Source organism: Chelatococcus daeguensis (genome assembly GCF_001887265.1).
Taxonomy (GTDB): Bacteria; Pseudomonadota; Alphaproteobacteria; order Rhizobiales; family Beijerinckiaceae; genus Chelatococcus_A; species Chelatococcus_A sambhunathii.
In genome coordinates this window covers 2,073,459-2,131,129 of sequence record NZ_CP018095.1, presented here as the reverse complement: position 1 = coordinate 2,131,129, position 57,671 = coordinate 2,073,459, and the positions used below count along the sequence as shown (strand labels likewise).

Annotated in this window: 44 protein-coding genes, 1 tRNA gene and 1 pseudogene (1 of these 46 only partly in view); 16 read left to right on the top strand and 30 right to left on the bottom strand. The window is 67.4% G+C overall.

Translation table 11 applies throughout. The features are described from left to right. Positions 1-836: 836 nt before the first annotated feature. Positions 837-926, bottom strand: a tRNA-Ser gene (locus BOQ54_RS10080). Positions 927-1,056: 130 nt separating this feature from the next. Between BOQ54_RS10080 and BOQ54_RS10075 the strand changes: the two genes are divergently transcribed. Next, positions 1,057-1,656, top strand: a complete 600-nt coding sequence (locus tag BOQ54_RS10075) for a class I SAM-dependent DNA methyltransferase (protein ID WP_071923822.1) — start codon at positions 1,057-1,059, stop codon at positions 1,654-1,656. Positions 1,657-1,684: 28 nt separating this feature from the next. On the opposite strand, the gene BOQ54_RS10070 is transcribed toward BOQ54_RS10075, so the two are convergent. Continuing rightward, the gene (locus tag BOQ54_RS10070) at positions 1,685-1,909 is read right to left on the bottom strand and encodes a hypothetical protein (protein ID WP_055458196.1); all 225 of its coding nucleotides are present in this window, start codon (positions 1,907-1,909) and stop codon (positions 1,685-1,687) included. Between the two features lie 132 nt (positions 1,910-2,041). Here BOQ54_RS10070 and BOQ54_RS10065 point away from each other — a divergent pair, with 132 nt between their 5' ends. Together BOQ54_RS10065 and parE are read left to right on the top strand one after the other, a co-directional pair. Then, positions 2,042-2,461: a hypothetical protein gene (locus BOQ54_RS10065; protein ID WP_063186483.1), complete on the top strand. Its 420-nt coding sequence runs from the start codon at positions 2,042-2,044 to the stop codon at positions 2,459-2,461. Positions 2,462-2,613: 152 nt separating this feature from the next. Next, positions 2,614-4,674: a DNA topoisomerase IV subunit B gene (gene parE, locus BOQ54_RS10060; RefSeq protein ID WP_055458198.1), complete on the top strand. Its 2,061-nt coding sequence runs from the start codon at positions 2,614-2,616 to the stop codon at positions 4,672-4,674. Positions 4,675-4,685: 11 nt separating this feature from the next. On the opposite strand, the gene BOQ54_RS10055 is transcribed toward parE, so the two are convergent. Continuing rightward, positions 4,686-5,369 carry an alpha/beta fold hydrolase gene (locus BOQ54_RS10055; protein ID WP_082464728.1) on the bottom strand — a complete coding sequence of 228 codons (684 nt, stop codon included), beginning with the start codon at positions 5,367-5,369 and terminating at the stop codon, positions 4,686-4,688. 186 nt (positions 5,370-5,555) lie between these two features. On the opposite strand from BOQ54_RS10055, the pseudogene BOQ54_RS20250 reads away from it, so the two are divergent. After that, positions 5,556-6,998, top strand: a pseudogene (locus tag BOQ54_RS20250) (DEAD/DEAH box helicase); the annotation flags it as partial. 842 nt (positions 6,999-7,840) lie between these two features. On the opposite strand, the gene BOQ54_RS10045 reads toward BOQ54_RS20250, so the two are convergent. From BOQ54_RS10045 to BOQ54_RS10005, 9 genes are all read right to left on the bottom strand, one after another. Further along, on the bottom strand, positions 7,841-8,161 hold the full coding sequence (locus tag BOQ54_RS10045; RefSeq protein ID WP_071923821.1) for a TfoX/Sxy family protein: 321 nt from the start codon (positions 8,159-8,161) through the stop codon (positions 7,841-7,843). Continuing rightward, on the bottom strand, positions 8,162-8,542 hold the full coding sequence (locus BOQ54_RS10040; protein ID WP_186437973.1) for a HesB/IscA family protein: 381 nt from the start codon (positions 8,540-8,542) through the stop codon (positions 8,162-8,164). A 159-nt stretch (positions 8,543-8,701) separates the two neighbouring features. Beyond that, positions 8,702-9,130, bottom strand: a complete 429-nt coding sequence (locus BOQ54_RS10035) for a VOC family protein (protein WP_063186471.1) — start codon at positions 9,128-9,130, stop codon at positions 8,702-8,704. 7 nt (positions 9,131-9,137) lie between these two features. Then, entirely contained in the window at positions 9,138-9,476 is a 339-nt protein-coding gene (locus BOQ54_RS10030; protein ID WP_055458483.1) for an SUF system Fe-S cluster assembly protein, read from the bottom strand. Between the two features lie 55 nt (positions 9,477-9,531). Further along, positions 9,532-10,776 carry a cysteine desulfurase gene (locus BOQ54_RS10025; protein WP_063186469.1) on the bottom strand — a complete coding sequence of 415 codons (1,245 nt, stop codon included), beginning with the start codon at positions 10,774-10,776 and terminating at the stop codon, positions 9,532-9,534. Between the two features lie 87 nt (positions 10,777-10,863). Next, a complete protein-coding gene (gene sufD, locus BOQ54_RS10020) occupies positions 10,864-12,186 on the bottom strand; it encodes a Fe-S cluster assembly protein SufD (RefSeq protein ID WP_071923820.1) in 1,323 nt (440 codons plus the stop codon). A 10-nt stretch (positions 12,187-12,196) separates the two neighbouring features. Continuing rightward, positions 12,197-12,946: a Fe-S cluster assembly ATPase SufC gene (gene sufC, locus BOQ54_RS10015; RefSeq protein ID WP_055458203.1), complete on the bottom strand. Its 750-nt coding sequence runs from the start codon at positions 12,944-12,946 to the stop codon at positions 12,197-12,199. 94 nt (positions 12,947-13,040) lie between these two features. Further along, complete coding sequence (gene sufB, locus BOQ54_RS10010; protein WP_055458204.1) at positions 13,041-14,516, bottom strand: Fe-S cluster assembly protein SufB; 1,476 nt, start codon at positions 14,514-14,516, stop codon at positions 13,041-13,043. A gap of 54 nt (positions 14,517-14,570) precedes the next feature. Continuing rightward, complete coding sequence (locus BOQ54_RS10005) at positions 14,571-15,755, bottom strand: cysteine desulfurase family protein (protein WP_063186465.1); 1,185 nt, start codon at positions 15,753-15,755, stop codon at positions 14,571-14,573. Positions 15,756-16,014: 259 nt separating this feature from the next. Here BOQ54_RS10005 and BOQ54_RS10000 point away from each other — a divergent pair, with 259 nt between their 5' ends. Continuing rightward, a complete protein-coding gene (locus tag BOQ54_RS10000; protein ID WP_055458206.1) occupies positions 16,015-16,674 on the top strand; it encodes an alpha/beta hydrolase in 660 nt (219 codons plus the stop codon). Positions 16,675-16,751: 77 nt separating this feature from the next. Next, positions 16,752-18,005, top strand: a complete 1,254-nt coding sequence (gene tyrS / locus BOQ54_RS09995) for a tyrosine--tRNA ligase (protein ID WP_071923819.1) — start codon at positions 16,752-16,754, stop codon at positions 18,003-18,005. A 126-nt stretch (positions 18,006-18,131) separates the two neighbouring features. Here the strand turns inward: tyrS and BOQ54_RS09990 are convergent, their stop codons facing one another. Next, complete coding sequence (locus tag BOQ54_RS09990) at positions 18,132-21,572, bottom strand: DUF3971 domain-containing protein (protein ID WP_071923818.1); 3,441 nt, start codon at positions 21,570-21,572, stop codon at positions 18,132-18,134. 254 nt (positions 21,573-21,826) lie between these two features. Here BOQ54_RS09990 and bcp point away from each other — a divergent pair, with 254 nt between their 5' ends. Together bcp and BOQ54_RS09980 are read left to right on the top strand one after the other, a co-directional pair. After that, positions 21,827-22,288: a thioredoxin-dependent thiol peroxidase gene (bcp, locus tag BOQ54_RS09985; RefSeq protein WP_055458209.1), complete on the top strand. Its 462-nt coding sequence runs from the start codon at positions 21,827-21,829 to the stop codon at positions 22,286-22,288. Between the two features lie 212 nt (positions 22,289-22,500). After that, positions 22,501-23,616 carry a M23 family metallopeptidase gene (locus BOQ54_RS09980; protein ID WP_145979754.1) on the top strand — a complete coding sequence of 372 codons (1,116 nt, stop codon included), beginning with the start codon at positions 22,501-22,503 and terminating at the stop codon, positions 23,614-23,616. Here BOQ54_RS09980 and prfB read toward each other — a convergent pair. The 3 genes from prfB to BOQ54_RS09965 all read right to left on the bottom strand — a co-directional run bounded on the left by prfB (position 23,580) and on the right by BOQ54_RS09965 (position 29,032). After that, a protein-coding gene (gene prfB, locus BOQ54_RS09975) for a peptide chain release factor 2 (protein ID WP_096335199.1) occupies positions 23,580-24,708 on the bottom strand; the annotation gives its coding sequence in 2 pieces (ribosomal slippage) (positions 23,580-24,638 and positions 24,640-24,708; 1,128 coding nt in all). The genes BOQ54_RS09980 and prfB overlap by 37 nt on opposite strands. Positions 24,709-24,834: 126 nt before the next feature. After that, entirely contained in the window at positions 24,835-27,249 is a 2,415-nt protein-coding gene (locus tag BOQ54_RS09970; protein WP_055458212.1) for a penicillin-binding protein 1A, read from the bottom strand. Between the two features lie 169 nt (positions 27,250-27,418). Then, complete coding sequence (locus BOQ54_RS09965) at positions 27,419-29,032, bottom strand: N-acetylmuramoyl-L-alanine amidase (RefSeq protein ID WP_245316190.1); 1,614 nt, start codon at positions 29,030-29,032, stop codon at positions 27,419-27,421. Between the two features lie 345 nt (positions 29,033-29,377). Between BOQ54_RS09965 and BOQ54_RS09960 the strand changes: the two genes are divergently transcribed. Further along, the gene (locus BOQ54_RS09960; protein ID WP_071923815.1) at positions 29,378-31,783 is read left to right on the top strand and encodes an Rne/Rng family ribonuclease; all 2,406 of its coding nucleotides are present in this window, start codon (positions 29,378-29,380) and stop codon (positions 31,781-31,783) included. 62 nt (positions 31,784-31,845) lie between these two features. On the opposite strand, the gene BOQ54_RS09955 is transcribed toward BOQ54_RS09960, so the two are convergent. Then, positions 31,846-32,859, bottom strand: a complete 1,014-nt coding sequence (locus tag BOQ54_RS09955; RefSeq protein ID WP_082464729.1) for a heparan-alpha-glucosaminide N-acetyltransferase — start codon at positions 32,857-32,859, stop codon at positions 31,846-31,848. Between the two features lie 195 nt (positions 32,860-33,054). Between BOQ54_RS09955 and eda the strand changes: the two genes are divergently transcribed. The 5 genes from eda to xylB all read left to right on the top strand — a co-directional run bounded on the left by eda (position 33,055) and on the right by xylB (position 37,246). Next, positions 33,055-33,699: a bifunctional 4-hydroxy-2-oxoglutarate aldolase/2-dehydro-3-deoxy-phosphogluconate aldolase gene (gene eda / locus BOQ54_RS09950; RefSeq protein WP_055458215.1), complete on the top strand. Its 645-nt coding sequence runs from the start codon at positions 33,055-33,057 to the stop codon at positions 33,697-33,699. Positions 33,700-33,764: 65 nt separating this feature from the next. Beyond that, positions 33,765-34,568 carry an SIR2 family NAD-dependent protein deacylase gene (locus BOQ54_RS09945; RefSeq protein WP_071923814.1) on the top strand — a complete coding sequence of 268 codons (804 nt, stop codon included), beginning with the start codon at positions 33,765-33,767 and terminating at the stop codon, positions 34,566-34,568. A gap of 76 nt (positions 34,569-34,644) precedes the next feature. Continuing rightward, positions 34,645-35,259 carry a cold-shock protein gene (locus BOQ54_RS09940; RefSeq protein ID WP_071923813.1) on the top strand — a complete coding sequence of 205 codons (615 nt, stop codon included), beginning with the start codon at positions 34,645-34,647 and terminating at the stop codon, positions 35,257-35,259. Then, positions 35,240-35,731 (top strand): DUF192 domain-containing protein, encoded by a 492-nt coding sequence (locus BOQ54_RS09935; RefSeq protein ID WP_071923812.1) that lies wholly within the window; start codon positions 35,240-35,242, stop codon positions 35,729-35,731. The genes BOQ54_RS09940 and BOQ54_RS09935 overlap by 20 nt, the downstream gene beginning before the upstream one ends. Before the next feature lie 45 nt (positions 35,732-35,776). Continuing rightward, the gene (gene xylB, locus BOQ54_RS09930) at positions 35,777-37,246 is read left to right on the top strand and encodes a xylulokinase (protein ID WP_055458219.1); all 1,470 of its coding nucleotides are present in this window, start codon (positions 35,777-35,779) and stop codon (positions 37,244-37,246) included. A 55-nt stretch (positions 37,247-37,301) separates the two neighbouring features. On the opposite strand, the gene BOQ54_RS09925 is transcribed toward xylB, so the two are convergent. The 10 genes from BOQ54_RS09925 to BOQ54_RS09880 form a co-directional block, all read right to left on the bottom strand. After that, entirely contained in the window at positions 37,302-38,018 is a 717-nt protein-coding gene (locus tag BOQ54_RS09925; RefSeq protein WP_245280469.1) for a DUF1003 domain-containing protein, read from the bottom strand. Positions 38,019-38,074: 56 nt separating this feature from the next. Further along, a complete protein-coding gene (edd, locus tag BOQ54_RS09920) occupies positions 38,075-39,895 on the bottom strand; it encodes a phosphogluconate dehydratase (RefSeq protein WP_055458220.1) in 1,821 nt (606 codons plus the stop codon). Positions 39,896-39,920: 25 nt separating this feature from the next. Then, on the bottom strand, positions 39,921-41,402 hold the full coding sequence (zwf, locus tag BOQ54_RS09915; protein WP_055458221.1) for a glucose-6-phosphate dehydrogenase: 1,482 nt from the start codon (positions 41,400-41,402) through the stop codon (positions 39,921-39,923). Continuing rightward, positions 41,399-42,355: a carbohydrate kinase family protein gene (locus BOQ54_RS09910; protein WP_071923811.1), complete on the bottom strand. Its 957-nt coding sequence runs from the start codon at positions 42,353-42,355 to the stop codon at positions 41,399-41,401. Before BOQ54_RS09910 ends, zwf begins: the two co-directional genes overlap by 4 nt. Positions 42,356-42,419: 64 nt before the next feature. Further along, positions 42,420-43,352 carry an ABC transporter substrate-binding protein gene (locus tag BOQ54_RS09905; protein WP_055458223.1) on the bottom strand — a complete coding sequence of 311 codons (933 nt, stop codon included), beginning with the start codon at positions 43,350-43,352 and terminating at the stop codon, positions 42,420-42,422. Between the two features lie 80 nt (positions 43,353-43,432). Continuing rightward, positions 43,433-44,404, bottom strand: coding sequence for an ABC transporter permease subunit (locus BOQ54_RS09900; RefSeq protein ID WP_425349095.1), 972 nt, complete (start codon positions 44,402-44,404; stop codon positions 43,433-43,435). Between the two features lie 71 nt (positions 44,405-44,475). After that, positions 44,476-46,008, bottom strand: a complete 1,533-nt coding sequence (locus BOQ54_RS09895; RefSeq protein WP_071923810.1) for a sugar ABC transporter ATP-binding protein — start codon at positions 46,006-46,008, stop codon at positions 44,476-44,478. Next, positions 45,995-47,251 (bottom strand): ROK family protein, encoded by a 1,257-nt coding sequence (locus BOQ54_RS09890; protein ID WP_055458226.1) that lies wholly within the window; start codon positions 47,249-47,251, stop codon positions 45,995-45,997. The genes BOQ54_RS09895 and BOQ54_RS09890 overlap by 14 nt, the downstream gene beginning before the upstream one ends. A gap of 310 nt (positions 47,252-47,561) precedes the next feature. Further along, the gene (gene mfd / locus BOQ54_RS09885) at positions 47,562-51,083 is read right to left on the bottom strand and encodes a transcription-repair coupling factor (protein WP_245316188.1); all 3,522 of its coding nucleotides are present in this window, start codon (positions 51,081-51,083) and stop codon (positions 47,562-47,564) included. A 68-nt stretch (positions 51,084-51,151) separates the two neighbouring features. Beyond that, positions 51,152-51,448 (bottom strand): succinate dehydrogenase assembly factor 2, encoded by a 297-nt coding sequence (locus tag BOQ54_RS09880; RefSeq protein WP_425349086.1) that lies wholly within the window; start codon positions 51,446-51,448, stop codon positions 51,152-51,154. Between the two features lie 126 nt (positions 51,449-51,574). Here BOQ54_RS09880 and recG point away from each other — a divergent pair, with 126 nt between their 5' ends. Continuing rightward, positions 51,575-53,680 (top strand): ATP-dependent DNA helicase RecG, encoded by a 2,106-nt coding sequence (recG, locus tag BOQ54_RS09875; RefSeq protein WP_071923808.1) that lies wholly within the window; start codon positions 51,575-51,577, stop codon positions 53,678-53,680. Positions 53,681-53,682: 2 nt separating this feature from the next. Here recG and BOQ54_RS09870 read toward each other — a convergent pair whose 3' ends face one another. Then, a complete protein-coding gene (locus BOQ54_RS09870; RefSeq protein ID WP_063186436.1) occupies positions 53,683-54,462 on the bottom strand; it encodes a DUF502 domain-containing protein in 780 nt (259 codons plus the stop codon). Between the two features lie 153 nt (positions 54,463-54,615). Here BOQ54_RS09870 and BOQ54_RS09865 point away from each other — a divergent pair, with 153 nt between their 5' ends. After that, the gene (locus BOQ54_RS09865; protein ID WP_245316186.1) at positions 54,616-55,062 is read left to right on the top strand and encodes a YbaN family protein; all 447 of its coding nucleotides are present in this window, start codon (positions 54,616-54,618) and stop codon (positions 55,060-55,062) included. 24 nt (positions 55,063-55,086) lie between these two features. Here BOQ54_RS09865 and glmS read toward each other — a convergent pair whose 3' ends face one another. Together glmS and glmU are read right to left on the bottom strand one after the other, a co-directional pair. Beyond that, on the bottom strand, positions 55,087-56,913 hold the full coding sequence (gene glmS, locus BOQ54_RS09860) for a glutamine--fructose-6-phosphate transaminase (isomerizing) (RefSeq protein ID WP_055458229.1): 1,827 nt from the start codon (positions 56,911-56,913) through the stop codon (positions 55,087-55,089). A 138-nt stretch (positions 56,914-57,051) separates the two neighbouring features. After that, positions 57,052-57,671: the 3' portion of a bifunctional UDP-N-acetylglucosamine diphosphorylase/glucosamine-1-phosphate N-acetyltransferase GlmU gene (gene glmU, locus BOQ54_RS09855; RefSeq protein ID WP_055458230.1), read on the bottom strand. 760 nt of this gene lie beyond the right edge of the window; the window shows 620 of its 1,380 coding nt (coding positions 761-1,380); the start codon falls outside the window, past its right edge; the stop codon is at positions 57,052-57,054.

Here is a 57,671-nt window from a genome sequence, read left to right as displayed (position 1 = left end):
ACGATTCGGAAGTTCTTGGGATGAACCACGCCGAAGTGAAGCGCACAATTATTGATCGGGCTAACTTGCCACCCATGTTCCCTACACATAGGCATTCGCCGCAGTTTTGGGAACAGCTTGGCCGCACCATCACCATACTCAGCTTTCTGGAAGAAATATTGGGGAAAAATATTTGCGTTTACGGAAACCCGACAATAGGGCGTCGAAGAAATCGACACGGCCTATAAAGCTTCGCTGCTGCAGCTTGAGCGATCCTTGACGGATCAGATTTTGAATTTGGCTTAATACTATGGAAGGGCCGCGCGATAAGCCCCGGATACCGCAACCGAAAACATATACGAGCCGAGCGAAAACATTAAGAAGTTAACCGTTAATTCGTAGCGTGCTTTATCATGTCTCATGGCGAATGTCGGATGTAAACGGCGCGTCCATGCCGCTATTAATCAAACGAAAGAAAGTTGATGCAGCAATTGACCTTGCATGTTTGAGGCAGGTTCAGGGGCATGTCGTAGGATTGATTCGCAGCGTCATCGACACCGTGACGCATATGGGTTGGCAGTTTCCCAGCGCCGCAGGGCCGGGAAAGCCGATCATGTAGCGAAGTTGGGCGGTGAATCGCCGCATCCGCTATCTCGTTCAGCCCGCACTTTCGGTGATGCAGGCTTTCAGGAGTCCGCCGCGAGCCTCGCTGGCCGTTCACGTCCGCGTGATCGTCAGGCCCGTGCGCGCCGCCAAGCGTGGGCATAAAGCCCGGAGCCTACCGCCCGAGTTCCTGATAGTTGCCCGTGAGCCGGATTTTCATAAAACCGAAAAATGACAATAAAATCAATGCATAATGGCGGATGGGGTGGGATTCGAACCCACGGTACGGTTGCCCGCACGGCGGTTTTCAAGACCGCTGCCTTAAACCACTCGGCCACCCATCCTCGCCGGCTGCATTCTTCTGACGGCAGAGGCCGCCGTTGACAAGGGCCAAGGGCGCATCCGGGCCGGTCGATCCATGCAAGGCGCGCCGGCGCGGCCTTGCCGCCCGCGGGCGGTGTGGAAGATGGCGGCATGGACGATGCTGGCGAAGCTGTCGCAAGCCTCTACGAGCGCCATGTCCACCCCTTCGACCGCTCGCGCGGCCGCAGCCTCCTCGAGCGCGGCTGGCTCGACCACTTCCTCGCCGCCGTCGGCGGGGAGCGGAGCGTGCTCGACCTCGGCTGCGGCGCGGGCGAGCCGCTGGCCTGCTATCCCGCGGCGAGCGGCTGCGCCGTCACCGGCGTCGATTCCGCGCCGAGCCTCATCGGGCGCTGCCGCACGCGCTTCCCTGCGCAGCAATGGCTCGTCGCCGACATGCGCTGCCTCGCCCTCGGCAGGACATTCGGCGGCATTCTCGCCTGTGACCGTTTCTTTCACCTGCAGCCGGACGACAAGCGCGCCATGTTCGGCGTCTTCACGGCGCATGCGCGCAAGGGCACGGCGCTGATGTTCACGAGCGGCCCGGCGCGCGGCGAGGTTCTCGGCACCTTCGAGGGCGAGCCGCTCTACCACGCCAGCCTCGACGGCGCGGAATACGAGGCCCGCCTCGCCGCTGCCGGCTTCCGGGTGCTCGACCATGTGGTGGACGATCCATTCTGCAGCGGCCACACCGTCTGGCTCGCCGCGCGCTGAACGGTCCGGCCGAAGCCGGCGGATGGCTTCAGGCTGCCCTGGAAGCCGGGCGCCTGCGGACGGCGGAATGCTTCAATGGTTCCGGCCGTGGCTCGGGAGCCACGATCCGGCCCCAGACGACGGGGACGGGGTCCGGCGCGAGCAGCCAGGGCTCGTCACTGTCGCAGCAGCGCCCGAAGGCGCGGCCGGCAGCCTCGGCGGCCCGGACAAGGTGGGCCTCGTGCATCTCCTTGAGCAGTGCGGCAGCGATCATGGCACCCTCCGACTGTCGCCATGAGAGATCATCATGGTTAACGCTTCCTGAAGGCGCTCGCCCCCGCGCCCATGGCCAAACGGCCGCCGGCGCGTCATTCTGTCACCGGGCAGCACCGAGGGGACAACAGCCATGATCGCCGGCACCACATCCACGACCCCGACGCGAGCCGTCGGGCGCCTGTTCCTGCGTACCGCCGTCGTCGCCGGCCTGGCCGGCCTCAGCCTCGGCATCTTCATGGGCGCGTCGCACGACCACACCTTCCGCACCGTGCACGCGCACATCAATCTCGTCGGCTGGGTCTCACTCTTCCTGTTCGGGTTGTTCTACGCGCTGCTGGGAACGGCTTCGACCCGCCTGGCGAAGATCCATTACGGGTTGGCGACCGGCGGGCTCATCCTGTTCGCAGTCGGCCTTCCCAGCATCGCCCTAGGGCTGCCCTGGGGTGAGCCGGTCGCGATCCTGGCGTCCTTTGCGACCCTGTTTTCCATGGCGCTCTTCGCCTATGTGGTCTTCACGGCCGGCGAGGCGGCGAATCCCGCCGCAGGCTAGCTGGCCCCGCGGGATTGGCGCCGGTCTGGGAAAAACAACCTTGACCGCGCCCCTGCCGACGTGGTGTTTCCGATCCGTTCCCGTCCCTGCGGCAGCCATGCGATACTGCCGGCGGGGCGAATCGGTTCTCCACGAGGGTTTGGACGGCGGCAATGACGGATTCGGGCGATCTGTTCGGCGGTGGCGGCAACGCAGTGGCGGCCCGCAAGTCACGCCCGTCCGCGAAGCTCCCGGTGGACGAGGCGCCCTCGCCCGGCCGTGCCAACGGCACGCCCACCGAGGCCGGCTACACCGCCGCCTCCATCGAGGTGCTCGAGGGGCTGGAGCCGGTGCGTCGGCGCCCCGGCATGTACATCGGCGGCACGGACGAGAAGGCACTGCATCACCTCTTCGCGGAGGTTATCGACAATGCAATGGACGAGGCCGTGGCCGGCCATGCGACCTTCATCGAGGTCGAGCTCGAGGAGAGCGGCTTCCTGCGCGTGACGGACAACGGTCGCGGCATCCCCATCGATCCGCACCCGAAGTTCCCCGAGAAGTCGGCGCTCGAGGTCATCCTCACGACGCTGCACGCAGGCGGCAAGTTCGACTCCAAGGTCTACGAAACCTCCGGCGGCCTGCATGGTGTCGGCGTCTCCGTGGTCAACGCGCTGGCCGAGCGGCTCGAGGTGGAGGTGGCGCGCAGCCAGATGCTCTATCGCCAGGTCTATGCGCGCGGCGTCGCCATGGGGCCGCTGGAGACCGTCGGGCGGGTGCAGAACCGGCGCGGCACCACGGTGCGCTTCAAGCCCGATGCGGCCATCTTCAAGGAAGGCGCGACGTTCAATCCGCGCCGCCTGTTCAAGATGGCGCGCTCCAAGGCCTATCTCTTCGGCGGCGTGGAGATCCGCTGGCGCTGCGCCCCCTCCCTCGCCGAGAAGCAGGAAGGCGTGCCGAGCGAAGCGACCTTCAAGTTTCCCGGCGGCCTCAAGGACTATCTCGCCCGCGAGATCGACGGCAGCGAACTTGTCTGCGACCAGATCTTCTCCGGCCGCGTCGACAAGCCGGGCGGGCACGGCTCGCTCGAATGGGCGGTGGCGTGGCTGTCACGCGACGACGGCTTCGTATCTTCCTACTGCAACACCATCCCCACGCCTGAGGGGGGCACGCATGAGTCGGGCCTGCGCATGGCCCTGCTGCGCGGCCTGCGCGACCATGCCGAGCGTGTCGGCCAGGCCAAGCGCGCCAGCCAGGTTACCACCGACGACGTGATGGCAACCTGCGCCGGCATGCTCTCGGTCTTCATCCGCGAGCCGGAATTCCAGGGCCAGACGAAAGACAAGCTGGCGACGCTGGAAGCATCGCGCATCGTCGAGGGCGCTGTGCGCGATGCCTTCGACCACTGGCTGGCGGCAGCGCCCCAGCAGGCCTCACGCCTTCTCGACTGGACCATCGAACGTGCCGAGGAGCGCCTGCGCCGCCGCGCCGAGAAGGAGGTGGCGCGCAAGACCGCGACGCGCAAGCTACGCCTGCCCGGCAAGCTCGCGGATTGCACCAATGCCGGCGCGGCGGGCTCCGAGCTCTTCATCGTCGAGGGCGACTCGGCCGGTGGCAGCGCCAAGCAGGCGCGCGACCGCGCCACCCAGGCCGTCCTGCCGCTGCGCGGAAAGATCCTCAACGTCGCCTCGGCCGGCCGCGAAAAGCTGGCACAGAACCAGCAACTCACTGATCTCGTGCAAGCGCTCGGCTGCGGTACCGGCTCGCACTACCGCGACGACGACCTGCGCTACGAAAAGATCATCATCATGACGGACGCCGACGTCGACGGCGCCCACATCGCATCGCTGCTCATCACTTTCTTCTGGCAGCAGATGCCGCGGCTGATCGACAACGGCCACCTCTATCTTGCCGTGCCGCCCCTCTATCGGCTGACGCACGGCGGCAAGACGGTCTATGCCCGCGATGATGCCCATCGCCAGGAGCTGATGGACAGCGTGTTCAGGGGCAAAAAGGTCGAGATCGGGCGCTTCAAGGGCCTCGGCGAGATGCTGCCGGCGCAGCTCAAGGAGACGACCATGGCTCCGGCCAAGCGCCTCCTCTACAAGGTCGTCGTGCTGGCCGAGGCCAAAGGCGACACGACGGACACAGTCGACCGGCTCATGGGCAACAAGCCTGAGGCGCGCTTCGCCTTCATCCAGGAGCGCGCTGCTTTCGCGCGCGAACTCGATATCTGACCCCTGGAAGATCAGTTGCGCTGCAGCCAGGCGGCGAGGGCCGCATTGACCGCATCCGGCCGCTCCATCGTCGAGAGATGACCGCAGCCGGGCACGACGACGAGCGACGACGCGGGGATGGCCGTCGCCATCTCTTCTGCGACCGATGGCGGCGTGATCTCATCCTCCTCCCCGACGAGAACGAGCGTCGGTACGGTGATCAGCGGCAGGTCGGGCCGCGCGTCGGGCCGCGCCATGATGGCGCGCTGCTGGCGGATGAAGGCCTGTGCGCCCGTCTCGACCATCATGCGCCGCACCTCCCCTTCGAGAAGCTTGTCCGCGAGCCGCCTCCGCGCGACGAGGCGCTGCCAGAGCACGGGATGCACCTCCTCGAAGCGCCCCTGCTCCGCGAGCGCGATGAGGCGCCGACGGTTGGCGCTCGCTTCCTCGGTGTCCGGCCGCGCCGTCGTGTCGAGCAATGCAAGCCGCGTCACGCGCTCAGGCGCCAGGCGCATGACTGCAAGCGCCACATAGCCGCCCATGGACAGACCGCCGAGGGCGAAGCGCTCCGGCGCTGCGGCGAGGAGGCGTCGTGCCATGCCTTCGAGCGTGTCGTCGAGCCGGTTTTCCGCCACCGTGACGGTGCGTTTCCCGGAGAGAGCGCGTATTTGCGGGGCGAAGAGCGTCCCCGTACAGTTGAGCCCAGGCACAAGCACCAGCGGCTCACCGCCAATGCTATGCAATCGTTCGACAACCGGCCTTTGCGACATTGACTTTGCCCGTGATCCTCTTATGGTCCGCGCAAGCGTAGCGGGCAGTGAGCGGCGACTGACGCGCCGTACGCGTCACGAGGTCTCCCTTGGCCTTAAACCCCATCCGCAGACGCATAATCACGGACGTCGATGTCATTTTCTGATCTTGGCCTGAGCGAGAAGGTTCAACAAGCCGTCGCGGCCGCAGGCTACAACACGCCGACTCCCATCCAGGCGAAAGCGATCCCGCATGTGTTGCAGCGCCGGGACGTCCTCGGCATCGCCCAGACCGGCACCGGCAAGACGGCGGCTTTCACGCTGCCGATGCTGACGCTGCTGGAGCATGGTCGGGCCCGGGCGCGCATGCCGCGCACGCTCATCCTCGAGCCGACGCGCGAGCTTGCGGCGCAGGTGGAAGAGAGCTTCGAGAAGTACGGCACCAACCACAAGCTGTCGGTGGCGCTGCTGATCGGCGGCGTCTCCTTCGGCGATCAGGACGCCAAGATCACCCGGGGCGTCGATGTGCTGATCGCCACGCCCGGACGACTGCTCGACCATTTCGAGCGCGGCAAGCTGCTGCTCACCGGCATCGAGATCCTCGTCATCGACGAGGCCGACCGCATGCTCGACATGGGCTTCATCCCGGACATCGAGCGCATCTGCCGCCTCGTCCCCTTCACGCGCCAGACCCTGTTCTTCTCGGCCACCATGCCGCCGGAGATCCAGCGCCTGACGGACACCTTCCTGCACAATCCCGTGAAGGTGGAAGTGGCTCGCGCGGCCTCGACGGCCGCGACCATCACCCAGCGCCTTGTCGCCTCCGGCAGCGAGCCGCACCACAAGCGCGAGACGCTGCGGCGGCTGATCCGCGGCGCCGGCGACGAATTGCAGAACGCGATCATCTTCTGCAACCGCAAGCGTGACGTGGCCATCGTCCTGCGCTCGCTGGAGCGGCACGGTTTCAGCGTCGTCGCCCTGCACGGCGACATGGACCAACGCTCGCGCATGCAGGCGCTCGACAGCTTCCGTAACGGCAGCACCAAGCTGCTCGTTGCGAGCGACGTCGCGGCGCGCGGTCTCGACATTCCGGCCGTGAGCCACGTCTTCAATTTCGACGTGCCCCATCACGCCGAGGATTACGTGCACCGCATCGGCCGCACGGGCCGCGCCGGCCGCACCGGCTATGCGACCACGATCGTCGCCCCCGGCGACGAGAAGGCCCTTGCCGCCATCGAAACCCTGACGGGCCAAACTGTTGCCTGGGAGGGGCCGACCCTCAGCGAATTCATCGCCTCGGTCGGCCATGCGCCGGAGGATGGCGACCGCCACCGCGGCAGACGCGGCAGCCGGGATCGCGAGCGTGACCGTGACAGGGGGCGTGGACGCGGCGAGCGCGGCCGAGCCGCCGAGGCTCCGCAGCAGCACGCGCCGATCACGCCGGACGGACGCCCCTCGCAGCGTCCCGAAGAGCGGCGGGGCGATCGGCAGCACCAACAGCGGCGCTATGCCGACAGGGACGACGAGACGATCGTCGGCTTCGGCGAGCACGTGCCGAGCTTCATCCTGCGGCCGGTCGTCATCTCGGTCAGCAGCGACGACGAAGGCACGGCTGCCCCGGTGGTCGAGGAGACCGCGGTGCCGGTCGAGACCGTGTCGGAAGCCAGGGCTGAGCACACATCGGGCCGCCGGCGTCGTGGCCGCAGGCAAGACAGGCCCGCCGCGGCGGAGGCTGCGCAGCCGGTCGAGGTTCCGGCCTCCGCTACGCCGGAAGCCCCCGGTAAGGCCGAAGAGCTGGCGCCGCCCGTGACGGAGGTCGTGCAGCCCGAGGAAGCCCCTGTCCCGCGCAAGGCCGCCTCGCGTCGCACGGCGAAGGAGGAGCCGGCGACGGAAGCTGATCCGGCTGGCAAGACCCGCAAGCGTGCGCCGCGCAAGGCTGCGGCGAGCCCGGACGTCGCGGACGAGCAGCCGGCGCCGAAGAAGCGCGCCCGCAAGACCACGACGGAGCCTGCAGCTGAAGCCGAAGCCGCGCCTCCCGCGCCTTCCAAGGCGGCCGGCCGAAAGTCGTCCCGCACGGGCGCCGCTGAAGCGGTGACGGCCGAAGCTCCGGCGCGATCGTCCACAACGTCCCGTCGGAAGAAGGCCGACGCCGCGGCTCCGGCCGAGGCGGCCAAGCCGAAGAAGGCCGCCGCCCGCAAGGCTGCGGATGGAGAGGCGGCCAGCGAAGCCGCGCCTGCCGGCAAAACGGCGTCCAGGAAGGCACCAGCGGCTGGGGCCACGGACGCGAAGAAGACAGCTTCGAGAAAGCTTGCCGCCAAGAAGCCTGCGTCCAAGGACGCGGAAGCGCCTGCCGGCAAGCCGGCTGCGAGGAAGCCGCGCAGCAAGAAGGCCGAGGTCGTCGAGGCGGGCGACTGAGCGTACGATGCAGGAGCGCGGCGCTAAGGCTGCGCTCCGGCGATGCCCAAGGCACGGGCGGAGAGATCCGCCAGCATGTCCGGCTCGTCATAGGCGGCGTCCGGCAGCAGCCAGTAGGACAGGGTCACTACCCGGCCGTCCTTGCGCGCATAGGCGAACGGCCGCGAGCCGAGATGCCTGAGGGCCTCGGCAAAGGCGGCGTCCGTCTTGAGATAGACCTCGCCGTCCACCGCGAGCGCGAACATCTTCCCTTCGGCATAGATGCCGAGACCGCCGAACATGCGCCTGATGCAGACCGGGCGGAAAGGCGCGAAGAGTTCGGCGATGTCGTCCGCGGCGCGCAATCAGGCGCCAGCGAGCTGCTCCGGCCGCGCGGGGGTGATGGCGACGGATTCGCCGCATCCGCAGGCCGAGGTCTGGTTTGGATTGTTGAAGACGAACTGAGCCGACAGCTTGTCGACCTTGTAGTCCATCTGCGTGCCGAGCAGGAACAGGACGGCCTTGGGATCCACAAGGATGGTGACGCCCTTGTCCTCGATCACCTCATCACCGGGCTTGATCGCCTCGGCATATTCCATCGTGTATTCCATGCCGGCGCAGCCGCCGTTCTTGACGCCGACGCGCACGCCGACGATCGGCCTGTCGGCGTTGGCGATGATCGCCTTGACGCGCTCGGCGGCCGCGTCGCTCATGCTCATGATCTTGAGGGAGCGAATTGCACCCATTCCGGCTCCTCCTTGCAGGGTTCAAGGCCCTGAGGTCGAGATTCCCACCAAAGATAGTCATTGGGCGGCACAACGTCGAGGGCACGGCGCCCGTCGCCGGTCTCATCCGGCGTCATGCCTACCGCCCGTCCTGCTTCGACGGGATGGCGGCGAGGCGCCTCAGTAGACCGTCCAGACGCCGGGCGTGAGCAGTTCGACGAGATGCCCGTCCGGGTCGCGGAAATAGATGCTGCGCCCGCCGCGCGGCCATTCCGTCCGCCCTTCGATGGCGACGCCGTGAGTCGCGAGCCGCGCTTCCCAGGCCGCCATGTGTTCAGCAGGCACACCAAGGCCCACGTGGAGCGGCCCCTGCCCGTCGTGCGGCGGGATGGTGCCGCCGGGAAGCGTCACGGTCGTCAGCGTCTCGCCTCGTTTGAAGAGCAGCAAGACGCTCGCCGGTCCGAGCGGATAGGCCGCGAAGCGCTGGTCGCTTACCTGAGCCTCGAGCCCCAGCACTTTCTCGTAGAACCTGCGCGCCCGGTCTAGATCGTCCACGTAGAGCGCCGTCTCGACGACCGCCGTGATCCGCGGCTCTGCTTCGCCCGCCATATCGGCCTCACCACATGTCGAGCGCGATGCGCGCCTCGTCGGACATGCGGCTCTGGTCCCACGGCGGATCGAAGACCATGTTGACGACGACGGACTGCACGCCGGGCACGGCCGCGACCGCCCCCTCCACCCAGCCCGGCATCTCGCCGGCTACCGGGCAGCCCGGCGCCGTCAGCGTCATGTCGATCGTCACATTGCGCCCGTCATCGATATCGACGCGATAGATCAGGCCGAGCTCGTAGATGTCGGCCGGGATCTCGGGGTCGTACACCGTCTTCAGCGCCGCCACGATGTCGTCGGTCAGCCGGTCCACCTCGTCGGGCGGCAACTGGTCGGCGAGCTCCATCTCGGGCGCGTTCGGCTTCACGTCGCTGCTGTCGGCTTGCGTCACGAATGCCTCCTCAGGCGAACAGCCGTTCGGCCTTCATCAATGCGTCGGCGAGGTTATCGACCTCCTCGAGCGTATTGTACAGGGCAAATGAGGCGCGGCATGTCGACGTCGTCCCGAAGCGCGCGAGCAGCGGCATGGCGCAATGCGTGCCTGCGCGAACCGCAACCCCGGCGCGATCGATGACGGTGGCGACGTCATGTGCATGCGCCCCCTTCATCTCGAAGGACACGATGGCCCCCTTGTGCGCCGCGCGGCCAATGATGCGCAGGGCGTTCAGGGCGCCGAGCCGCTCATGGGCATAGTCGCGCAGCTTCTCCTCATGGGCGAGGATCGCCGTGCGCCCGAGCTTCTCGACGAAGCGCACCGCGGCACCAAGGCCGATCGCCTCGACGATCGGCGGCGTACCCGCCTCGAAGCGATGCGGCGGGGCGTTGTAGGTGACGGTGTCGGTCGTCACGGTCTCGATCATCTCGCCGCCGCCGTTGAACGGCGGCATTGCCTCGAGCCACTTGCGCTTGCCGTAGAGCACGCCGATGCCCGTCGGCCCGTACACCTTGTGCCCGGTAAAGACGTAGAAGTCGGCATCGAGGTCGCGCACGTCAACCGGCAGGTGCACGGCGCCCTGGCTGCCGTCGACCAGCACGGGGATGCCACGGGCATGGGCGATGCGCACGATGTCCTTCACCGGCGTCACCGTGCCGAGCACGTTCGACATATGCGTGATCGCGACGATCTTCGTGCGCTCGGTGAGCAGCTTCTCGAATTCGTCGAGGAGGAAGTTGCCCTCCTCGTCCACCGGCGCCCATTTGATGACAGCGCCGCTGCGCTCGCGGTGGAAGTGCCACGGCACAATGTTGGAGTGATGCTCCATGATGGAGATCACGATCTCGTCGCCCTCGCCGATCCCCGCCATGCGTCCGTAAGAGGCAGCGACGAGATTGATGGCTTCCGTCGCCGAGCGGGTGAAGACGATCTCCTCCGTGCTCTCGGCATTGAGATAGCCGCGGACCGCCTCGCGCGCATCCTCGAAGGCCTCGGTCGTCGCATTGGCCATGTAGTGCAGGCCACGATGGACGTTGGCGTAGGCGTTCTCGAAGCTGTACGTCATCGCCTCGATGACGGCGCGGGGCTTCTGGGCCGAGGCGGCACTGTCGAGATAGACGAGCGGCTTGCCGTAGACCTCGCGGGCGAGGATCGGGAACTCGCGGCGCACGGCCGCGACGTCGAAGATGCCGATCGGTTCGATCCTGTTCATGGTCGCATCACTCGCATTGGCTCCGTCCGCCGCAGGACGTCGGCGCCTCGAAAGAGTGAGGGGCGCGGCCTGCGCCGCGCCCGTCTGTCACGCACGCTCGCCGAGCCAGCCTTCCGCCCGCGCGACGAGTTCCTCGCGCACGGCTTCGTCCTCGACGAGTTCCAGTGCTTCGCCGAGGAAGGCCTGCACCAGGAGCGCCTCGGCCACCGCCCGCGGCAGGCCGCGGGCGGTGAGGTAGAACAAGAGGTCCTCGTCGAGCTGGCCACAGGTGGCGCCATGGGCGCACTGCACGTCGTCGGCGAAGATCTCCAGCTCCGGCTTATTGTTCATCGTCGCCGTCTCGGAGAGCAGCAGCGCGGCGGACATCATGCGCCCGTCGGTCTTCTGTGCATCCGGGCGCACGATGATCTTGCCCTGGAAGACGCCTGTCGCCTCCCCGTCGATCACGGTCTTGAACAGCTCGCGGCTGTCGCAATGCGGCACCGCATGGTCGACGACCAGCGTCGTGTCCGCATGCTGGCGGCCGCGCAGCATGGTCGCGCCGCCGAGAGTCAGACTGGAATGCTCGCCCGCGAAGGCAAGGAACACCTGATGCCGTGACAGGCTGCCGCCTGTCACCGCGCCGAGCGAGGTCAGCTTCGCCTTGGCCCCCAGCGTCACGGCGAGCGTCGAGAGCGCAATGGCATCGGCCTGTTCGGCGTTGAGGCGCGCATGGGTGATCGTCGTGCCGTTGCCGGCGACGATTTCGACCACGGAATTGGCCTGGTAGGCCGCCGTGCCAACGCCCTCGTGGCTCTCGTGGACGGTGACCGAGGCGCCATCCTCGACGAGGATCACGACGCGCGGCGCCGTGGCGAAGGGGCTAGCGCCCCCGTTGACGAACCTGAGGTGAAGCGCCTTGTCCACGGCGGTGCCGGCCGCAACCCTGATGAGCGCGCCGTCCATCATGAAGGCGCTGTTCAGTGCCAGGGCGAAGTTGCCCTTGGCGACCGCCACCTTGCCCATCTCGGCGAGGAGCGGATGTCCCTCGGCGAGCGCCGCCGCGAGCGGCGTCACCGCGATCCCGGCCGGCAGCGCGGCGAGGTCCGAGCGCTCGGCCACGAAATGGCCGTTGGCGAAGGACAGCCGCACCGCATCGGCCTTGGCGAAGGCGCTGGCCTTGTCGACGAGCGCGGCCGCATCGGCGGGGCGCTCGGCAAGCGGGGCCGCCTCGCGCACGGCGTTGCGCAGATCGGTGTACTTCCACTCCTCCACGCGCCGGTTGGGAAGGCCGGCGGCGGCGATGAGGGCGAAGGCCTCGTCGCGCCCGCGCGCGATCTCGCCCGAGCCCGGCAGCTTGTTCTTAAGGCCTTCGAAACGCTCTATGAGTGCCACCTCGGCGGCAGTCCTGATCGGTGTGACTTCAGCCATCGTGCCGCCCTCACGCCGCCTGCTCGCGGTAATCCGCATAGCCGCTCGCCTCGAGCTCAAGGGCAAGCTCCTTGCCGCCGGAGCGCACGATGCGGCCGTTCGCCATCACGTGCACCGTGTCGGGCACGATGTGGTTGAGCAGGCGCTGGTAGTGGGTGATGACGAGGAAGGCGCGGGCCGGATCGCGCAGCGTATTGACGCCCTCGGCGACGATCTTGAGCGCATCGATATCCAGTCCCGAATCCGTCTCGTCGAGGATGCAGAAGCGCGGCTCAAGGAGAGCCATCTGCAGGATCTCCATGCGCTTCTTCTCGCCGCCCGAAAAACCGACGTTGAGGCCGCGGCGCAGCATTTCCTGATCGATATGAAGCTTTTCGGCAGCGGCCCTGACACGCTTCATGAACTCGGGCGTCGTCAGTTCCGCCTCCTCGCGCGCCTTGCGCTGGGCGTTCATGATCGCCTTGAGGAAGGTCATGGTCGAGACGCCCGGGATCTCGAGCGGGTACTGGAAGGCGAGGAACACGCCCCGGGCCGCGCGCTCGTTCGGCTCGAGCTCGAGGATGTTCTCGCCGTCGACGAGGATCTCGCCGTCGAGGACCTCGTACTCCTCCTTGCCGGCGATGACATAGGACAGCGTCGACTTGCCCGAACCGTTCGGGCCCATGATGGCAGCGACCTCGCCCGCCTTCACGGTAAGATCGAGCCCGTTGAGGATGCGCTTGCCCTCGATTTCGACGACGAGGTTGTTGATCTGAAGCATGTCTTTGTTCCGTCCGTTCGTGGCGCCGGTGGGGTGCGGGCGGGAAGGATCGTTCCACGTCGCCCGTTGTTTCCGGCCCGGGTTGCGTTGCGTGTCAGCCCACCGAGCCTTCGAGGCTGATGGAGATGAGCTTCTGGGCCTCGACCGCGAATTCCATCGGCAGCTGCTGCAGGACATCCTTGACGAAGCCGTTGACGATGAGCGCCACCGCCTCCTCCTCGTCGAGACCCCGCTGCAGGCAGTAGAACATCTGGTCGTCCGAGATCTTCGACGTCGTCGCCTCATGCTCGAAGACCGCCGAGGCATTCTTCGACTCGATGTAAGGCACCGTGTGCGCGCCGCACTTGTCGCCGATCAACAGGGAATCGCAGTTCGTGAAGTTGCGCGCCCCGCTCGCCTTGCGGTGTGCCGAGACGAGCCCGCGATAGGTGTTCTCGGAGCGTCCGGCGGCGATGCCCTTGGAGATGATCCGGCTCGTCGTGTTCTTGCCGAGATGGATCATCTTGGTGCCGCTGTCGACCTGCTGATAGCCGTTGGAGATGGCGATCGAGTAGAACTCTCCGCGGGAGTTGTCGCCGCGCAGGATGCAGGATGGATACTTCCAGGTGATGGCCGAGCCCGTCTCGACCTGCGTCCACGAGATCTTCGAATTGGCGCCGCGGCAGTCGCCGCGTTTGGTCACGAAGTTGTAGACGCCGCCCTTGCCCTCGGCGTCGCCCGGATACCAGTTCTGGACCGTCGAGTACTTGATCTCCGCATCGTCGAGCGCGATCAGCTCGACCACCGCCGCGTGCAGCTGGTTCTCGTCACGTGCCGGCGCCGTGCAGCCTTCGAGATAGCTGACGTAGGAGCCCTTGTCCGCGATGATCAGCGTGCGCTCGAACTGGCCGGTGTTGCGCTCGTTGATGCGGAAATAGGTTGACAGCTCCATCGGGCAGCGCACGCCCTCCGGTACGTAGACGAAGGATCCGTCCGTGAACACGGCGCTGTTGAGCGTCGCGAAGAAGTTGTCCGACACCGGCACGACCGAGCCGAGGTACTTGCGCACCAGATCCGGATATTCGCGGATCGCTTCGGAGATGGAGCAGAAGATAACGCCGGCCTTCTTCAACTCCTCCTTGAAGGTCGTCACCACCGACACGGAATCGAACACGGCGTCGACCGCCACGCGCGAGCCAGCGCCCTCGACGCCGGCGAGGATCTCCTGCTCGCGCAGCGGAATGCCGAGCTTCTCGTAGGTCTTGAGGATCTCCGGATCGACCTCGTCGAGCGACTTCGGCGCCGGATTCTTCTTCGGCGCGGCATAGTAGTAGAGCTCCTGATAGTCGATCGGCGGGTAGTTGACGCGCGCCCACTTGGGCTCGCGCATCGTCTGCCAGCGGCGAAACGCCTCGAGGCGCCACTCCGTCATCCACTCCGGTTCGCCCTTCTTGGACGAAATGAGGCGGACGATATCCTCGCTGAGGCCCTTGGGGGCCTTGTCCATCTCGATCGTCGTCTCGAAGCCGTACTTGTACTGCTCGACGTCGATCGCCTTGACACGTTCTACCGTTTCCTGCACCGCAGGCATTGCACGACCTCCTCTCACGGCTTCAAGGGCCGCGGGTTGGTGACCTACTCGTCCTCAGGCGGCGTTCAGCCCCTTGCGACGAGAGATGAGTGCGCCGACCACTTTCCGAAAGGCCGTCGCAAAGGATTCCATGTCCGCCTCGGTCGAGCCCCAGCCGAAGCTCACGCGCAGCGCCCCCTCGGCGAGCGAGGGCGCGATACCCATCGCCGTGAGCACATGCGAGCGCCTCACCTTACCGGACGAGCAGGCGGAACCGGACGAGACGGCCATGCCCTCGAGATCGAGCATCATGAGCAACGTCTCCGCCTTCAGGCCGTCGATTGCGAAGGCGCTCGTGTTCGGCAGTCGCGATGCTCCGGCTCCGAAAACCACCACCCCGGGCTCAACCAGGCGAAGGCGGGCCTCGAGACCGTCGCGCAAGGCACCCGTCAAGGCGGCATAATCCGCAAGTTCGTCCCGCGCAAGCGTGCAGGCCTTCCCGAAGCCTGCTATGCCCGCAACATTCTCCGTGCCGGCGCGGTAGCCGCCCTCTTGGCCGCCGCCGCGAACCAGCCGCTCGCGTACCTCGACGCCGGGCCGGGTGACGAAGGCACCGACACCCTTCGGCCCGCCGATCTTGTGGGCGGACAAGGTGATAACGTCCGCGCCCCAGGCAGCCATGTCGACGGACAGCTTGCCCGCCGCCTGCACGGCGTCGACATGCAGCAGCCCGCCATGGCGATGCACGACCTCGGCCACCCCGGCGAGCGGTTGGACGACGCCGGTCTCGCTGTTGGCCGCCTGCAGGCTGACGAGGGCCGTCGCTCCACTTTCGTTCGCCAGGCGGCGCAGCCGCGCGTCGATGAAATCGATATCCACGACGCCGTTGCCGTCGATGGGGATCGTCTCGCGGGCATTCTCTGGGAAGCGGCTGCCCGAAAGGACGCTCGCATGCTCGCCCGCGCCCATGAGATGGAGCGCCAGCGTCGTGAAGGATGGCTCGCGTCGCAGCGACGGCGTCATCACGGTATTGTTGGCCTCCGAGCCACCGCTCGTGAAGACAACATCGCGGGGGCGCGCGCCGGCAAGAGCCGCGACCTCTTCCCGCGCCGCCTCGATCAGCGCGTGAGCCCTGCGCCCTTCCGCATGCACGGACGAGGGATTGCCGACCTCCTCGAAGGCACGCAGGACCACCTCGCGCACGGCCGGCCGCAGGGGCGCCGAGGCGTTGTAGTCGAGGTAATGACGCATGCCCGCCATGCTGTTCCCACCGGCCTCCCGTGCGCCGATCACAAACCTTGCTTTTTGCCCCTGTTGATGTGGTAGAGAAGAGCGACCACATCACCGGAGCCACCACCCACGCCATCCGGTTGCATATGCAACTCGATGCACGTATAAGTTGGCTCTTAGAACAGTTCTAACCGTGGTTTAGAAGTGCGCGACCGGCATGTCAAGATTTGCACGGCCACTGGCGTGGCTTCCGGCGGCGCTGGCTTTATCGCGGTAACGGTGCCGGATCATGCCTGAAGTCATTTTCAACGGCCCTGCCGGGCGTCTCGAAGGCCGCTACCAGCCTGCGAAGAAGAAGGGCGCGCCGATCGCGATCATTCTTCATCCGCATCCGCAGTTCGGCGGCACGATGAACAACCAGATCGTGTACAGCCTGTTCTACACCTATGTGAACCGTGGGTTTGCGGTGCTGCGCTTCAACTTCCGTGGTGTCGGGCGCAGCCAGGGCTCCTTCGATCACGGCCACGGCGAGTTGTCGGATGCGGCGGCGGCGCTCGACTGGGTGCAGTCGCTCAATCCGGATGCGCGCAGCTGCTGGATCGCCGGCGTGTCCTTTGGGGCATGGATCGGCATGCAGTTGCTCATGCGCCGGCCGGAGATCGAGGGCTTCCTCTCCATTGCGGCGATGGCCAATCGCTACGACTTCTCCTTCCTTGCGCCCTGTCCCTCCTCGGGCCTCTTCGTGCACGGGTCCGAGGATCGCGTCGCGCCGGCGAAGGACGTCATCAGCGTCATCGAGAAGGTCAAGACTCAGAAGGGCATCGTGTTGGAACACGCGGTCATCGACGGCGCCAACCACTTCTTCGACGGCAAGATCGAGGAACTGATGCAGACGGTCGATGCCTATCTCGACAAGCGCATCGGCACCCCGCACGAAGATGCCGCCTGACGCGACGACGCAAACAGGCTTCAGATCGCGGGGCGCCTCACGGCGCCCCGTCCCATTCCAACGCAAGACTGACCGACATGACGACGTACCGTTCCGATTTCCTGCGCACGCTCGACGCGCGCGGGCTCATCCACCAGATCTCGGATGCCGAGGCGCTCGACGACCTCGCCGTGAAGGAACGGATCGTCGCCTATATCGGCTATGACCTGACGGCGCCGAGCCTGCATGTCGGGCACATGACCAACATCATGATGCTGCGCCGCCTGCAGCAGGCCGGCCACAAGCCCATCGTGCTGATGGGCGGCGGCACGACGCGCATCGGCGACCCCTCGTTCCGCAACGAGGCGCGCCCGCTGCTCGACGATGCGCAGATCGCCACCAACAAGGAGGGCATCCGCAAGGTCTTCTCGAAGTTCCTCACCTTCGGCGACGGCCCGAGCGACGCCATCATGGTCGACAATGCCGAATGGCTCGACAAGCTCGAGTACATTCCCTTCTTGCGCGACATCGGCCGGCACTTCACCGTCAACCGCATGCTGAGCTTCGAATCGGTGAAGACGCGCCTCGACAAGGAGGAGCCGCTCTCCTTCCTCGAGTTCAACTACATGATCCTCCAGGCCTACGACTTCCTGGAGCTCAGCCGCCGCTACGGCTGCCGCCTGCAGATGGGCGGCTCCGACCAGTGGGGCAACATCGTCAACGGCATCGAGCTCGCCCGCCGCGTCGACGCCACCCAGGTCTTCGCCCTCACCTGCCCGCTGCTGACCACCGCCTCCGGCGCCAAGATGGGCAAGTCGGCCGCCGGCGCCGTCTGGCTCAACGAGGACATGCTGCCGCCCTACGGGCTGTGGCAGTACTGGCGCAACTCGGAGGACGCTGACGTCGGCCGCTTCCTCAGGATCTTCACGGACCTGCCGCTCGACGAGATCGCGCGGCTCGAGCGGCTCGAGGGCGCCGAGCTCAACGAGGCCAAGAAGGTCCTCGCCACCGAGATCACCGCGCTCGTCCACGGCCGCGCGGCGGCCGAGATGGCGGCCGAGACGGCACGCAAGACCTTCGAGGAAGGGGCGCTGGCCGAGAACCTGCCGAGCATCGACGTGCCCGCGGCCGAGCTGCAGGCCGGGCTCGGCGTGCTCGCCGCCTTCGTCAAGGCCGGCCTCGTCGCCTCCACCAGTGAGGCGCGGCGCCAGATCAAGGGCGGCGGTCTCAAGGTCAACGACGAGGTCGTGAGCGACGAACGGGCGGTCCTCGACGCCGGCAACCTGACGGCCGACGGCGTCGTCAAGCTGTCGCTCGGCAAGAAGAAGCACGTGCTGCTGCGGGTTGAGTGAGCCAGTCCGGAGCGGCTGCTCTTCGGTCGCCGATGATGATCGTCGGCCCCTTCTGCGATGACCGGCGTCGGAAAAATCCAGTCTGACGCCAGTGAAAGCCGCCCGAAGGCTGGCGACCCTCGCCACTCAGCGCTGGCCCTGACCGATCGGCGCTGGCGGAAGCGGGGTCGCTCCGCCCTGCCCGCTGTCTGCCCGTCCCGCGTCGAAGAACTTGCGCAGGAAACCGGGCGCGATGGCCGACAGGGGGTTGATGGTCATGGTCGGCCCCGCCATTGGGCCGCGCACGCGGAAGTTGACGGCGAAGAGCCCCTCGTATTGCCCGCCGCCGAGCAGCAGGCCGATCACCGGCAACTGGCTGAAGATGTTGTTGAGGGCATAGGCCGGCACATAGGTGCCGGAAAGGTCGAGCGTCTCGTTGCCGAGGTCGAGATGGCCCTCGAGGCTGATGCCGACCTGTGGCCCCCAGATCACCGCCTCGCGCATGTTGATGCGCCCGCTCGCGCGCGTGAAGTCCACCTTGAGCTTGGTGAAGGGCACGTCGTTGATGGTGACCCGCTCGCCCTCGCGGGGCTGGGCCGAGACGATGCGGCGCAGGGCCGGCTCGTCCACCAGCGAGAAGTCCCGGATGTTGAGGATGCCGGCTGCGCTGCCGTTGGCCGGTGGTAGCTGCAGCACGAGCTGACCACCGGCCATGCGCTGGTAGATGTCCACGAAGCGCAGCGCGGCGCCCGCATCCGCCGTCTGGACGATGGTGAAGGATTCGCCCGAGCTTCCGCGTGACAGGGAGGCCGTGACGGGCGAGCGGCCGAACGAGCCGTTGAAGGCGAGGCCGGACACGTTGCCGCCGCGCATGGCGAGCTTCAGCGCCGCATTGGAGACGAGTTCGTTGTTGAAGCCGCCGAGGATGTCCACGGCGACGTCGAGATCGACGTCGGTGGCGTCGTCTCCGCCGCCGCGGCCGAAAACCTGGCGCAGGAACGGCCGCGCATCAAGCACGTTGCCGCGCACCGTCACCCTGAATCCGTCCCGCGCACGGGCTACCTGCAGGCGCACGTCGTCCCCCGGCGACAGTTTGATCTGCGAGAACTCGGCCTCGCTGAAGCTGCCGTCGCCGCGCAGGATGACCCGGCCGCCCTTTGCCGAGGCGCCTGCGCCGTCAAGCATGAACTTCTCGAGGATATAGCCGTCGCCCTTCTCGATCAGGTCGAACGACAGGCCCGCCTCGCGCCCCGCGGCCTTCGTCCAGCCGGGCAGCAGCTCGTTGATCGCTGCCTTGCTGAGATCGACGGTGATGCTCTTCGGCCGCTTGGCCGCCTCGCTCAGCGACAGGTCGGCCGCAACCGTTATGGGGCCGGTGAGCTTCCGCCCGAAATCGAAACCGAGCCGCGTACGCGCCGCGTCGTCGGCGGTGACTTTGATGGCTGCCTGCCCGCCCGCTCCGGTGAGGGGCTGCCTTAGCGAGACGGTCGCGGGCAGGTCCGCGAGGCGCGCATCTCCGTCGAGCGTGAGGAGATCGCCTTCGAGCGTGAGCGCGAAGCTGCCCTTCTCGATGCTCTTGTCGCCCGCAATGCCGGTCACGACGAGGTTGCTCAACTGGCCGCTCGCTTCCGCCGTGACGTCACGCATCGTCAGTTCGTCGATGAGCGGGAGAGACAGTTCGAGGCGAATGTCCGCAGTGCCGGACACTTTCTCCGGGTCGAGTTCGATCGCCATCCGGTCGCGCACGGCCTCGCTGCGGGCGAGCGCGAGGACCGCGTCGGCACCGCCTTGGATGCGCAGACTGATGCGCGCCTGGGCCGGCTTGCGCAGATCATCGACCGCAAAAAAGCCCTCCGACAGGGAAAGCTTGCGCTCGCCTTCCAGGGATACCTCGGAGCGTGGCAGGTAGATGCTGACGCTGTTGCCGTCCACGGTTCCGCGCGCTGCCGTATCCGTCAGCACCGGCAAGCCTTTCGCGGGCAGGAGCGCGGCGCCGGACATCCGGAACCGGACATCGACCGTCTCGCGCGGCAGCGGCTTCTTCTGCCGTGAGGCGGCGAGTTCCTCGGCGTCGAGATTGACGTTGACCGACAGATCATGGACCGTTCCGGCCTGCAGGTTGTCGATGAGGTGGCGCCGGACACCGGAGGCGACGAAGGCCGGCCACAGCCTGAGAAGTGCGCGAGCGTCCGATTCCGTGCTCGATACCGCAACGCGCAGGCCGCCGCGGTCATCGGGCGTGCCGGCGCTACCGGACAGTGTGACGGCCAGACGCTCGCCGGTCACCGAGAACCGTCGCACGATGACACCGCCGCCCTCCCCGCCGACGATCTCGCCGGCGATGTCATCGATGGTGAGCGGCTCTTCGTCGCCCGTCAGGCGCTCGATCACGGCAGCCTTGCCGGCAAGCTCAAGCCGCCATGGCACCCCCTTCCCTTCGCTCGAGGAGAGTCGGCCGGCGAGATTGATGCGGGTCTCTCCTGCGGTGAAGGATGCCGAGGGCAGATCGAAGGCCCGCGTGGCGGGGTTCCAGCTCAGGCGCAGGCCGATGTCGTCCACCTCGATCGGCGGCTGGTCCGGATCGTCGATGTAGACGATGGCGGCGTCGCCGGCCAAGCTCGCATCGAGCGCTTCGAGATGGCCTTCACCATCGATCGACAGCGAGACCTCGCCCGAGAGCGGCATGCGCGTCGTCACGAGTGAATGGCTGAGCCCGCCGAACAGGAGCAGGTCCGACACCGGCGCGCGCGCCAGATGCACCTGGGCCTGACGGGCGCCCTTCTGCTCGCCGCGCACGACCCCCGAGACGCTCCATGGCCCGTGCTCGCCGCGCAGCCCGAAATTGAAATGGGTCAGCGTCGCCTTGGCGCGGGTGAACTGCAGCGACACGTCGGCGAAGCGCGCGCGTGGCCGCCGCTGGGCGTCGACAATCGTCAGCCGCGCATCGCTCAGGCCGAAATGGTCGATCGTGCCGAAGAGGCCCTCCCGGTCGGTGATGAGGTCGACGAGCGAGACGACGGCTGCCGCAAGCGGCAGATCCTCCTGCGCCGCCCCTTCCGCCACCACGGGAGGCTGCGCTTGCGGCTGCGCCGGCGAGACGGCGGTCTCCTCGTCGGTCGCGGCGAAGGACAGCTCACCCGTCGGCGAAACGTTGAGGCGCAGGTCGAGCCCGCTGAAGACAACGGCACTCGGGCTCACCCGCCCGACCATCAACCCCAGGGCGCTGACCGATATCTCGCCCGCCTGTGCCTTCAGAACGCTTGCGCCATCGGCATTGCGGATATCGATGCCGGAGACGCGCAGGGTCGGGCCATAGCGCGTGTAGTCGATGGCGGCGCTGGCGATGCCGACGTTCCAGCCGCTGCCGACGCGCTCCGAGAGCGCCGCTTCGATGCGCTCCGGCAATCCGTCGATCTCGACGGGCGACCAGGCGATTCGCCCGGCAAGACCGCCGACGAGCAAGAGGACGAGCGCGACGAGCACAATGAGCACGCGCTGGGCTCTGCGGCGGCGGAGCGAGGGCGCACGTTGCACCTGCCCTTCGCCGCCGCCGGCCTCGTTACGTCTCCTGGCGAACAGCTTGGTCACTCCGGTCCGTTCCCCTTGGGCGTTCCATTCGTCTCCCACGATTCGTGCGACACGGGAACGCCGGCCCGGTCCCGCCGCGGCCGAAAAGGATAGGCATCCTCGTGATCGCGTGGACATTGTCCGTGCCGCCCTTGACGAGGCGGACAGAACGACCAGCCTGCTCCACTGCAAGCAATCGGTGGACGGGCGGGCGGACGCTTCGCCGCCTCACGAAAGGCTTAGCGCAAAGAATCAGACGAAAGGAAGGCGAGACGATGGTCCAGGAAGGCGACAAGGCGCCCGATTTCACCCTGCCCGGCGCTGGCGGCACAGAAGTGCGCCTGTCGGCGTTGGCCGGCAGGAAGGTCGTAGTCTATTTCTATCCGAAGGACGACACCAGCGGCTGCACCAAGGAGGCCATTGCCTTCAATGGCCTGCGCCGGGAATTCGAGGCCACCGACACGCATGTCATCGGCATCTCCGCCGACAGCGTCGCCCGCCACGACAGGTTCCGCGCCAAGCACGATCTCGCGATCACGCTCGCCTCCGACGAGGACCGCAAGGCGATCGAGGACTACGGCGTCTGGGGCGAGAAGACCATGTACGGCCGCAAGTTCATGGGCATCCTGCGCACCACCTTCCTCATCGGACCGGACGGCCGTATCGCCCGCGTCTGGCGGCAGGTGAAGGTCGACGGCCATGCGGAAACCGTCCTTGCGGCCGCACGCGAACTGTAGACGCGCCCGTTTGCGAATGCTTAACTCTAACGGGTCCTAATCTTCAGGGTGCCGGCGCTCTGGAGAGCCTCGACTTGCGACACCGCCTCTTTCTGCCCAGCCTGACGTGTCGCTCCGAACCAAGTCATGTCGGGACGCCGCATGGCCATTTGCGGGTCGCGGCTGTTGTCGTCTTTTTGGCGGTGCTCGCCTGGGCAGGGGCGGCGACATGGATGCTCTTCTTTCGCGACGAGGTCGTCGCCGGCCTCCTCGCGCGCCACCAGCGCATCACCCTCGCCTATGAGGATCAGATAGCAGCGGTGCGTCGGCACGTCGACCTCCTCGCCAGCCGGCAATATCTCGAGCAGGAGCGCGTGGAGGCGCGCGTTGCGCAGGTTCTTGAGCGCCAGGACGAGCTCGAGCGCCGCCAATCGGTGGTCGAAGCGCTGCAGAAGCAGGCGACCGGCATCGCACTGCCGATCGCCGCAGGCGCCGGCCCAGTGCCGTCCTTGTCCGCAACAGACCGGCCGTGGCGCGGCGAGGCGGCGAGGGATCGGCTCGGCGCGTTGCGCTACCTGCCGGTCGCGGAACGCCTCGCCCGCATGGACCAGGCACTCGAGAGGCTGACACATCGGCAGACGTCGGTCCTCTCCGCCATGCTTGCGCTCTCCCAGCACCGGCTGGACCGCTATCTCGACATCGTCGCCTCCGTCGGCCTTCCGACCGAGCCGCTCACCCGCCTGCCTGGTCCTGCGACATCGGAGAGCGTCGGCGGCCCCTACGTCCCGGCGCAGGCCGGTGCGCCGTTCCATTTCGGTAGTCTCGCGGATAGCATCAAAGACAGCCTGACCCTTTCCGCGCGCGCCGCGCAGGTCGTTGCCGGGCTGCCTCTCGGCCGGCCCGCGGAGGAGGACGAGACGAGCCCCTTCGGCATCCGTATGGATCCTTTCCTGCGTGCGCCCGCCCTGCACACGGGCCTGGACTTCCGTGCCGCCTACGGCGCGCCCGTTCGCGCCACAGGAGCAGGCAACGTCATCTTTGCAGGCTACAGCGGCGGCTATGGCAACATGGTGGAGATCGAGCACATCAGCGGTGTGACGACGCGCTATGCGCATCTTTCCGCCTTCGCCGTCACGGAGGGCGATACGATCGCCGCCGGTGACGTCGTGGGGCGCGCCGGCAGCACGGGTCGGTCCACGGGGTCGCATATCCATTATGAAACGCGGATCGACGGCAATCCCGTCGATCCGCAGCGCTTCATCGCAGCCGGCGCGCGCCTCCACGGCATGCGCTGGCCGGCTCCCGCGCCCGTTCAGTCGATATCCTCGACCTCGACCTCGCCGCCATAGACGCGCTGGGCGAGCGACGCCTCGATGAAGGGATCGAGCCTGCCGTCCAGAACCTCCTGCGGGTTCGTCGACTGGACGCCCGTGCGCAGGTCCTTCACCAGCTGGTACGGTTGCAGCACGTAGGAGCGGATCTGATGGCCCCAGCCGATGTCGGTTTTCGACGCCGCCTCAGCCATCGCCTTCTCCTCGCGCTTCTGCAGTTCGAGTTCGTAAAGACGGGCCCGCAGCATCGCCCAGGCGGTAGCCCGGTTCTTGTGTTGGGACCGTTCCGCCTGGCACGCGACGACGATGCCGGTCGGGATATGGGTGATGCGGACAGCCGAATCCGTCGTGTTGACGTGCTGGCCACCGGCGCCCGAAGCGCGGAAGGTGTCGATCCGACACTCCGACTCGTTGACGGCGATATCGATACGGTCGTCGACGACGGGATAGACCCAGACGGAGGCGAAGCTCGTATGCCGACGCGCATTCGAATCGAACGGCGAGATACGGACGAGACGGTGGACGCCCGATTCGGTCTTCGCCCATCCATAGGCGTTGTGGCCCTTGATGAGAAGCGTGGCCGACTTGATGCCCGCCTCTTCACCGTCGGTCACTTCCATGACCTCGACCTTGAACCGGCGCCGCTCGGCCCAGCGGATGTACATCCGCATGAGCATCTGCGCCCAGTCCTGGCTCTCGGTGCCGCCGGCGCCCGAGTGGATCTCGATATAGGTGTCGTTCTGGTCCGCTTCGCCGGACAGCAAGGCCTCGATCTGGCGCCTGGCGGCCTCCGCCTGCAGGGACCGGATGCTCTCCTCCGCCTCCTCGACGACCGAAGCATCGCCTTCGGCCTCGCCGAGCGCGATGAGTTCGACGGCATCGGCAAGATCACGTTCGATCTGCTCGATGGCCGCGATGTTCTCCTCGAGGGCGGTGCGTTCGCGCATGATCTTCTGCGCAGCTTCCGCGTCGTTCCACAGCGAGGGATCCTCGGCGAGGCTGTTCAGCTCGGCGAGCCGGCGTTTGGCCTGATCCCAGTCAAAGATGCCTCCTCAGCAGCCCGACAGACTGCTTGACGGCATCAACCAACGTCTCGATTTCGGCGCGCATGCCCGCCTTCGTCCTGCAATCGATGGAAGATTGGCCCGGCCATGCCGTTCACGCCGGACACAGGAGGCTCTTAGCCAGCCCGGCCCCGGATGTAAACCGGGCAAGCCGACAAGGATCGATCAGGCGTCAATAGAGGCCGCCCGAACCGCTGCCGACGCCGGCGGGCGGGGCTGCGCCGTAGCTTTCAGGGGCCGTGTCGCTGTAGCCGACAAGATAGCCGTCCGGGGGCGCCGTCCCGGGCTTGAACGCTTCGAGGATGGTGCGTCCGCCTGATCCGGCGCGCTGGCCCGAGGCAAGATCGACGCGGATGAGTTTGATGCCCGGCGGCACGCGGAATGGCGTCGCCGGCTTGCCGTCGAGCGCGAGCGTCATGAAGTCGCGGAAGATGGGCGCGGCATACTGGCCGGCCGTCGCCGAATTGCCGAGCGAGCGCGGACGATCGTAGCCGAGATAGATGCCCACCGCCAGATCGGGCGAGAAACCGACGAACCAGACGTCCTTGGCCTCGTTCGTCGTGCCGGTCTTGCCGGCAAGCGGCTTGCCGACGCTCTTGACCACGGTCGCGGTGCCCCGCTGCACGACGCCTTCGAGGATCGAGACCATCTGGTAGGCGGTCATCGGATCGATGACCTGCTCCCGGTTGTCGATGAGCCGCGGCTCCGGCTGGTTGCGCCACTCCTCGGCGTCGCATCCCTGGCAGATGCGCTCGTCGTGCTTGTAGATGGTGTGGCCCCACCGGTCCTGGATGCGGTCGATGAGTGTCGGCTTGATGCGCTTGCCGCCGTTGACGAACATCGAATAGGCGGTCGTCATGCGCAGCACGGTGGTCTCGCCGGCACCCAGCGACATCGGCAGGTAGGGCGCAAGATCGTCGTAGATGCCGAAGCGCTTCGCGTATTCGCCGATCAGCGGCATGCCGACGTCACGCGCGAGGCGCACGGTCATCAGGTTCTTCGACCGCTCGATGCCATAGCGCAGGGTGTGCGGTCCGGTCGACTTGCCGTCATAGTTCTTCGGCCGCCAGACCTCGGTGCCGGACGTGATCTCGATCGGACCGTCGACGATGATGGAGGACGGCGTGTAGCCATTGTCGATCGCGGCCGCGTAGACAAATGGCTTGAACGAGGACCCCGGCTGGCGCAACGCTTGCGTTGCGCGGTTGAACTCGCTCTGGTCGAAGGAGAAGCCGCCGACCATGGCGAAGACGCGCCCGGTATTGGGGTCCATCACCACCATGGCGCCGGACACCTCGGGGATCTGGCGCAAGCGATATTGTCCGGGCTTGTCGGCGACGGGTTCCACATAGACGACATGGCCGGGCTTGAGCGCCTGCGTGAGACGGCCCTTGCGCGTCCACTTGATACCGTCCGGCAGGATCTTGCCGGTTTGGCGCTCGCTCGACAGCTTGCCCGAGATCTCGCGTGCCGGCTGCAGCCCGATGGTGGCCTCACGGTCGCTGACCTCGAGCACGACGGCGAGTCGCCACGGCTGCACGTCTCCGAGCGCTGGAATGTCCGCGAGGGCTGCCCCCCATTCACCGCTGGCGAGGTCGATCGTGTCGACCGGATCACGCAGCCCCCTCGCCTCGTCGTAGCGCACGAGGCCGTCCACCAGGGTCTTGCGCGCCATCGCCTGGATCTTCGGGTCGAAGGTCGAGCGCACGGACAGGCCGCCGTCATAGAGCGCCTTCTCACCGTAGCGCTCGACAATCTCGCGCCGGATCTCCTCGGCAAAGAAGCCGGCCGAATAGGTGTTGGGCGAGAGCGTGCGGGGATTGACCTCAAGCGGCTGGCGCTTGGCGGCCTCCGCCTCCGCGCGCGTGATGTAGCCGTTGTCGAGCATGCGGTCGAGCACCCAGTTCCGCCGCTCGATGGCCGCCTCGCGCTGGCGGAAGGGGTGATAGTTGTTCGGCGCCTTCGGCAGCGCCGCAAGATAGGCGATCTCCGGCAGCGTCAGTTCGTGCACCGACTTGCCGAAATAGTTCAGCGCGGCGGCCGCTATGCCGTAGTTGCCGAGGCCGAGGTAGATCTCGTTGAGATAGAGCTCGAGGATCTTGTCCTTCGAATAGACCGCCTCGATTCGCAGGGCGATCAGCGCTTCCTTGATCTTGCGCTCGTAGGTCTGCTCGTTGGTGAGCAGGAAGTTCTTGGCGACCTGCTGCGTGATGGTCGAGGCGCCCTGCTGGCGCCGTCCGGACGCGCGCAAATTGGTAACGACCGCCCGGGCGATACCTTCGGGATCGACACCGTTGTGCCGATAGAAGTTCTTGTCCTCAGCCGACAGGAAGGCCTCGATGACGAGATTGGGAACGGCTTGGATGGGGAGGAAAAGTCGCTTCTCGCGCGAATATTCGGCCACCAGACTGCCGTCGCTGGCGTGGACGCGCGTCATCACCGGCGGCTCGTAATTGGCGAGCTGCTTGTGGTCCGGCAGGTCCTGGGAATATTTCCAGACGAAGAAGCCGACGATGGAAGCCCCGATGACGAAAAGAATCGCCCCGGCAGCAAACAGAAATCCAAGAAAGCGAACTATCAAACGCATCCGTTGAAGGCCCGTCGCCCGTTGCTTCTTCCCGCCGCCGCAGCAGCGCCGGTGGTCGTTCCCCGGTGCGCCGGCGCTCCCTCCCTAACATGAGCCGGCCCCACGTGACCAGAAACGGAAAGCGGGAACGGGGCGGAAAGCCGAACGATTCGGTTCTTATCCCGCGCATCTATGGAGAAACTGCGGCGTCGGGCTGAGCCGCAAGGCGGGTCGCAAAGAAGCGGTCGACGGCCTCCACGAGCGCGGCGCTCGATTTGTCGCGCCAGGCGTCGGACACGAGGAGGTCGGCGTCCTTGGCGCTCGACAGGTAGCCGAGTTCGATAAGCGCGGAGGGGATGTCCGGCGCCTTGAGGACGATGAAGCCGGCCGAGCGTAGCGGGTTCTTGTTGAGCGCCACGACGTCGCGCAGGCTGTTCACCACCTTGTTGGCAAAATCGAGCGAGAAGACCCGCGTCTCGCGCTTGGTCAGTTCGGCGAGGATGCCGGCAATCTCGTTCGGATCCTCGACCACGTCGACGCCGGCGATCTGGTCGGCCAGGTTCTCCTTGGCGGCGAGGCGCTCGGCCTCGGCATCGCTGGCGAAGGCCGAGCCGGTGTAGATGGTCGCCCCGCGAACGCGGCTGCTGTCGGACAGCGTGTCGGCATGGATGGAGATGAACAGCGAAGCCCCCGCCTTCTGGGCCATGCGCCAGCGCCCGCCGAGCGAGACAAAGGTGTCGCTCGTGCGCGTCAGCATGACCCTGTAGCGTCCCGTCTCCTCCAACCGCTGCCTGAAACGTTCGGCGAAGGCGAAGACAACGTCTTTCTCGGCCACGCCGTTGACGCCGATCGCGCCGGGGTCGACGCCGCCGTGACCGGGATCGATGACGATCAGTGGCTTGTCGCCCACGGGCGGAACCGGCTGCTGTGCCGTGCTGGCAGGCAGCGGTTCGGGCTCCACCATCGGCTTGAGGGCCGTCTTGCGGTAGCTGGCCCGGTCGGTGCGTGACAGCTCGATGACGAGCAGCGCGCCCTCTCCCAAGGCCCGGCTATCGATGCGCTCGACGAGGGCCGGCTGCGCAAGATCGATGACGATGCGCGAGCGGCCCGGCGCGAAGAGGCCGAAGCGATAGGAGGAGATGACTCCCGCGCCCTTGCGGCCGGCATTGGCCGGCAGTTGGAAATTCACCTCGGGCAGGTCGACGATGACCCGGTCGGGTCGCTCGAGCAGGAAGGCCTTGGCATCGACGGGGCGCGACAGGGTCAGGCTGAGACGGGTCACCGCGCCTTCGGCCCTGACATCGGCAGCCACGGCGACGGCCGCTCCGGGGGGCGTCGCAGGATCCTGCGCGACGGCATCCTGGGGGGCAGAATCCCGGGCAGTGGCCGGGTGCGCGAGGAGCAGGCCGATGGCGGCCAGGCAGACCAAGAAGGGCTGCGCGGCGCGGTGCCTCATGGCCCTGCCCTTCCCGCCTGCCTCGATGCCGATGCGCGCCATTGGGAGCGGCCCCTGTTCCCACCGCCATTCTTCACGAAACCATCCATTAAGAGATAGGAAGGCCTTGGTTAACACTTCTTCACCAGCGCAGCGACGCTCGCATTCCATGCGTGGCCTTCCTGCCACAATCGCGCATGACCCTTGCCAAACAGCCGCATGCGTCTGTAATGAAAAGGCGACTCTGTTTTCGGCGTCGCCGTTGGTCGCCTCTTTCAACCGGGCGGCTGTGCCGCGGCAGTCCCCCCTCCCCATGGGCAGGCGGGCGCGGCCCTGAAGCGGCGTGCCGGAGCGGCGGTTGTCATTCACGTTGCGGTATCGTCCGCAACGCTTTCACGTCGGCCCCGGCTCTTTCCGCGACGCCGGCGTTTCGAGGCTAAGGATCGGAGGACTATGGGCAGCCCGACAGCGATCGCCCGGCTTGCTCCATCGCCGACCGCAGGACGCGGCGCGATGGTCGGGGGATATTCGTACGGCCTGCTCCGGCTCTTCCACACCACTGCATTCCCATCACCCCCTGCGCCCGCATCCAGCGGTGCGCCCGCGACCTGTCGACGGACGCCGCCTGCCGCCTTCCGGCTGGCGGAGCAGACGTTGTTTCGCACGGAATTGCCCAGCGGCATGCGCCGGAGGTCGCCCGTATGAGAGTTCAACATGGCAAACAAGATGCTCATCGACGCCTCCCACCCGGAAGAAACCCGGGTGGTGGTCGTCCGCGGTAACCGCGTCGAAGAGTTCGACTTCGAATCCGCCAATCGCAAGCAGCTTCGCGGCAATATCTATCTCGCCAAAGTCACGCGGGTCGAACCGTCCCTGCAGGCCGCCTTCGTCGAGTACGGCGGCAATCGTCACGGCTTTCTCGCCTTCAGCGAGATCCATCCCGACTATTACCAGATTCCCGTGGCCGATCGGCAGGCCTTGCTCGCCGAGGAGGCTCAGGCCGAGCGCGAAGCCGAAAAGGACGAGGAGCGCGCCGCCCGCCGCCGCCAGGCCAAGCGCTCGCGCAAAGGCGACGACGCGATCGTGAGCGCCGAGCCCGGGGCGGACGACGGCGCAGCCGCCCACGACAGCGAAGGGGCTGAGGCGAACGGCGAGGAAGAGGTGATTGAGCACCTCGGCGGCGCCGACGTCGGCGAGGAGGTGCCGGACCGCCGGCACCGTCCGCTGCGTCGCCAGTACAAGATCCAGGAGGTGATCAAGCGCCGTCAGGTATTGCTCGTTCAGGTGGTCAAGGAAGAGCGCGGCAACAAGGGCGCGGCGCTAACGACCTATCTCTCGCTCGCCGGGCGCTATTCTGTGCTGATGCCCAACACCGCGCGCGGCGGCGGCATCTCGCGCAAGATCACCAACGTCACCGACCGCAAGCGCCTCAAGACCATCGCCCAGGAGCTCGATGTGCCCGAGGGCATGGGCGTCATCCTGCGCACGGCGGGGGCTTCGCGCACCAAGGCGGAGATCAAGCGGGACTTCGAATATCTGCTACGCATGTGGGAGAGCGTGCGCGAGCTGACGCTGAAGTCTACCGCTCCGGCGCTTGTCTATGAGGAAGGCTCGCTCATCAAGCGCGCCATCCGCGATCTCTACAACAAGGACATCGACGAGGTTCAGGTCTCCGGCGATGATGGCTATCGCGAGGCCAAGGACTTCATGCGCATGCTCATGCCGAGCCATGCCAAGGTCGTGAAGCCCTACAGGGATCCGCAGCCGCTTTTCGCCAAGTTCGGTGTCGAGGCGCAGCTCGACGCGATGTTCTCCAACCAGGTCACGCTGAAGTCGGGCGGCTACATCGTCATCAACCCGACGGAAGCGCTCGTCTCCATCGACGTGAACTCGGGCCGCTCGACGCGCGAGCACAACATCGAGGACACGGCGCTCAAGACGAATCTGGAGGCGGCCGAGGAGATATCGCGCCAGTTGCGCCTGCGCGACCTTGCCGGCCTTATCGTCATCGACTTCATCGACATGGAGGAAAAGCGCAACAACCGCGCCGTCGAGAAGAAGCTGAAGGAGTGCCTGAAGAACGACCGGGCTCGCATTCAGGTCGGCCGCATATCGGCCTTCGGCCTGCTCGAGATGTCGCGCCAGCGCATCCGCACGGGCGTGCTGGAAAGTTCCACCGTAGTCTGCCACCACTGCGGCGGCTCGGGCTTCGTCCGCGCCACGGCGTCGGTCGCGTTGCACATCCTGCGCTCCATCGAGGAGGCGCTGCTCAAGAGCGCCGCGCACAACGTCGTCGTCAAGACGCGGACTGAAGTTGCGCTTTACATCCTCAATCAGAAGCGCGTGCATCTGCGCGAGCTCGAAACCCGCTTCGACGTCGGAATCGCCATCTTCGGTGACGATACGCTTTCCGGCACCACGAACTTCACCATCGAGCGCGGCGAGGCCGTCCTGCGCAGCGAAGCGCGCGCGCCTGCGACAGGCATCCGCATCGAGAGCGCGCCGGCCATCGAGGAGGAGGCGGAGGTCGCCGACGAGGACGAGGAGGTGACCGAGGAGGCGCCGCAGCAGGCCCGCGGCCCGCAGGATGGCACCGAGGACGGTAACGGCAAACGCCGCCGCCGCCGCCGTCGCCGTCGCGGTGGACGCGGTGGCGAGGGCCGCGAGGCGGCAGCGCCTGCCGGTGCCGAGCCGGCGACCGCGCTCGAATCTCAGGACGATGAGGAATCGGGTTCTCAGACCGCCGGCACCGAAGATCCCGCGCAGATCGTGGCCGAAGCAGCCGTCGGACTGCCGACCGAGACACCTGCCGAGGAGACGGAGGAGTCTGCGCCGGCCAAGCGACGCCGCACGCGCCGCCCCGCACGGGGCAAGCGCGCGGCCGACGAGGCCGGAAACGCAGCGGAAGCTGCTGTCGAGGCCGAGACAGAGTCTCCGGCCGATGCGGTAGAAGAGCAAGCGGCGGCCGTGCCGCCCGAGCAGCCCCTCCCCGTCGTGGAAGCGGCACCCACTCCGGCGCCGCAGAAGCCGGCCGAGCCGGAGCCGGTGGAGGAGGACGCCAACCGGCCGAAGCGCACGGGCTGGTGGGCCCGCGCCAAGGCCAGCCTCACCGGTGGCTGAGCCCCACGAGCAAGGGTCGGTATCAAGAAGCGGCGGGCCAAGGCCCGCCGCTGCCATCTTGGCTACTGCCTCGCGCCTGTCCGGCAGCGATTGACGATGGCGGTGACACGCCCCCGGGTGTCTGCCGACGCGTCCGCGAGATCGATACGCTCTTGCCGGATCGCCGCGTCGGCACAGGTGCAATAGCGCTTGCACGCGGCCGCTGCGACACCGGTCTGCTCGCAGCTCGCGCGGCACTGGGGGACGAAGCCTGCCGCCACGGAGGGCTGGCGGGTGATGCCGAGTGCGTGGGCGGCAAGGAACATGAGGCCGAACAGCACGGGCTGGTGAACGAGATAGAAGGCCAGGCTGTGCCGGCCTGTCCAGGCAATGAGACGTCCGGCAAGGCCCGGCGTCCGGCTGGTCTGCAGCCATGCCGTCAGATTTCGGTCGACCGCAAGGCGGCCGGCGGCCATGCCGAGCAGGACCGGCCCGAACCACGGGAAGAGCGGCACGTAGTCGTTCGACACCGGTACCTGCGTGCCGAGGCCGACGAAGGCGAGCGCCGGCAGGTCGAACAGCGGCGATGCGACGAGCCCCGGAGCCGCCACGACGGCGATTCCGGCGGCCGCAGCGACGGCCGGCGGCAGCCGCAGGAACGGCAGGGCAAGCAGGCTCGAGAGGGCGATGCAATGCAGGATGCCGAAGAAGATGTAGCTCTGCGGAAAGGCGAAGAAGGTCACGATGGTGATCGCGGCCGCCGCCGCGACGATCACCGCGAGCCGCCGCAGGAAGGCCTGCCAGCGAATCCTGCTTCCATGGGCGAGCACGAGGCTGAAGCCGACGAGCAGGAGGAACGAGGCGGCGATGGCCCGGGCAAAGAGCCGCCAGCCTGGATCGTTGACGACGTCGACGCTCGTGAGACCGAGATGGCTCGCGTCCCATGCGCCGTGATAGACCGCCATGGCGAGGAGCGCGATGCCCCGCGCCAGGTCGATGCCAAGAAGCCGGCCGTGGCCATGGATGCCGGCGTTGCCCGGGGAGGCCTCGTCCTCCAAGGTCGCGGACAGGGACGACCCGTCTCGGGCGGACGTCATGCATTCACCTCCGGCTGCTTCGCGCATCTGCCGCGCGGGTTTCCTCGCTCATAGCCCCTTTTGCCCTCAGCGAGAATGGGCCGACCGGTGAATGCCGCGGACGAACCTTTCTGCTAAATCGTTTGAAACGGACTTGCGGCCGTCTGCGCTTCGCGTCAAAAGCAAGGGCAAGACCGGTGAGCCATGGAGCCAGCAATGAGCGACATCCATATCGAGCGAATGAAGGCCTGCGGCGTCATCCCGGTCGTCTCGGTGCCGGATGCGGCCGCCGCCGTGTCGCTGGCCCGCGCCCTCCTCGACGGCGGCATCGACGTGATCGAGCTCACGCTGCGCACCGAGGCCGGCCTCGCCGCCATCGAGGCGGTGGCCCGGGAATGCCCGCAGATGTTCGTCATTGCCGGCACGGTCGTGCAGCCGGCCCAGTTCGCTCAGGTGCGCGATGCCGGCGCCAAGGCCGTCGTCAGCCCCGGGTTCAGCGAGACGCTGGACGATGCGGCCAAGGCTGCTGGCCTGCCCTGGCTGCCCGGCGTCGCCACGGCCTCGGAAGTGATGCGCGCGGGCGAGCGCGGCCGCACGGCCCTGAAGTTCTTTCCGGCCGAGCAGGCCGGCGGCATCGCCATGATCAAGGCGCTCGCGGGCCCCTTTCCCAAGGTCGTCTTCTGCCCGACGGGCGGCGTCAACACGGCCAATCTCGGCGACTACCTCTCCCAGAAGATGGTGATGTGCGTCGGCGGGACATGGCTGACGCCGCCAGCGGCGGTCTCGGCCGGCGACTGGGCCGCGATCCGCGACGAGGCCGCCAAGGCCCGCAGGAGGGTCGACGAACTGCGTGCAGCCTGAGCCGGTTGCGGCTGCCCTCGCCGACTGCTTCAATGAGCCCGCGTGCGTGAATGCGGCCGTGGGCGATGACTGCATCTGATCCTGCAAATCTCGACGAGGATCTCGAGGTTCTGGCCGAATGGCTGGCCTCGGCGGAGGTCGTCGCGCCCTTCACCGGCGCGGGGATCTCGACGGAGAGCGGTGTGCCCGATTTTCGCTCGCCGGGCAGTCCCTGGCTCGCGAACCGGCCCATTGCCTTCGATGCCTTCCTGGCGAGTGCGGAGGCACGGCGGGAGGCATGGCGGCGGAAGTTCGCCATGGACGATCTCTATGCGGGTGCGACTCCCGGTCGTGGGCATCATTTCCTTGCTGGTCTCGTCGCCGCTGGCAAGGCGCCGGCCATCATCACCCAGAACATCGACGGCCTGCAGCAGGCCGCCGGCGTGCCGGAGGAGCGGGTGATCGAACTTCACGGCAACGGAACCTATGCAGCCTGCCTCGACTGTGCCGAGAGGCAGGAACTGGCGGATATCCGCTCGGTCTTCGAAGCGAGCGGGCTGCCGCCCGCCTGCCCGCATTGCGGCGGCATGGTCAAATCCGCCACCATCTCCTTCGGTCAGGCCTTGCCGCAGCAGGCGCTGCAGCGGGCCCAGGCGCTGGCGCGCACGAGCGATCTATTCATCGCCATCGGCTCGTCGCTGTTGGTCCATCCGGCGGCGGGTCTGCCGGTGCTGGCGAAGCGGCATGGGGCTCGCCTCGTCATCATCAACCGTGAGGCAACACCGCTCGACGACATTGCCGACCTTGTTTTCAACGGCGAGATCGGCGCAATCTGCATGCGACTCGTCGAACTGTCCGGCGACGCCGGGCGGAGCATTAATTATTCATGAATTCTGACTTTGCGCTGCGTCTGTGAGTGTTATCCTTGTCTGGGGAATCGTTCTCTACGATTCGGCTGGTGGTTTCATGTCCGACGAATTTTCTTCAAATGGTTTCGGCCCCAAGGTCGGCGCAGCCGTTGAAGCGCGCCTGACGGGCAGTGCTGATCTGGAAACGGTGGCCGAGCCGCTCGTCGAGCTCGCTGGTCACATCAAGTGGTTTGATGTCGCCAAGGGCTTCGGCTTCATCGTGCCCGACAACGGGCTGCCGGATGTGCTGGTGCACGTCACATGCCTGAAGCGGGAGGGCTACGAGACCGCGAGCGAAGGTGCACGCGTGGTCTGCGAGGTGGCGCGCCGCGCACGTGGCCTGCAGGCGGTGCGCATCATCTCGCTCGACGAATCGACGGCGCTGCATCCGAGCGAACTGCCGCCGCCGCGCACGCACGTCACTGTCGTGCCGACGAGCGCGCTCGAAGCCGTCACCGTGAAGTGGTTTAACCGGCTACGCGGCTTCGGCTTCGTCACGCGCGGGGAAGGCACCCCGGACATCTTCATTCATATGGAAACCCTGCGGCGCTTCGGCATCACCGAGGTGAAGCCCGGCCAGCAGCTGCTCGTGCGCTTCGGCAACGGGCCGAAGGGCCTCATGGCGGCAGAAGTGCGCCCGGCGGACGGGGGCCATGCGCCTGCCACCCATTGAGGCCGGTGCTGCCGAGAGCCCGTGGCGGCGCCTTCGGCTCGGCCTGGCCGCTGTCGTTTGGCTCGCCTCGGCCACGGCCGCGTTGGCGCAATCCCTCGAGAACCTGACGATCCGGACGGCGAGCGGCAGCCACGCCTTCGCCGTCGAGGTTGTGCGCACGCCGGAGGAGCGGGCCATCGGCCTCATGAACCGCCGGTTCCTGCCGGCTGATCGCGGCATGCTCTTCGACTTCGGCGAGACAGCCCCGGTCTCGATGTGGATGAAGAACACCTATATCTCGCTCGACATGCTGTTTATCCGGGCCGACGGCACCATTGCGCGAATCGCCCAGCGCACCGAACCGCTGTCGACCCGCATCGTGCCGTCCGGTGAGCCCGTCCTGTCGGTGCTGGAGCTCAATGCCGGCACGGCGGCGCGTATCGGTGCAAGGCCCGGGGATAAAGTGGAACACCCGCTGTTCTCCGGCCGGTAGGACGCGGCAGCGACGAGGACGGGCGGTTCCGCGCCCGGTGAACGCATGTACCTCGGCATCGACATCGGCACATCGGCTGTGAAGGCCGTTCTGGTCGGCGAGAACGAAGCGCTCCTCGCCGAGGCGGAGGAGGCGCTCGCCATCGCGCGTCCGCACCCGCTCTGGGCCGAGCAGGACCCGCAGGACTGGTGGCAGGCGACGGTAACGGTTCTGGGCCGGCTGCGGTGCGCCGCACCCCGCGCCTTCGCGGCTGTCCGCGGCCTCGGCCTATCCGGCCAGATGCATGGGGCGGTACTGCTCGATGCGGCCGGCGATGTGCTGCGCCCGGCCATCCTCTGGAACGACGGTCGCGCCCATGCGGAATGCGCCGCGCTGGCCCGCCGCCTGCCGACGCTTGGCCACGTCGCCGGAGTGCCAGCCATGCCCGGTTTCACGGCGCCGAAGCTTCTGTGGCTGGCAACGAACGAACCCGAGACCTTCCGCAGGGTGGCCAGGATCCTTTTGCCCAAGGACTATGTTCGGTTTCGGCTCACGGGCGAGGCGGTCACCGACATGTCGGACGCGGCCGGCACGCTGTGGCTCGACGAAGCCCGGCGCGACTGGTCCGACGACATTCTTGCGGCGACCGGCCTCACGCGGGCGCACATGCCGCGCCTCGTCGAAGGCACGGCCTTGGCCGGCAGCCTGCAGGCCACTATGGCGCAGGCACTCGGCCTGCCCGCCGGCCTGCCGGTTGCCGGAGGCGCGGGCGATGCTGCAGCGGGAGGCATTGGCATTGGCGCCGTCAATGACGGCGATGCCTTCCTCTCGCTCGGCACCTCGGGGCAGTATTTCGTCACCACCGGCAGCTTCCGGCCTTATCCGGAGGCCTATGTGCATGCCTTCTGCCACGCCCTGCCCGGCCGCTGGTTCCAGATGGCGGCGCTGCTCAACGGCGCGAGCGCGCTCGGCTGGGCGGCGAAGATCCTCGGAGCCGACGATATCGGCGCTCTCCTTGCCCGCACCGAAGCCGCCTTTTCGGGCCGCCCTGCCCGCCCCCTGTTCCTGCCCTATCTCACGGGCGAGCGCACGCCGCACAACGATCCGCATGCCCGCGGCGTGTTCTTCGGCCTCGCGCCGGACGTGACGCGCGAAGAAATGGTCCAGGCGTTGCTCGAAGGCGTCGCCTTCTCCTTCGCCGAGGCGCAGGAATGCCTTGCCCATGCCGGGACGCACGCAGCCTCCGTCGCCGCGATCGGTGGCGGCTCGCGCAGCCGGTTCTGGATGCGCCTGATGGCGAGCGCGCTCGAGCGTCCCATCACGCTCTACAGCGGTGGCGCGAAGGGCCCGGCCTTCGGCGCCGCCAGGCTCGCCCGGATCGCGACGACAGGCGAAGATCCGGCCGCCGTTTGCCGGACACCGGCGGTGGCTGAGATGATCGAGCCGGACCGGAATCTCGCAGCGGCCTATCGGCCGGCCTTCGCGCGTTTCAAGCGACTCTATCAGGCGCTCAAGAGCGAATTCAGAACGGATTAAATGAGATTTATCAGCGCATCGAGCGGTCGAATTAAACCATCTTCTCTGCGGCCGGCTATGTGCGGCGAAGGGCGCTGATCTCCTCCATCAGCTCGATCTGCAGTGTCTGCAGTTCGGTCAGCCGCTGCCATTGCCGGGTGAGAAGGTGGTCGATTTTCTCGTGCAGGTGGCGAATCTCGAGCTCGGCCTTGAGATTGATGAGATAGTCGTTGCGGGACCGCAGCCGGTCCTTCGCCTCCTGCCGCTTCTGGCTCATCATGATGATCGGCGCCTGCACGGCGGCAAGGCACGACAGCACCAGGTTGAGCAGGATGAAGGGATAAGGATCGAAGGCTTCCCCGCCGGCCGAGCGCGCGTTGATGGTGATCCAGCCGGCGAGCATGATGCCGAAGACGATGATGAAGGTCCAGCTGCCGCCGAAGCGTGCGAGATTGTCGGCCATACGCTCGCCAAACGTGCGCTGGCCGCTGTATTCATGCTCGATATTGGCGGCAAGCGTCGTCTCGCTCGTCATGCTTTCGGCGACGCGCCGGTCGAGATCCGAAAGCTCCCCCCGCTCCTGCCGGAGCAGGTCCTCGACATAGCCGGCGCGATGGCGCGCAAGGTCCAGCCGATCGATGGTACCAGTCTCGGCAAGCTGCGGCTGCTCGCGCAGCACGCGCTGCAGCAACTGGGGGCTGACGACGTCGAGCGGCACGGCGTCGGCCTTCTTCGCCGCCCGCTGTTCTCGCCGCAGCCCCTGCCCACGCATGCGGTCGTTGCGCCCGGCCATGCTGCACCTCCACGGGAGCCATTCGCCGTCACACTATCCGTGCGCAGCCTGTCCCCTCAAGCCGGGAAGACGGTTGCCCCCTTGTCGGCTGTGCCGACCAGGTGACGGAAGCCGGCGAAAAGCTCCCGCCCGACCCCGACGTGCGAGGCCGACAGATCCGCCTCCACCGGAGCGCGAGCTGCAAACTCCGTCGCATCGACCAGAACATCGAGGCGACCGCTGAGGGCATCTACACGAATGATATCACCGTCGCGGATCCTTGCGATGGCGCCGCCGTCAGCGGCTTCGGGCGTGACATGGATCGCAGCCGGCACCTTGCCCGAAGCGCCCGACATGCGCCCGTCGGTGACGAGGGCGACCCGCTGGCCGCGGTCTTGCAGCACGGTGAGGGGCGGCGTCAGCTTGTGCAACTCCGGCATGCCATTCGCCTTCGGCCCCTGGTAACGCACCACGGCGACGAAGTCGCCCGTCAGCACCCCCGCCCTGAAGGCGGCTTGCAGTTCCTCCTGGCTGTGGAAGACCCGAGCCGGAGCCTCGACCACGTGGCGCTCGGGCGCCACCGCAGAGGTCTTGATCACGGCCCGGCCGAGCGGGCCATCCAGCACCCTGAGCCCGCCCGTGGGCTGGAAAGGCTCCCCGACGCCGCGCAGGATGTCGGTGTTGCCGCTCTCGCTCGCCGCTTCGCGCCAGGCGATGCCGCCGTTCTCGTCGAGGCCGGGCTCCACAAGATAACCGTCGAGCCCCGTGCCCCAGACGGTGGTGACGTCCCGGTGCAGCAGACCGCCGCCGAGGAGCTCGCGAATGAGGAAGCCCATGCCGCCGGCGGCGTGGAAATGGTTCACGTCCGCCTTGCCGTTCGGATAGACGCGCGCCAGCAGCGGCGTCACCTCGGCGAGATCGGCGAAGTCGTCCCAGGTGAGCGTGATGCCGGCGGCCGCCGCCATGGCGACAAGATGCAGGGTGTGGTTGGTCGAGCCGCCCGTCGCGTGCAGGCCGACCACGCCATTGACCACGGCCTTCTCGTCGATGATGCGCCCGACCGGCGTGTATTCGTTGCCGAGCGCCGTGATGGCGATGGCGCGCCTGGCGGCCGCCTGCGTCAAGGCATCGCGCAGGCTGGTGTTCGGGTTGACGAAGGACGCGCCGGGCAGGTGCAGGCCCATGATCTCCATGAGCATCTGGTTGGAATTGGCCGTGCCGTAGAAGGTGCAGGTGCCGGGCCCGTGATAGGACTTCATCTCGGATTCGAGCAGCGCGTCGCGCCCCACCTTGCCCTCGGCGTAGAGCTGGCGGGTCTTGGCCTTCTCGTCGTTGGAGAGGCCCGAGGTCATCGGCCCCGCCGGCACGAAGACGGCCGGCAGATGGCCGAAGGACAAGGCGCCGATGACGAGTCCGGGCACGATCTTGTCGCAGACGCCGAGGAAGACGGCGGCGTCGAACATCTGGTGCGACAGGGCGACCGCGGTCGACAGCGCGATGACGTCGCGCGAGAACAGCGACAGCTCCATGCCGGCCTCGCCCTGGGTGACGCCGTCGCACATGGCCGGCACGCCGCCGGCGACCTGGGCAGTGCCGCCCGCCTCGCGCACGGCGGCGCGGATGAGCTCGGGGAAGCGCTCGAACGGCTGGTGCGCCGAGAGCATGTCGTTGTAGGCGGTGACAATCCCGAGATTCGGCGCGTCCGAACCGGCGAGCCGCTCCTTGTCTTGCGGTCCGCAGGCGGCAAAGCCGTGCGCGAGATTGGCACAGCCGAGATGGCCGCGCCGCGGTTTGGCCTCGGCCGCGGCGGCGATGCGTTCGAGATAGCGCGTGCGCGCGTCGCGGCTGCGCCTTGCGATGCGTTCGGTGACTTCACCGATGCGCGCTTGAACGGTCATGGCAATCTCCGTTGATCCGCTTGCGCTACAGCGCGCCGTCTTCGTACCAGGTGCGGCCGTCGCGCTCGATGAGGGCGATCGACGCGGAGGGGCCCCACGTGCCCGCCGTGTAGGACTTGGGGGCGTCGCGCGTCTCCTGCCAGGTCTCGATGATGGGGTCGATCCAGGTCCAGGCCGCCTCCACCTCGTCGCGGCGCATGAACAGCGTCTGGTTGCCGCGCACAACGTCGAGGATGAGGCGCTCGTAGGCGTCCGGATTGCGCACGCCGAAGGCCTCGGCGAAGCTCATGTCGAGCGGCAGGTGCTGCAGGCGCATGCCGCCGGGGCCGGGATCCTTGATCATCAGCCACAGCTTCACGCCTTCGTCCGGCTGCAGCCGGATGACCAGGCGGTTGGGTGTGATCGGCCCGGCGCCGGCATCGAAGACCGAATGGGGAATGGCGCGGAAGGTGACGACGATCTCCGATACGCGCGTGGCGAGCCTCTTGCCCGTTCGCAGGTAGAACGGCACGCCGGCCCAGCGCCAGTTGGCGATCTCGGCCTTCAGGGCGACGAAGGTCTCCGTGTTGCTGACATGGGCGCCGAGCTCCTCGAGATAGCCCGGCACCGCGCCGCCGGCCGACGCGCCGGCGCGGTACTGGCCGCGCACCGTGAGCTGACCGGCATTGTGCGGGCCGATCGGCACCAGCGCCTTGAGAACCTTGAGCTTCTCGTCGCGGACGGGATCGGCCGCGATCGAGGTCGGCGTCTCCATTGCGACGAGGCAGAGCAACTGCAGGATGTGGTTCTGCACCATGTCGCGCATGGCACCGGCGGTGTCGTAATAGCCCGCCCGCCCCTCGACGCCGAGGGATTCGGCCACCGTGATCTGCACATGGTCGATGTGCGCAGCGTTCCACAACGGCTCGAACAGCGCATTGGCGAAGCGCAGCGCCATCAGGTTCTGGACCGTTTCTTTTCCGAGATAATGATCGATGCGGTAGATGCTCTCCTCGGGGAAGACGCGGCCGATGGCCTCGTTCAGCCGCCGCGCCGAGGCAAGGTCCTTGCCGAGCGGCTTCTCGACCACGACACGGGAGCGCCCGTCGACGAGGCCGTGCGCGCCGATGCGCTCGCAGATCGGGCCGAACAGATCGGGCGAGGTCGCGAGATAGAAGACGCGTACGAAATGCTCCTCGGCCTCGGCGGCGCGAGCAAGGGCGTCCCAGCCCTCCTTGCCGCCGGCATCTGCCGCGACATAGCTTAACCGGGCAAGGAACCGCTCAAGCGCCACGGGTTCGATATCGCGCGCCGCGACGTGTTCCTCGATCGCCTTCTTCGCCAGCGCACGAAACGCGTCCTCGCTCAGGCTGCGGCGCGAGGTGCCGACGATCCGTGCCTCGTCCGGCAGCTGCCCGGCCTGGTCGCGGTGGTAGAGCGCCGGCAGCAGCTTGCGCTGGGAGAGATCGCCCGTTGCCCCGAAGACCACGAGCACGAACGGAGAAACAGGAATAACACGGCTCGTCATGCCATTGTTCTTTCGTGCAAAATTGCCTCCACGTCCTGCTGCGAGGGCAAATCGGCGCCGCGTCGGCTGCAGGTGATCGAGGCGGCGCTCACGGCATAGTGCAGCGCTTGCGTGACGGTCTCGTGGTCGATCGTCGCGATCGCCTGCCGGTCGAGCTTGCCGCGTCCGGCGAGGAAGGCAAGAAGCGCGGCATGGAAGGTGTCGCCCGCGCCGACGGCATCGACGAGCCGAATCGGCCGCGCCGGCACGTCGAGAACGGTGCCGTTGGCGAGATAGGCGCTGGCGCCTTTCTCGCCCCGCGTCACCGCGACGAGCTTCACCCCTGCCGCGAGCCAGGACGCTGCCATCTCGTCGACATTGACCCCCTCACCATAAGCAGTGGCGATGTCCTCGACGCTCGCCTTGACGATGGTCGCATGGGTGACGAGCCGTGCGAAGCGCTCCCGCCAGACGCCCATGTCGCTGATGAGGTCCGGCCTCAGGTTGGGATCGATGCTGACGACGCGGCGCGCGCCCTCGCGCGCCAGAAGCGTCTCGATGGTCGCACCCACCGGCTCCACGCCGAGGCTGTAGGAGCCGACGGCGATGGCGGAAAAACCGCTGCAGTCCGGCAGCGCGTCGGCCGGCAGGTCGCGGTCCGCCGCCTCCTCCCCATAGAAGCGGTAATGCACACTGCCGTCTTGGGTCGCGGTCGCCACCGACAAGGTCGTCGGCCGGTCACTGCGCCGCACGTGGGCGACATCGATGCCGTTGCGCACCAGCGTGGCGACAAGTTCCTCGCCAAGTGGATCACGGGCGATAGCGCCGCAGAAGGCGGCCGGGCAGCCGAGGCGCGCAAGGCCGACCGCGACGTTGAAGGGCGAGCCACCGACGACGGCTTCGGCATCGAGCCCCCCCGCACCGCGCGCCTTGATGAAGAGATCGACGAGCGCCTCGCCGCAAACGAGAATCATGACTCTGGCATGCCTCTTGTTGTGCGGGCGCCGGCTATCGGCGCCCGCCTCCGGGTGAGACGGCTCAGCTGCGCGGCGCCGACCAGCCCTTGTAGTCCTTCACGTTGTCGCGCGTGACGAGCGTCGAGGGCATGAGCACCATCGGCTGCTCCGGCTTCTTGCCGTTCATGATGCCGTAGCCAACCTCGACCGCCTGCTGCGCCATGGCATATGGATCCTGGCTGGCGGAGGCCTCGACCATCGTGTTGCCCTTGAGGGCGGCCTCGATGTCGGGCGCGCCGTCCACGGACGTGATGACGATGCCCGTGCGGTTCAACTGCTTGGCGGCGAGATCCGTGCCGATCGCTTGCGGGTCGTTGATGGCGAAGACGGCATCGATCTTCGGGAAGCGCGTGAGATGCCCCTGCATGACATTGAGGCCGCCCTCGCGTGAGCCCTTGCCGTCCTGATCCGAGGACAGCACCTTGATGCCCGGTGCCTTCTCGAACACCGCCTTGCAGCCGTTGACACGGTCGATGACGGCCGAAACTTGCGGGCCGTTCTGGATGATGACGTCGCCCTTGCCGCCGAGCTTGTCGACGATGTATTGGCAGGCGATCTCGCCGGCTTGGACATTGTTGGTCTGCACTGTCGCATCCGCGCCGGATGCTGCGACGTCCACCGCCATCACGACGATGCCGGCTGCCTGCGCCTTCTTCACCGCCGGCTCGATGGCCTTGGGATCGACCGCATTGAGGAGGATGAGGTCGACGCCCGAGGCGATGAAATTGTCGATCTGGGTGAACTGCTTGTTGAGGTCGTAGTCGGCCGAAACCGCGGTGACGCGCACGGCCGGGTTGATCTCCTTGGCCTTGGCTTCGGCGCCCTTGGCCAGCGTGACGAAGAACGGGTTACCGAGCGAGCCGAGCGTGATGCCGACCGCCTTGAGGTCCTTGGCGCTGGCGACGGAGGTCGCGAGCGCGAGAGCGGCACCGGCAAGCAGAACGCGTTTCAGCATGATATTTCCCTCCCTGGTCCTGTCGTTGAGCGTCCGTGGCGCCGGACCAGAACGGCGCCGATCGTGAGCCGGACGGCCTGTCAGGTGCGGGCGCTGCCCTGCAGGCGGAAGCGGTCGAGCGCCACGGCACCGATGATGACGAGGCCCTTGATGATGAACTGCCAGATGTCGGACACGCCGAGCAGGATGAGGCCGTTCGACAGCACGGCGATGATCAGCGCGCCGATGAGCGTGCCCCAGATGGAGCCGATGCCGCCGACGAAGCTCGTGCCGCCGAGGATGACCGCCGCGATGGCATCGAGCTCGTACGACTGGCCGAGCTGCAGACCGTTGGCGGCATAGAGCCGCGCCGCCGACATGGCTCCGCCAAGGCCGGCGAGGAGGCCGGAGACGGCATAGACGAAGAGCAGCACGGCCCAGACCTTGATGCCGGACAGGCGCGCCGCATCGGCGTTGCCGCCGACGGCATAGATGTGAACGCCGAGCACGGTGCGCCGCAGGATGAACCAGGAGGCGAGGATCACCGCGATGGCGATGACCGCGAGCCACGGGATCGAGAGGACGCCCGGAATGATGACGAGCGAGCCGTTGCCGATGAAGGCGAAGGGCAGTTCCGGGTTGAACACCGTCGTATCGTTGCCGAGGAGGCGCGCAACACCGCGTACGGCCGTGAGCGAGCCGAGCGTGACGATGAAGGGCGGCAGCCGCACGAAGGCGATGAGCGCGCCGTTGAGGAGGCCGAAGAAGAGGCCGGTGGCCATGGCGGCCGGCACGCCGAGGACACCGAAGTCCTGCGAGGCGATGACGGCGACCATCGCCGAGGCAGCGAGTATCGAGCCGACGGACAGGTCGATGCCGCCTGTCAGGATGACGAAGGTCATGCCCGCGGCGAGCACCGTGTTGATTGCCGCTTGCTGGGCGACAATGGACAGGTTCTGCGCCGTCAGGAAGCGCCCCTCCCCGGTGACGTAGAGGGTGAGCACGTGAATGAGGATGCACAGGATGACGAGCACCGGCAGCATGCCGACGGTGCGCAACAACCCTTGCAACATGATGCGCCGATGTGTGGCGAGCGCGGCTTCTTCGGCTGCGGACATGGGGACGTTCCCTCTCGTCTGGTCGCTCATTCCGCCGCCATGAGCGAGCGGTCAACACCGGTTGCGAGCGCGATGATGTTTTCCTGGGTGATGGCGTAGCCGGTCTCCCCGCCGACCTCGCCCGCGATCTCGCCCTCACGCATGACGAGGACACGGTCGGCGATGCCGACAATCTCGGGCAGTTCCGAGGAGATGACGAGGATGCCGACGCCGGTTTTCGCCAGCTGGTCGATGATGCGGTAGATTTCGGACTTGGCGCCGATGTCGACGCCCCGCGTCGGTTCGTCGAGGATGAGTACCTTGGGCTCCGTCTCGAGGAGGCGCGAGAGCAGCACCTTCTGCTGGTTGCCGCCCGAGAGCGAGCCGACCGTCACGTCTGGGCTCGCGACACGGATGGTGAGCGACTTGATGGCCCTCGCCGCACGCCACCTGCCCTTGCCGCGGTTGAGGATGCCCGCCCTGGCGTCGCGGCCGATGACCCCGAGGTTCAGGTTCTCGGCCACCGTCATGTCGAGAAAGACGCCCTGGGCCTTGCGGTCCTCCGTCAGATAGACAAGCCCGGCGTCGATGGCATCCTGCGGCCGGCGGATATCGGCCGGCTTGCCGGCGATGACGATCTCCCCGCTCGTGCGCGTGTCGGCGCCATAGACGAGACGAGCCAATTCCGTCCGCCCCGCACCGACCAGGCCGGCAAGGCCGAGCACCTCGCCGGCATGGAGCGTGAAGGAACAGCCCCTGACGCGCGCACCATCGCCCACGTTGCGCACCTCGAGCACGGGCGCGTTGCGCACGCCCGGCACGTGGTCCTTCTTGTAGAAGGACGACAGGTCGCGTCCCACCATCATGCGCACGATGGTCTCCGGCCGGATCTCGTCGCGGCCGAGCGTGCCGACATAGGTGCCGTCACGCAGCACCGAGACCCGGTCCGACAATTCGTAGACCTCGGCCATGCGGTGCGAGATGTAGATGATGGCGAGCCCCTCGGCCCTCAGCTGGCGCACGAGCGCGAACAGCCGGTCCGTCTCGCGCGAGGACAGCGCCGTGGTCGGCTCGTCCATGACGAGGATGCGCGACCTGGCGTGCACCGCGCGAGCGATCTCGACGAGCTGGCGCTCGGCGATCGAGAGGTCCGCGACCAGCGTGCGCGGGCCGAAGGTGGCGCCGAGGCGCTTGAGGATCTCGCCGCAGCCCTCGGCCATCGCCTGGCGGTCGATCATGCCGCGGCGGCCAATCTCCATGCCGAGATGGATGTTCTCGGCCACCGTCAGGTTGGGGGCGAGCGCCAGCTCCTGGTAGATGATGGCGATGCCGCAGGCCTTCGCGGCGAGCGGGCCGTCGATCACCACGGGCTTGCCATCGATGCGGATCTCGCCTCCCGGATCAGCCTGATAGGCGCCGGACAGCACCTTCATGAGTGTCGACTTGCCGGCGCCGTTCTCGCCCATCAGCGCGTGAATCTCGCCCGGATAGATCGTCAGCTGGACGTCGTTGAGCGCCTTGACTCCCGGGAAGGTCTTGGAGATGCCGCGCATTTCGAGAATGGGCTCAGGCGAATACATGCTCGCTCCCTCCCTTGACGCTGACGGCTGCCTCGCCGGTCAGGATGCCCGTCCGCGGGCTGAAATGGACGAAGAGTGGCAGGCTCGCCGCACCGAGCGCGCCGGCATAGGGGCCGAAGTGCCCGGCCCGCACGACGGGCGGCGTGCGCGCCTCGGCGACACCTGCCACAAGCGCTTTCTCCAGCCGCGCGATCAGCCGGTCGATCCAGACCCGGTCGAGGTCGCTGTCGACGGCGACGAGCGAGATGTCGAGCAGGGCACGCATGGCGAGCAGCGGCCCGGCCAGCGCATCGGCGCAGTCGTCCATCCACTCCTCGACCGCCTTGGGATGACCGTTCATCGCGCCCGGCAGGTCGCCAAGGCCGGTGACATGCGCGCCGCGATGGCGCAGGTGACGGATGAGCGCATTGAGCGAGGCCCGCGTCAGGAGAATATCCGTATGCGGGCCTTGGGGTGCCGACGGCAGCCGGCTCGGCCCGGCGGGCATCACCGCGACGTCGGCGGCGTTTCCGGTTTCGCCGCGCAGATAGTCGCCGCCCATGGCGAGGCCGCCGCCGATGCAGGGCCCGATGAAAAGATAAAGGAAGTTGTCGGCCTCGTGGCCGAGGCCGTGGAACAATTCGGCGATGGCCGCCGCAGCGCCGTCGTTCTCCTCTACAGTAGCGAGGCCCGTGGCCCGGGCGAGGTCGCCGGCGAAATCCGTTTCGTCCCACTCGTGCAGCGAGGGCACCTCGACGAGGTCGAGTTGCTGCAACCAACTGCCGAGATTGTAGGGGCGGCCGATGCCGATGCCGGTGATGCGCTCGCGCATCTCCGGCGTGCAGAAGGCGCGCAACTGCTCCACGTCGCGCTGGACGATGTCGAGCGCCACGGCAGGCGACGGCAAGTCGATGTCGTGCGTGTACTGGGCGAGGAGATGGCCGCCGAGGTCGACGAGCACCGTCTCGATGCGGCTGCGGTCGAGCCGCACACCGATGCCGTAGGCTCCTGCCCTGTTGAGGCGCATAATCGTCGCCGGCTGGCCGCGCTGTCCACGGTGGCGCTTGCCCACGGTCTCCACGAGCCCGAGGGCGTCCAACTCGTCGACGATCTGGCCGACAGCCGTGCTGGTGAGGTCCGCGGCGCGGGCAAGGTCAGCCTTGGACGCCTCGCCGAGACGGCGCAGGCAGCGCAAGACGAGACGCTGGTTGTACTGCCGGATCTGCAGGGAATTCGTCCCCTGCCCGGCCCGCATGGCACGCATGGCCCGTCCCTGTCGTTCCCCGGCCGCTTTGGCGACCTTTTTATAAATCACGTTGACTTATTAAGGAGCGTTCCGCCGCCGCTGTCAAGTTTGCCGTGCAAAGATGGAGAGCCTCGGGGCGGAATGACCGCACAGACGATAAAATCTATATATATGACAATGGATTGCCGTGATATCTTTGCGCCCATGCCCAGTTGGTCATGGTCGGGCTTGTCCGGCCATCCACGCTTTTAACCCTGCTCTTCTCAAGACGTGGATGCCCGCGACAGGCGCGGGCATGACGGCGACCGGTTTTCTGCGGCTGCGAAAATCACGCCGCCTTGCGCTGTTCGGCGATGCGCACGAGGTCGCGCAGCACGCGGGCCGTGCCTTTCAGGCGCGCCTCGGCGCTGTCCATGTCCTGGATGAAGACGATGCGCATGTCCGGCCGCACCTTGGCGAGCGTGCCCTCGCCGGCGACATAGGCGATGAGGCCTTCCGGATTGGCGAAGGAATTGTCACGGAAGGCGACGATGAGACCCTTCGGCCCGGCCTCGACCTTCTCGACATTGGCGCGCCGGCACAGGGCCTTGATGGCGACGAGCTTGAGGAGCTGGTCCACCTCTTCCGGCAGCGGGCCGAAGCGGTCGATGAGCTCGGCGCCGAAGGCGTCGATCTCGTCGTCGCGCTCCAGCGTCGACAGGCGCTTGTAGAGGCCGAGGCGCAGCTGCAGGTCGGGCACGTAGCCCTCCGGGATCATCACCGGCGTGCCGATGGTGATCGACGGCGACCACTGCTCTTCGGCCTCCTCGTCCGTGACGCCGGCCTTGAGCTGGGCCACCGCCTCCTCCAGCATCTGCTGGTAGAGCTCGTAGCCGACCTCCTTGATGTGGCCGGACTGCTCCTCGCCGAGGAGGTTGCCCGCGCCGCGGATGTCGAGGTCGTGGCTGGCAAGCTGGAAGCCGGCCCCGAGCGTGTCGAGCGACTGCAGCACCTTGAGCCGGCGCTCGGCCGTGGCCGTCAGCGAGCGGTTGGCCGGCACGGTGAAGAGCGCATAGGCCCGCGTCTTCGAGCGGCCAACGCGTCCGCGCAGCTGGTAGAGCTGGGCAAGGCCGAACATGTCCGCCCGATGCACGATGAGCGTGTTGGCGCGGGGGATGTCGAGGCCCGATTCGACGATGGTCGTCGACAGGAGGATGTCGAACTTGCCCTCGTAGAAGGCCGTCATGGCGTCTTCGAGCTGGCCGGCCGGCATCTGCCCGTGGGCGACGACGACGCGCGCCTCCGGCACCTCGGCGTCGAGGAAGGCCTTCACCTCGGCGAGGTCCTCGATGCGCGGGCAGACGTAGAAGGCCTGGCCGCCGCGGTAGCGCTCGCGCAGCAGCGCCTCTCGGATGACGAGCGGATCGAAGGGCGTGATGAAGGTGCGCACGGCGAGGCGATCGACCGGCGGCGTCGCGATGAGCGACAGTTCACGCACGCCGGTGAGTGCGAGTTGCAGCGTGCGCGGAATGGGCGTCGCCGACAGAGTCAGCACGTGCACCTCGGCGCGCAGCTCCTTCAGTCGCTCCTTGTGGGCGACGCCGAAGTGCTGCTCCTCGTCGACGACGATGAGGCCGAGGTCCTTGAAGCGGATGGCCTTGCCGAGCAGGGCATGGGTGCCGACGACGATGTCGACGGTGCCGTCCGCGAGCCCCTCCTTCACCTTCTTCATCTCGCCGGTGGTGACGAAGCGCGACGCCTGGGCGATACGGACCGGCAGCCCCTGGAAGCGGTCGGCGAAGGCCTTGTAGTGCTGGCGCGCCAGCAGCGTCGTCGGCACGACGACCGCCACTTGGCGGCCCGACAGGGCAACCGCGAAGGCCGCGCGCAGCGCCACCTCGGTCTTGCCGAAGCCGACATCGCCGCAGATGAGCCGGTCCATGGGCCGCCCGGCGGCGAGGTCGTCGAGCACCGCGTCGATGGCGTTCTGCTGGTCCTCCGTCTCGTCGTAGGGAAAGCGCGCCGAGAATTCGTCGTAGAGCCCTTCCGGCGGCTGAATGCGCGGCGCCTCCTTGAGCGCCCGCGCGGCCGCGATCTTGATCAGCGCCCCGGCCATCTCGCGGATGCGCTGCTTGAGCTTGGCCTTGCGCGCCTGCCAGGCGACGCCGCCCAGCTTGTCGAGCACCGCCTCCGTGTCTTCCGAGCCGTAGCGCGACAGGAGCTCGATGTTCTCCACCGGCAGGAACAGCTTGTCGCCGCCGGCATAGTGCAGCTCGAGGCAGTCGTGCGGCGCTCCGGCGGCGTCGATGGTCTTCAGCCCGACGAAACGGCCGATGCCGTGGTTGACGTGCACCACGAGATCGCCGGCCGTGAGGCTCGACACCTCGGCGATGAAGTCCTGCGCACGCTTGGCCTTGCGCTTGGCGCGCACGAGACGGTCGCCGAGGATGTCCTGCTCGCCGACGATGGCGAGGTCATCGGTCTCGAAGCCGTGCTCCAGTCCCCAGACGGCGAGCGCCGCCTCGTTGCGGGCGAGCGCCGAGACATGGGCGAGACGCGAAATCGGCTTCGCCTGCGTCAGGCCATGGTCGGCAAGCACATGGCCGAGACGCTCGCGCGAACCCTCCGACCAGGCAGCGAGCACCACATGCTTGCCCGCCTTCTGCAACTCGCGCACGTGGCGCACGGCGACGTCGAAGACGTTCGCCGTCTCGTCCGCCCGCTCGGCGGCGAAGCTGCGCCCCTGCCGGCCACCGATATCGACCACGAGCCGTCCGCTCGTCTCCGGCTGGGCGAAGGGTGTCAGGCGGACAATCGATTCGTTTTCAATTCGTTGTGCCCATTCGCTTACACCAAGGTAGAGCGCATCCGGCGGCAGCGGCTTGTAGGGCGCACCACCGACGACCGGCTGGTCGAGGGCCGCCTTGCGGGCATCGTAGTAATCGGCGATCTGCGCGAGACGCTCGCCCGCCGCGTCGTCGGCGAGCGCGTCGAAGACGAAGGGCACGCCCGGCAGATAGGTGAACAGCGTGTCGAGATGGTCGTGGAACAGCGGCAGCCAGTGTTCGACACCGGGATGGCGGCGCCCCTCGCTCACCGCTTCGTAGAGCGTATCGTCCCGCGTCGCCGTGCCGAAGGCCGCCACATAGCCCTGGCGGAAGCGGCGCATCGTCTCGGTGGTGAGCTGCAGTTCGCTCATCGGCACGAGGTCGAGCGCGCGCAGCTGGTGCGTCGTGCGCTGCGTCTCGGGATCGAAGGCCCGGATCGATTCGAGCGTGTCGCCGAAGAAATCGAGGCGCAGCGGCTCCGGCATGCCAGGGGCATAGAGGTCGACGATGCCGCCGCGCACCGCATATTCGCCCGTGTCACGCACGGTGCCGGTGCGCAGGAAGCCATTGACCTCGAGCCAGCTGACCAGCGCCTCCATGTCCATGACATTGCCGGGCGCGGCCGAGAGCGTCTCGGTGGCGATGCGGGCGATGGGCGGCACGCGCTGCAGGATGGCGTTGACGGTCGTGAGGAGGATGCGCGGCTTGTCCTCTCCGGCCCGCGTGCGGGCGAGCCGGGCGAGCGTCGTCATGCGTCGCGCGGTTACGGCGGCGTTGGGCGACACCCGATCATACGGCTGGCAGTCCCAGGCGGGAAAGGAAAGGACGTCGATCTCCGGCGCGACGAAGGACAGCGCCGCTTCCATAGCGGCCATGCGCTGACCGTCTCGGGCCACGTGCACGAGCGTCGCCGCCCTTTCCTCGCCTTTGGCGAGGGCGCGTGCGAGGTCGGCCGCGACTATGGCGTCGAGCCCGCCGGGCACGCTCGCGACGGTGAGGCTTTCGGCCCGCTTCAGGGCCTCGATGGCGCGTTTCAGCTGCATGGCAACCTTGATGATGGATGTCTCTGCCGACTGTCCGAAGCAGTCGGAACGCCGCGAGTTCTCAAGCCTTATGATCGCGCGGGTGCGCCGTCTGCGTGGAAGTTCCGCATGCGGCGGAAGAGCGGCGTGTCGTAGGCGGCCGGTACCGGTTCGCTGCCGCTGATCCAGGAGAAGAGGTCCTTGTCGACGAGTTCGATCAGCCGCTCGAACTCGGCGATCTCCTCTTCATCCAGCTGCGCCAAGTGAGCATCGGCGAAGCGACCCATGATCAGGTCCATCTCGCGCATGCCGCGATGCCAGGCGCGGTAGAGGATGCGCCGCCGGCGCATGGCGAGGTCGCTGTCGTCCGGCTGATTGTCGTTCACGGTTTGTCTCCTTCGCGGCCGAACACGCGAGAGTCGTCGCGCCAGGCTCGGGCGGGTATATAGCGCCCGACAGGATGTCTGTCAGCCCGCCCGCGATTTCCGTTCGAACCTCCAGCAGCCCCAGCGATGCGCCCCTCGCTCCTCGATCCACTCTTCGCCGAAGTGACCTCGCTGCCCGGCGTCGGCCCGCGCATGCGGCTGCTGTTCGACAGGCTCGTGGGCGAGCCGGGCAAGCCCGCCCGCGTGCTCGACCTGCTCTTCCACCTGCCCCATGGCGCCGTCGATCGGCGCGCCCGACCGACCGTGGCGGAGGCGGTGCCCGGCGAGATCGTGACGCTCACCGTCCGCGTCGCCTCGCATCATCCCTCGCCGCCCGGCCGCTCGCGCGCGCCCTATCGCGTCGTCGTGGAGGACGAGACGGGCGACGTCACCCTCGTCTTCTTCAACGCCGACCGGCGGCGCCTCGACAAGCTGCTGCCCGTCGGCGAGGAGCGCTTCGTCTCCGGCAAGATCGAGCTGTGGGACGGGCGGCGCCAGATGGTCCACCCGGACCGCATCGTCGATGCCGCCGGCCTTGCCGACATGCCGGTGGTGGAGCCGACCTACGGCCTCACCGAAGGCCTGACGGCGCGGTATGTGAACCGCGTCGCCCGCGCCGCTCTCGCCCGCGTGCCGGAACTGCCCGAGTGGCAGGATGAGAACTGGCTGGCGCGCAACGATTTTCCCGATTTCCGCACCGCGCTCGAGCGCTTGCACGCCCCGCAGGACATGGCCGCCTTCGCGCCGGACAGTGCCGCCCGCCGCCGCCTCGCCTATGACGAACTGCTCGCGACCCAGCTCGCCCTCGCGCTCCTGCGCAAGAGCCTGCGCCGTGCACCGGGGCGAGAGAACGTCGGCGATGGCCGCCTCGTCGCCCGCCTGCGCGAGGCTCTGCCCTTCGCCCTCACCGGCTCGCAGGAACAGGCGATCGCCGACATCCGCCGCGATCTCGCCGCGCCGCAGCGCATGCTGCGCCTCTTGCAGGGCGACGTCGGCTCCGGCAAGACGGCCGTTGCCCTGATGGCCATGGCGAGCGCCGTCGAGGCCGGCCGGCAGGCGGCGATGATGGCGCCGACGGAGATCCTCGCCCGCCAGCATTTCGAGCGCCTTGCGCCGCTCGCCGAAGCCGCCGGTTTGCGGCTCGGCCTCTTCACGGGCCGGGACAAAGGCGCCGAAAGGCGGCGCACGCTCGCGGCGCTTGCCGAGGGCGGGCTCGACATCGTGGTCGGCACCCATGCGCTGTTCCAGGAAGACGTTGCCTTCCAGGACCTCGGCCTGGCCGTGGTCGACGAGCAGCACCGCTTCGGTGTGCACCAGCGCTTTGCCCTCGGCGCCAAGGGCGTGGCCGTCGACGTGCTTGTCATGACGGCGACCCCCATCCCGCGCACCCTGGTGCTCACCTATTTCGGCGACATGGACGTGTCGGTCCTCAAGGAGAAGCCGGTCGGCCGCAAGCCGATCGACACCCGTACCGTACCGCTCGAACGGCTCGACGAGGTGGTGGCCGCGACCGGCCGGGCGATCCGCGGCGGCGCGCGCGTCTATTGGGTCTGCCCGCTCGTCGCCGAATCGGAAACGCTCGACGTCGCGGCGGCGGAGGAGCGCTACGCGAGCCTCGTCTCCGTCTTCGGGAGCGAGGCCGTCGGCCTCCTGCACGGCAGGATGCCGGGGCGGGAGAAGGACGCCGTCATGGCGCGCTTCGCGGCGGGAGACATCAAGATCCTCGTCGCCACCACGGTCATCGAGGTCGGCGTCGACGTGCCCGAGGCCACCGTCATGGTCATCGAGCACGCGGAGCGATTCGGCCTCGCCCAGCTGCACCAGCTGCGCGGGCGCATCGGCCGCGGGGCGGCCGCCTCCACCTGCCTTCTCCTCTACAAGGCGCCGCCCGGGCCGGTGGCCGAGGCGCGCCTCCGGATCATGCGCGAGACGGAAGACGGCTTCCGCATCGCCGAGGAGGACCTGAAGCTGCGCGGCGAGGGCGAGATCCTCGGCACGCGCCAGTCCGGCGCTCCCGACTTCCGCCTGGTGCGCACCGAGACCGATGCGGACCTCATCGCCGCCGCCCGCGAGGATGCCCGGCTCGTCATCGAGTGCGATCCCAGGCTCGGGAGCCCGCGCGGTGAGGCTTTGCGGCTGCTGCTCTATCTCTTCGAGCGCGACGAGGCCATCCGCCTGCTGCGCGCCGGCTGAGACTAAGGCTGAACCGGCTCCAGCCCCTTGCGCTTGCGCGCCGGCAGCGCCTTCGCCGGCGCCGGCTTGGCACTATCGGGCTGGATGACGCCGCCGGACATGATGAGCTTGGCTGCCTCCTCCACCGTCAGGGAAACCTCGATGACGTCCTTGCGCGGCAGGTAGAAGAAGAACCCCGTCGTCGGATTGGGCGTGCATGGCATGAAGACGCCGACATAGTCGCCGGCATCCGGCAGGCGCTCGGCGATGGCTTTGGCCGGCGGCGCCGAGAGGAAGGCGATCGACCACACCTCGCGCGAGGGATAGGGGATGAGCACGACCGAGCGGAAGGAGGTGCCCTGCTCCGAGAACACCGTCTCGAAGACCTGCTTCACGCCCTTGTAGAGGCTGCGCACCACGGGCATGCGCGCCAGGATGCGCTCGCCGAAATTGAGCAGCGAGCGCCCCACGAGATTGGCCGTCAGGAAACCGAGCAGGGTCAGGCCGATGAAGGCCACGACGAGACCGAAGCCCGGGATGGCGAAGGGCAGATAGGTGTCCGGCAGATAGGCCGCGGGGATGAGCGGCTTCACCCAGCCGTCGATGAGGCCGATGATCCAGGTGACGATATAGGCCGTGATGGCGAGCGGACCGGCGACGACGACGCCCGTCAGGAAATAGTTGCGCAACCGGGAACCGGCCGTGTGCGGCCGGACGGCCGAGGCTGCGGCCACCTCCTGGGCGATCTGATGCGCCGTCGGAACGGTTTCGGCATCCTCCGGCTGCTTGTGCCTGTCATCCATGCGATACAACCTGTCCCCTGAGGCTTGCCGGGGCGTGTCATGCGGCCGCATCCCCACCCCGAAGCCCTTTCACAATTGATGGGGCTTTGCCATTTTCCTTGCAAGCAGGCCAATCACCGCAGGCGTTTCAGACAAATCGAATCGGAACGACACGTGGAAGGCAGGAGGATCGAGCAGGATCGCCGCAGCAGGGCGACCGACGCGGGGCAGCGGATTGCGGCCCGCTCACCGGCTGCGCGCTTCATCTATCTCGGGCTCGGCTGCCTCTTGGTCCCCATCGGAGCCATCGGCCTCGTCATCCCGCTCCTGCCGGGCACGGTCTTCCTCATTCTTGCGGCGGCATGCTTTGCCCGGTCCTCACCGCGTTTCGAGCAATGGCTGCTCGAGCACCGATACCTTGGCCCCTCCGTCCGCGCCTGGCGCGCGAACGGCTCCATCCCCCGCCGGGTGAAGTGGATCGCCTGTATCAGCCTCGTCGTCAGCTACGGCATCGTGCTGGCTTCGGCCGCGCCGATGGTGGGCCGCATCGCGGCCGCCGCCTGCTTCATTGCCGTGGCGGCCTATATCATCACGCGGCCCGAGCCTGTCGCGGAGGTATGAGCGGCTGGCAACAGCCCGCGGCGCTCATTCGACGGTCACGGACTTGGCGAGATTGCGTGGCTGGTCCACGTCCTTCCCCATGAAGAGCGCTGTGTGATAGGCGATCAGCTGGGCCGGTATGGCGTAGACCAGCGGCGCGATGATGGGGTTCATGGCCGGCATGGCGACGGTCGCCATCGTCTCCACGGCCGCCTCGCGTGCCGCATGCGCCTCGCCGACGAGGACGATGCGCCCGCCGCGCGCTGCCACCTCCTGCATGTTCGACACGGTCTTCTCGAAGACGGCATCGCTGGGGGCCAACACAATGACCGGCACCGTCTCGTCGATGAGGGCGATGGGGCCGTGCTTCAATTCGCCGGCGGCATAGCCCTCCGCATGGATGTAGGAGATTTCCTTGAGCTTCAGTGCGCCCTCGAGGGCGAGCGGATAGGCCATGCCGCGCCCCAGATAGAGCACGTCGCGCGCCTTGGACAATTCGCGCGCCAGGCCCTCGATATCCGCCTCGCTCTTCAACGCCTCGGCCATGAGGCCAGGCACCGAGATGAGGGCGGAGACGAGCCCCTCCTCGTCCCGCTCGCTCAGGGTGCCGCGCGCCCGCCCGGCGGCGATCGCCAGCGCCAGCAGCACCGCGAGCTGGCAGGTGAAGGCCTTGGTCGAGGCCACTCCGATCTCGGGGCCGGCGAGCGTCGGCAGCACGGCCGTGCTTTCGCGGGCGATCGTCGAGGTTGGCACGTTGACGACGGACAGGATCGAGGCACCACCCGCCTTGGCATAGCGCAGCGAGGCGAGCGTGTCGGCGGTCTCGCCCGACTGGGAGATGAACAGCGCCACGTCCGTCGCGAACAGCGGCATCTCGCGGTAGCGGAACTCGGAGGCGACGTCGATCTCCACCGGCAGGCGCGCCAGCCGCTCGAACCAGTAGCGCGCGACGAGCCCCGCGTAATAGGCCGTGCCGCAGGCCGAGATGACGATGCGGTTCACCTTGCGGAAATCGACGGCGAGTTCAGCCGGCATCTTCACCCGACCTGCCGCGAGGTCGACGTAATGGGCGACCGTGCGGCCGACCACCTCCGGCTGCTCGTGGATCTCCTTCGCCATGAAATGGCGGTGGTTGCCCTTGTCAGCGATGAAGGCGCCTGGCGAGAACCGCTGGCGCTCGCGCTGAACCACCTTGCCGGAAGCGTCGCGGATGATGGCGCCGTCGTGCGACAGCACCGCCCAGTCGCCATCGTCGAGATAGGAGATCTCGTCCGTCAGCGGCGCCAGTGCCAGCGCATCGGAGCCCAGATACATCTCGCCTTCGCCATAGCCGATGGCGAGCGGCGCCCCGTGGCGCGCACCGATGAGAAGGTCGTCCTCGCCGGCGAAGACGAAGGCGAGCGCGAAGGCGCCGCGCAGCTGCGGCAGGACGGCGGCGACAGCATCGGCCGGCGCCTTGCCCGCCCGCATCTCGCGCGTCACCAGCTGGGCGACGACCTCGGTGTCCGTCTCGGTCTCGAAGACCACGCCCCCGGCCTGCAGCTCCTCCTTGAGCGCGCGGAAATTCTCGATGATGCCGTTGTGGACCACGGCGAGACGATCCGTCGCATGCGGATGCGCGTTGGTTTCGTTGGGGCGGCCATGTGTCGCCCAGCGGGTGTGGCCGATGCCGACGGGACCGGACAGCGGCGAGCGCGCCAGCTTGTCCTCGAGGTTGCGCAACTTGCCCTCGGCCCGGCGGCGCTCCAGCCGCCCGTTCTCAAGTGTGGCGACGCCGGCAGAGTCGTAGCCGCGGTATTCGAGGCGCTTCAGCGCATCCACCACGAGCGGGGCGGCCGGCTGCCGCCCGAGTATTCCCACGATGCCGCACATGGATGGTCTACTCCCCGAAAGGCCAGCACAGTCGTATCGCCGATCACGGCGGATCGACGTGGTATCCGATCGCGACGCGCAGGTTCAAATCACGTTCGATATCCGTTTGTGACGTAAGGGCGCAGATGAGCATGCGCCTCATTCGGTCTTTTTGGTAGAAGCGCCACTAAACGTTTCGCGGAATTTCTGTGCCCAGCCGTCCTTGGTGACCTGCCGCGCGCGGCCGACAGCGAGCGCATCGGCCGGCACGTCCATGGTCACCACCGAGCCGGAGCCGACAAAGGCGCCATCTCCGATGGTGACCGGCGCGACGAGGGAGGAATTGGAGCCGACGAAGGCGCCGGCGCCGACCTCCGTGCGGTGCTTGCGGAAGCCGTCGTAGTTGCAGGTGATGGTGCCGGCGCCGATGTTCGCCCTGGCGCCGATCGTCGCATCGCCGAGATAGCTCAGATGATTGGCCTTGGCGCCGGCCCCGAGCGTCGCGTTCTTGACCTCGACGAAATTGCCGACCCGCGCGCCCTCGCCGATATCGGTGCCCGGACGCAGGCGGGCATAGGGACCGACGGATGCGCCGGCGCGGACCCGCGCCCCTTCGAGATGCGAGAAGGCGTGGATGACGGCCCCGTCCTCCACCATCGCGCCGGGCCCGAAGACGACATGCGGCTCCACCACCACGTCCCGGCCGAGGCGTGTGTCGGCGCTGAGGAAGACCGTCTCCGGCGCCTGCAGCGTCGCCCCCTCGCGCATCGCCGCAAGCC

What these genes read in the sequence shown, in the direction of transcription:
- BOQ54_RS10075 (WP_071923822.1), top strand. Translation starts at nt 1,057, where the DNA reads ATGGACGATGCTGGCGAAGCTGTCGCAAGCCTCTACGAGCGCCATGTC.
- BOQ54_RS10070 (WP_055458196.1), bottom strand. Translation starts at nt 1,909, where the DNA reads ATGATCGCTGCCGCACTGCTCAAGGAGATGCACGAGGCCCACCTTGTC.
- BOQ54_RS10065 (WP_063186483.1), top strand. Translation starts at nt 2,042, where the DNA reads ATGATCGCCGGCACCACATCCACGACCCCGACGCGAGCCGTCGGGCGC.
- parE (WP_055458198.1), top strand. Translation starts at nt 2,614, where the DNA reads ATGACGGATTCGGGCGATCTGTTCGGCGGTGGCGGCAACGCAGTGGCG.
- BOQ54_RS10040 (WP_186437973.1), bottom strand. Translation starts at nt 8,542, where the DNA reads ATGGGTGCAATTCGCTCCCTCAAGATCATGAGCATGAGCGACGCGGCC.
- BOQ54_RS10035 (WP_063186471.1), bottom strand. Translation starts at nt 9,130, where the DNA reads ATGGCGGGCGAAGCAGAGCCGCGGATCACGGCGGTCGTCGAGACGGCG.
- BOQ54_RS10030 (WP_055458483.1), bottom strand. Translation starts at nt 9,476, where the DNA reads ATGGAGCTCGCCGACCAGTTGCCGCCCGACGAGGTGGACCGGCTGACC.
- BOQ54_RS10025 (WP_063186469.1), bottom strand. Translation starts at nt 10,776, where the DNA reads ATGAACAGGATCGAACCGATCGGCATCTTCGACGTCGCGGCCGTGCGC.
- sufD (WP_071923820.1), bottom strand. Translation starts at nt 12,186, where the DNA reads ATGGCTGAAGTCACACCGATCAGGACTGCCGCCGAGGTGGCACTCATA.
- sufC (WP_055458203.1), bottom strand. Translation starts at nt 12,946, where the DNA reads ATGCTTCAGATCAACAACCTCGTCGTCGAAATCGAGGGCAAGCGCATC.
- sufB (WP_055458204.1), bottom strand. Translation starts at nt 14,516, where the DNA reads ATGCCTGCGGTGCAGGAAACGGTAGAACGTGTCAAGGCGATCGACGTC.
- BOQ54_RS10005 (WP_063186465.1), bottom strand. Translation starts at nt 15,755, where the DNA reads ATGGCGGGCATGCGTCATTACCTCGACTACAACGCCTCGGCGCCCCTG.
- BOQ54_RS10000 (WP_055458206.1), top strand. Translation starts at nt 16,015, where the DNA reads ATGCCTGAAGTCATTTTCAACGGCCCTGCCGGGCGTCTCGAAGGCCGC.
- tyrS (WP_071923819.1), top strand. Translation starts at nt 16,752, where the DNA reads ATGACGACGTACCGTTCCGATTTCCTGCGCACGCTCGACGCGCGCGGG.
- bcp (WP_055458209.1), top strand. Translation starts at nt 21,827, where the DNA reads ATGGTCCAGGAAGGCGACAAGGCGCCCGATTTCACCCTGCCCGGCGCT.
- BOQ54_RS09980 (WP_145979754.1), top strand. Translation starts at nt 22,501, where the DNA reads ATGCTCTTCTTTCGCGACGAGGTCGTCGCCGGCCTCCTCGCGCGCCAC.
- BOQ54_RS09970 (WP_055458212.1), bottom strand. Translation starts at nt 27,249, where the DNA reads ATGCGTTTGATAGTTCGCTTTCTTGGATTTCTGTTTGCTGCCGGGGCG.
- BOQ54_RS09960 (WP_071923815.1), top strand. Translation starts at nt 29,378, where the DNA reads ATGGCAAACAAGATGCTCATCGACGCCTCCCACCCGGAAGAAACCCGG.
- BOQ54_RS09955 (WP_082464729.1), bottom strand. Translation starts at nt 32,859, where the DNA reads ATGACGTCCGCCCGAGACGGGTCGTCCCTGTCCGCGACCTTGGAGGAC.
- eda (WP_055458215.1), top strand. Translation starts at nt 33,055, where the DNA reads ATGAGCGACATCCATATCGAGCGAATGAAGGCCTGCGGCGTCATCCCG.
- BOQ54_RS09945 (WP_071923814.1), top strand. Translation starts at nt 33,765, where the DNA reads ATGACTGCATCTGATCCTGCAAATCTCGACGAGGATCTCGAGGTTCTG.
- BOQ54_RS09940 (WP_071923813.1), top strand. Translation starts at nt 34,645, where the DNA reads ATGTCCGACGAATTTTCTTCAAATGGTTTCGGCCCCAAGGTCGGCGCA.
- BOQ54_RS09935 (WP_071923812.1), top strand. Translation starts at nt 35,240, where the DNA reads ATGCGCCTGCCACCCATTGAGGCCGGTGCTGCCGAGAGCCCGTGGCGG.
- xylB (WP_055458219.1), top strand. Translation starts at nt 35,777, where the DNA reads ATGTACCTCGGCATCGACATCGGCACATCGGCTGTGAAGGCCGTTCTG.
- BOQ54_RS09925 (WP_245280469.1), bottom strand. Translation starts at nt 38,018, where the DNA reads ATGGCCGGGCGCAACGACCGCATGCGTGGGCAGGGGCTGCGGCGAGAA.
- edd (WP_055458220.1), bottom strand. Translation starts at nt 39,895, where the DNA reads ATGACCGTTCAAGCGCGCATCGGTGAAGTCACCGAACGCATCGCAAGG.
- zwf (WP_055458221.1), bottom strand. Translation starts at nt 41,402, where the DNA reads ATGACGAGCCGTGTTATTCCTGTTTCTCCGTTCGTGCTCGTGGTCTTC.
- BOQ54_RS09910 (WP_071923811.1), bottom strand. Translation starts at nt 42,355, where the DNA reads ATGATTCTCGTTTGCGGCGAGGCGCTCGTCGATCTCTTCATCAAGGCG.
- BOQ54_RS09905 (WP_055458223.1), bottom strand. Translation starts at nt 43,352, where the DNA reads ATGCTGAAACGCGTTCTGCTTGCCGGTGCCGCTCTCGCGCTCGCGACC.
- BOQ54_RS09900 (WP_425349095.1), bottom strand. Translation starts at nt 44,404, where the DNA reads ATGTTGCAAGGGTTGTTGCGCACCGTCGGCATGCTGCCGGTGCTCGTC.
- BOQ54_RS09895 (WP_071923810.1), bottom strand. Translation starts at nt 46,008, where the DNA reads ATGTATTCGCCTGAGCCCATTCTCGAAATGCGCGGCATCTCCAAGACC.
- BOQ54_RS09890 (WP_055458226.1), bottom strand. Translation starts at nt 47,251, where the DNA reads ATGCGTGCCATGCGGGCCGGGCAGGGGACGAATTCCCTGCAGATCCGG.
- mfd (WP_245316188.1), bottom strand. Translation starts at nt 51,083, where the DNA reads ATGCAGCTGAAACGCGCCATCGAGGCCCTGAAGCGGGCCGAAAGCCTC.
- recG (WP_071923808.1), top strand. Translation starts at nt 51,575, where the DNA reads ATGCGCCCCTCGCTCCTCGATCCACTCTTCGCCGAAGTGACCTCGCTG.
- BOQ54_RS09870 (WP_063186436.1), bottom strand. Translation starts at nt 54,462, where the DNA reads ATGGATGACAGGCACAAGCAGCCGGAGGATGCCGAAACCGTTCCGACG.
- glmS (WP_055458229.1), bottom strand. Translation starts at nt 56,913, where the DNA reads ATGTGCGGCATCGTGGGAATACTCGGGCGGCAGCCGGCCGCCCCGCTC.